This window comes from Xanthomonas sp. WHRI 7945 (genome assembly GCF_035026585.1).
In genome coordinates this window covers 1-57,671 of record NZ_JAYIQP010000010.1, presented here as the reverse complement: position 1 = coordinate 57,671, position 57,671 = coordinate 1, and the positions used below count along the sequence as shown (strand labels likewise).

46 protein-coding genes and 1 pseudogene (1 of these 47 running past the window's edge) are annotated in these 57,671 nt (G+C 69.5%); 10 read left to right on the top strand and 37 right to left on the bottom strand.

Annotation, left to right across the window (positions count from 1 at the left end):
- Together VDQ83_RS10050 and VDQ83_RS10045 are read right to left on the bottom strand one after the other, a co-directional pair.
- Nucleotides 1-601: the 5' portion of a CPBP family intramembrane glutamic endopeptidase gene (locus tag VDQ83_RS10050; protein ID WP_455434808.1), read on the bottom strand. Its footprint begins 149 nt before the window's first position; the window shows 601 of its 750 coding nt (coding positions 1-601); the start codon lies at nt 599-601; its stop codon lies beyond the left edge, outside the window.
- Nucleotides 602-823: 222 nt separating this feature from the next.
- Entirely contained in the window at nt 824-2,038 is a 1,215-nt protein-coding gene (locus tag VDQ83_RS10045; protein WP_455434807.1) for an MFS transporter, read from the bottom strand.
- A gap of 102 nt (nt 2,039-2,140) precedes the next feature.
- On the opposite strand from VDQ83_RS10045, the gene VDQ83_RS10040 reads away from it, so the two are divergent.
- On the top strand, nt 2,141-2,605 hold the full coding sequence (locus VDQ83_RS10040; protein ID WP_455434806.1) for a winged helix-turn-helix transcriptional regulator: 465 nt from the start codon (nt 2,141-2,143) through the stop codon (nt 2,603-2,605).
- A 251-nt stretch (nt 2,606-2,856) separates the two neighbouring features.
- On the top strand, nt 2,857-4,437 hold the full coding sequence (locus VDQ83_RS10035; protein ID WP_455434805.1) for an SDR family NAD(P)-dependent oxidoreductase: 1,581 nt from the start codon (nt 2,857-2,859) through the stop codon (nt 4,435-4,437).
- 197 nt (nt 4,438-4,634) lie between these two features.
- On the opposite strand, the gene VDQ83_RS10030 is transcribed toward VDQ83_RS10035, so the two are convergent.
- From VDQ83_RS10030 to VDQ83_RS09980, 11 genes are all read right to left on the bottom strand, one after another.
- Entirely contained in the window at nt 4,635-4,985 is a 351-nt protein-coding gene (locus VDQ83_RS10030; protein WP_455434804.1) for a hypothetical protein, read from the bottom strand.
- 209 nt (nt 4,986-5,194) lie between these two features.
- On the bottom strand, nt 5,195-5,491 hold the full coding sequence (locus VDQ83_RS10025; protein ID WP_455434803.1) for a hypothetical protein: 297 nt from the start codon (nt 5,489-5,491) through the stop codon (nt 5,195-5,197).
- Between the two features lie 7 nt (nt 5,492-5,498).
- Nucleotides 5,499-5,963 (bottom strand): hypothetical protein, encoded by a 465-nt coding sequence (locus tag VDQ83_RS10020; RefSeq protein ID WP_455434802.1) that lies wholly within the window; start codon nt 5,961-5,963, stop codon nt 5,499-5,501.
- Nucleotides 5,964-6,390: 427 nt separating this feature from the next.
- Complete coding sequence (locus VDQ83_RS10015) at nt 6,391-6,858, bottom strand: metallophosphoesterase family protein (RefSeq protein WP_263396115.1); 468 nt, start codon at nt 6,856-6,858, stop codon at nt 6,391-6,393.
- A 161-nt stretch (nt 6,859-7,019) separates the two neighbouring features.
- On the bottom strand, nt 7,020-7,460 hold the full coding sequence (locus VDQ83_RS10010) for a DUF3592 domain-containing protein (RefSeq protein WP_455434801.1): 441 nt from the start codon (nt 7,458-7,460) through the stop codon (nt 7,020-7,022).
- Nucleotides 7,461-7,714: 254 nt separating this feature from the next.
- Nucleotides 7,715-8,113 (bottom strand): VOC family protein, encoded by a 399-nt coding sequence (locus VDQ83_RS10005; protein ID WP_263396113.1) that lies wholly within the window; start codon nt 8,111-8,113, stop codon nt 7,715-7,717.
- 100 nt (nt 8,114-8,213) lie between these two features.
- Nucleotides 8,214-8,855: a DUF2625 domain-containing protein gene (locus tag VDQ83_RS10000; RefSeq protein WP_455434800.1), complete on the bottom strand. Its 642-nt coding sequence runs from the start codon at nt 8,853-8,855 to the stop codon at nt 8,214-8,216.
- Between the two features lie 207 nt (nt 8,856-9,062).
- Nucleotides 9,063-9,410: a nuclear transport factor 2 family protein gene (locus VDQ83_RS09995; RefSeq protein WP_455434799.1), complete on the bottom strand. Its 348-nt coding sequence runs from the start codon at nt 9,408-9,410 to the stop codon at nt 9,063-9,065.
- A gap of 232 nt (nt 9,411-9,642) precedes the next feature.
- The gene (locus tag VDQ83_RS09990; protein WP_263396110.1) at nt 9,643-9,864 is read right to left on the bottom strand and encodes a hypothetical protein; all 222 of its coding nucleotides are present in this window, start codon (nt 9,862-9,864) and stop codon (nt 9,643-9,645) included.
- A 424-nt stretch (nt 9,865-10,288) separates the two neighbouring features.
- The gene (locus VDQ83_RS09985; RefSeq protein WP_455434798.1) at nt 10,289-10,645 is read right to left on the bottom strand and encodes a hypothetical protein; all 357 of its coding nucleotides are present in this window, start codon (nt 10,643-10,645) and stop codon (nt 10,289-10,291) included.
- Between the two features lie 60 nt (nt 10,646-10,705).
- Entirely contained in the window at nt 10,706-10,927 is a 222-nt protein-coding gene (locus tag VDQ83_RS09980; protein ID WP_263396108.1) for a hypothetical protein, read from the bottom strand.
- Between the two features lie 908 nt (nt 10,928-11,835).
- Here VDQ83_RS09980 and VDQ83_RS09975 point away from each other — a divergent pair.
- Nucleotides 11,836-12,755, top strand: a pseudogene (locus tag VDQ83_RS09975) (integron integrase).
- 147 nt (nt 12,756-12,902) lie between these two features.
- On the opposite strand, the gene ilvD reads toward VDQ83_RS09975, so the two are convergent.
- Nucleotides 12,903-14,741 carry a dihydroxy-acid dehydratase gene (ilvD, locus tag VDQ83_RS09970; RefSeq protein ID WP_455434797.1) on the bottom strand — a complete coding sequence of 613 codons (1,839 nt, stop codon included), beginning with the start codon at nt 14,739-14,741 and terminating at the stop codon, nt 12,903-12,905.
- Nucleotides 14,742-15,040: 299 nt separating this feature from the next.
- On the opposite strand from ilvD, the gene VDQ83_RS09965 reads away from it, so the two are divergent.
- From VDQ83_RS09965 to VDQ83_RS09955, 3 genes are all read left to right on the top strand, one after another.
- Nucleotides 15,041-15,586, top strand: coding sequence for a DUF1190 domain-containing protein (locus VDQ83_RS09965; protein WP_455434796.1), 546 nt, complete (start codon nt 15,041-15,043; stop codon nt 15,584-15,586).
- A gap of 38 nt (nt 15,587-15,624) precedes the next feature.
- Nucleotides 15,625-16,806, top strand: coding sequence for a glutathionylspermidine synthase family protein (locus VDQ83_RS09960; RefSeq protein WP_455434795.1), 1,182 nt, complete (start codon nt 15,625-15,627; stop codon nt 16,804-16,806).
- Between the two features lie 198 nt (nt 16,807-17,004).
- A complete protein-coding gene (locus tag VDQ83_RS09955; RefSeq protein ID WP_455434794.1) occupies nt 17,005-17,157 on the top strand; it encodes a hypothetical protein in 153 nt (50 codons plus the stop codon).
- A gap of 209 nt (nt 17,158-17,366) precedes the next feature.
- Here VDQ83_RS09955 and VDQ83_RS09950 read toward each other — a convergent pair whose 3' ends face one another.
- From VDQ83_RS09950 to VDQ83_RS09865, 18 genes are all read right to left on the bottom strand, one after another.
- On the bottom strand, nt 17,367-18,698 hold the full coding sequence (locus tag VDQ83_RS09950) for a substrate-binding domain-containing protein (RefSeq protein WP_455434793.1): 1,332 nt from the start codon (nt 18,696-18,698) through the stop codon (nt 17,367-17,369).
- Between the two features lie 325 nt (nt 18,699-19,023).
- A complete protein-coding gene (locus tag VDQ83_RS09945) occupies nt 19,024-31,029 on the bottom strand; it encodes a filamentous haemagglutinin family protein (protein WP_455434792.1) in 12,006 nt (4,001 codons plus the stop codon).
- A gap of 24 nt (nt 31,030-31,053) precedes the next feature.
- Complete coding sequence (locus tag VDQ83_RS09940) at nt 31,054-31,419, bottom strand: hypothetical protein (RefSeq protein WP_455434791.1); 366 nt, start codon at nt 31,417-31,419, stop codon at nt 31,054-31,056.
- Entirely contained in the window at nt 31,416-32,081 is a 666-nt protein-coding gene (locus VDQ83_RS09935; protein WP_455434790.1) for a hypothetical protein, read from the bottom strand. Before VDQ83_RS09935 ends, VDQ83_RS09940 begins: the two co-directional genes overlap by 4 nt.
- 2 nt (nt 32,082-32,083) lie before the next feature.
- On the bottom strand, nt 32,084-33,799 hold the full coding sequence (locus tag VDQ83_RS09930; RefSeq protein ID WP_455434789.1) for a putative porin: 1,716 nt from the start codon (nt 33,797-33,799) through the stop codon (nt 32,084-32,086).
- A gap of 28 nt (nt 33,800-33,827) precedes the next feature.
- Nucleotides 33,828-34,499 (bottom strand): TonB family protein, encoded by a 672-nt coding sequence (locus VDQ83_RS09925; RefSeq protein ID WP_455434788.1) that lies wholly within the window; start codon nt 34,497-34,499, stop codon nt 33,828-33,830.
- A gap of 9 nt (nt 34,500-34,508) precedes the next feature.
- Complete coding sequence (locus VDQ83_RS09920; RefSeq protein ID WP_206232898.1) at nt 34,509-34,913, bottom strand: ExbD/TolR family protein; 405 nt, start codon at nt 34,911-34,913, stop codon at nt 34,509-34,511.
- A 4-nt stretch (nt 34,914-34,917) separates the two neighbouring features.
- Nucleotides 34,918-36,699 (bottom strand): DUF2341 domain-containing protein, encoded by a 1,782-nt coding sequence (locus tag VDQ83_RS09915; RefSeq protein ID WP_455434787.1) that lies wholly within the window; start codon nt 36,697-36,699, stop codon nt 34,918-34,920.
- Nucleotides 36,700-36,756: 57 nt separating this feature from the next.
- A complete protein-coding gene (locus VDQ83_RS09910; RefSeq protein WP_455434786.1) occupies nt 36,757-36,948 on the bottom strand; it encodes a hypothetical protein in 192 nt (63 codons plus the stop codon).
- A gap of 30 nt (nt 36,949-36,978) precedes the next feature.
- Nucleotides 36,979-38,589 carry a ShlB/FhaC/HecB family hemolysin secretion/activation protein gene (locus VDQ83_RS09905; RefSeq protein ID WP_455434785.1) on the bottom strand — a complete coding sequence of 537 codons (1,611 nt, stop codon included), beginning with the start codon at nt 38,587-38,589 and terminating at the stop codon, nt 36,979-36,981.
- A gap of 324 nt (nt 38,590-38,913) precedes the next feature.
- Nucleotides 38,914-40,212 carry a DUF58 domain-containing protein gene (locus tag VDQ83_RS09900; RefSeq protein ID WP_455434784.1) on the bottom strand — a complete coding sequence of 433 codons (1,299 nt, stop codon included), beginning with the start codon at nt 40,210-40,212 and terminating at the stop codon, nt 38,914-38,916.
- A 166-nt stretch (nt 40,213-40,378) separates the two neighbouring features.
- Nucleotides 40,379-41,371 (bottom strand): AAA family ATPase, encoded by a 993-nt coding sequence (locus tag VDQ83_RS09895; protein ID WP_263396091.1) that lies wholly within the window; start codon nt 41,369-41,371, stop codon nt 40,379-40,381.
- The gene (locus VDQ83_RS09890; protein WP_455434783.1) at nt 41,368-42,549 is read right to left on the bottom strand and encodes a DUF4350 domain-containing protein; all 1,182 of its coding nucleotides are present in this window, start codon (nt 42,547-42,549) and stop codon (nt 41,368-41,370) included. The genes VDQ83_RS09895 and VDQ83_RS09890 overlap by 4 nt, the downstream gene beginning before the upstream one ends.
- Nucleotides 42,546-44,240 (bottom strand): DUF4129 domain-containing protein, encoded by a 1,695-nt coding sequence (locus VDQ83_RS09885; protein WP_455434782.1) that lies wholly within the window; start codon nt 44,238-44,240, stop codon nt 42,546-42,548. Before VDQ83_RS09885 ends, VDQ83_RS09890 begins: the two co-directional genes overlap by 4 nt.
- A complete protein-coding gene (locus tag VDQ83_RS09880) occupies nt 44,230-45,243 on the bottom strand; it encodes a stage II sporulation protein M (RefSeq protein WP_455434781.1) in 1,014 nt (337 codons plus the stop codon). The genes VDQ83_RS09885 and VDQ83_RS09880 overlap by 11 nt, the downstream gene beginning before the upstream one ends.
- Nucleotides 45,240-45,926 (bottom strand): RDD family protein, encoded by a 687-nt coding sequence (locus VDQ83_RS09875; protein ID WP_263396087.1) that lies wholly within the window; start codon nt 45,924-45,926, stop codon nt 45,240-45,242. Before VDQ83_RS09875 ends, VDQ83_RS09880 begins: the two co-directional genes overlap by 4 nt.
- Nucleotides 45,927-46,166: 240 nt before the next feature.
- The gene (locus tag VDQ83_RS09870; RefSeq protein ID WP_455434780.1) at nt 46,167-47,081 is read right to left on the bottom strand and encodes a DUF2167 domain-containing protein; all 915 of its coding nucleotides are present in this window, start codon (nt 47,079-47,081) and stop codon (nt 46,167-46,169) included.
- Nucleotides 47,082-47,171: 90 nt separating this feature from the next.
- Nucleotides 47,172-47,714: a gamma carbonic anhydrase family protein gene (locus tag VDQ83_RS09865; protein ID WP_455434779.1), complete on the bottom strand. Its 543-nt coding sequence runs from the start codon at nt 47,712-47,714 to the stop codon at nt 47,172-47,174.
- 373 nt (nt 47,715-48,087) lie between these two features.
- Between VDQ83_RS09865 and VDQ83_RS09860 the strand changes: the two genes are divergently transcribed.
- Nucleotides 48,088-48,945 carry a PA4780 family RIO1-like protein kinase gene (locus VDQ83_RS09860; RefSeq protein ID WP_455434778.1) on the top strand — a complete coding sequence of 286 codons (858 nt, stop codon included), beginning with the start codon at nt 48,088-48,090 and terminating at the stop codon, nt 48,943-48,945.
- A gap of 535 nt (nt 48,946-49,480) precedes the next feature.
- On the opposite strand, the gene VDQ83_RS09855 is transcribed toward VDQ83_RS09860, so the two are convergent.
- From VDQ83_RS09855 to VDQ83_RS09845, 3 genes are all read right to left on the bottom strand, one after another.
- On the bottom strand, nt 49,481-50,299 hold the full coding sequence (locus tag VDQ83_RS09855; protein WP_455434777.1) for a nucleotidyltransferase domain-containing protein: 819 nt from the start codon (nt 50,297-50,299) through the stop codon (nt 49,481-49,483).
- Between the two features lie 48 nt (nt 50,300-50,347).
- Complete coding sequence (mnmG, locus tag VDQ83_RS09850; protein ID WP_455434776.1) at nt 50,348-52,237, bottom strand: tRNA uridine-5-carboxymethylaminomethyl(34) synthesis enzyme MnmG; 1,890 nt, start codon at nt 52,235-52,237, stop codon at nt 50,348-50,350.
- A gap of 501 nt (nt 52,238-52,738) precedes the next feature.
- On the bottom strand, nt 52,739-53,281 hold the full coding sequence (locus VDQ83_RS09845) for a hypothetical protein (RefSeq protein ID WP_455434775.1): 543 nt from the start codon (nt 53,279-53,281) through the stop codon (nt 52,739-52,741).
- A gap of 164 nt (nt 53,282-53,445) precedes the next feature.
- Here VDQ83_RS09845 and VDQ83_RS09840 point away from each other — a divergent pair, with 164 nt between their 5' ends.
- The 3 genes from VDQ83_RS09840 to VDQ83_RS09830 are packed head-to-tail and all read left to right on the top strand — an operon-like array spanning nt 53,446 to nt 55,488.
- Nucleotides 53,446-54,405 (top strand): pyridoxal-phosphate dependent enzyme, encoded by a 960-nt coding sequence (locus VDQ83_RS09840; RefSeq protein ID WP_455434774.1) that lies wholly within the window; start codon nt 53,446-53,448, stop codon nt 54,403-54,405.
- Nucleotides 54,390-55,007, top strand: a complete 618-nt coding sequence (locus tag VDQ83_RS09835; protein WP_455434773.1) for a YdcF family protein — start codon at nt 54,390-54,392, stop codon at nt 55,005-55,007. The genes VDQ83_RS09840 and VDQ83_RS09835 overlap by 16 nt, the downstream gene beginning before the upstream one ends.
- Before the next feature lie 52 nt (nt 55,008-55,059).
- Nucleotides 55,060-55,488, top strand: a complete 429-nt coding sequence (locus tag VDQ83_RS09830; protein WP_263396080.1) for a ketosteroid isomerase-related protein — start codon at nt 55,060-55,062, stop codon at nt 55,486-55,488.
- A 209-nt stretch (nt 55,489-55,697) separates the two neighbouring features.
- Here VDQ83_RS09830 and bioC read toward each other — a convergent pair whose 3' ends face one another.
- Together bioC and VDQ83_RS09820 are read right to left on the bottom strand one after the other, a co-directional pair.
- Nucleotides 55,698-56,588, bottom strand: coding sequence for a malonyl-ACP O-methyltransferase BioC (gene bioC / locus VDQ83_RS09825; protein ID WP_455434772.1), 891 nt, complete (start codon nt 56,586-56,588; stop codon nt 55,698-55,700).
- A 150-nt stretch (nt 56,589-56,738) separates the two neighbouring features.
- Complete coding sequence (locus VDQ83_RS09820; protein WP_455434771.1) at nt 56,739-57,521, bottom strand: SDR family oxidoreductase; 783 nt, start codon at nt 57,519-57,521, stop codon at nt 56,739-56,741.
- Nucleotides 57,522-57,671 lie beyond the last annotated feature (150 nt).

Below are 57,671 nucleotides of genomic sequence, written 5' to 3'. Positions count from 1 at the left end.
GCGCACCGGACATCGGCAGCAGGCGGATACCGGTGGCGGTCGCCAGCAATCCGTGATGGCAAAGGTGCACCAGGCCGAACAGCGAAGCTTCGATCCAGGTGCTGGCACGGAGCGAGAACCGCTCCTCCAGCGCGCGTTGCAGCAGGCCGCGAAAGAAGATCTCTTCGCCGATCGGGCTGAACACCAGCGCCGGCACGGTGGCCACGAGGAACAGCTGCGCCGTGGTGAGGCCCTGGTGGGGAATCGTGTCGCGATAGTTGCGCGCAATGCTGACGAACCAGTTGTCCTCGCTGCTGCCGAACGCGATCGTGCCGAGCGCGAAGCATGCCAAGGCCGCCAGCGCGCCCAGCGCGATCGACGTTGCGAACCAGACATGCCGTATCGGCCGCACCAATCCGATCTGCTGGCGTCCCAGACGGGAGAGCAGCAGCCACGGACTCGCCGCCATGCATACGAAACTGAGCGGCAGCAGCCAGCGCCAGTGCGCCGGCGCCAGCGTTGCTGCCGCACGCATCGCGGCGAAGACGAGTGCCAATGCCACGGCAATGGGCAATCCGCGCGCGCTGAAGAACTTCCACGAGAGACGCAAGGTCAGGGACATGGGCCGATGTCGGTCGCTCGATGTGGGGATACACGTACCGCAGGCTACTGTTCAGGCGCTCGGCCGCGCAAGCGTGCGACCGCTGCAGGAGGCTACAACGAACGTAGGTGCGCGCCAGTCGCGCCAGGCGTTACCGGCGGCGCCTGTGGCAAGCGCTGGTCGAGGCCAGCCGGTGCCGTTCCCGGCTACGTCGCCAACGGCGGATGCCTGCGATGAAGCTGGCTAACGCGCGGATGTCGCCGGCATCCAGCGCAGGGTGGTCGCCCAGAACAGCAGCGCCGCCGCGCTGGTCGCCGCTCCCAGTATGCACACGCCCGTCCATCCGGCATGCGCATAGGTGGCGGTGGCGGCGATTGCGCCCAGGCCGCTGCCCAGCGCGTAGAACAGCATGTAGCCGGCGACGCGCCGGCTGTGCGCCGACGCGTCGCCGCGGAAGATCAGGCTCTGGTTGATGACGTGGATCGCCTGGCCGGCCATGTCCAGCGCGACGATGCCGACAATCAGCGCCGCCAGCGAATGCATGCCCAACGCCAGCGGCAGCCACGACGCCAGCAGCAGCGCCAGCATCAGCCCGCTGCAGCGCTGCGCCCAGCCACGGTCGGCCCAGCGCCCGGCACGCGCTGCGGCGAGCGCGCCGACCGCCCCGACCAGGCCGAATGCGCCGATCGTGGCATGCGAGTATCCATACGGGGCTGCGCTCAGCGGCAGCACCAGTGCGGTCCAGAAGATCGAGAAGCTGGCGAACATCAGCAGCGCGATGCCGCCGCGGATCTGCAGCACCCGCTCGTGCGCCAGCATGCGCAGCATCGAGCGCAGCAGGGCCGCATAGCCGGGCGGCCGTTGCGGCGCGGGCAGGGCGGGCAACGCATGCCGCAACCACAACAGCAGCGCCAGGGTCAGCGCGGCGGATGCGGCATAGACGCCGCGCCAGCCGGCCAGATCGGCGATCACGCCAGCCAGCACCCGCGCCAACAGCAGCCCGATCACCACGCCGGCCTGGGCGGCGCCGACCACCCGGCCACGTTCGGCCGCCGCGGCGCTGGCCGCGGCATAGGCGATCAGGCCCTGGGTCATCGCTGTGCCCAGCAGGCCCAGGGCGAGCATTCCTGCCAGCAGTGCCGGTAGCGTCGGCGCCGCGGCCACCGCCAGCAGCGCGGCCAGCAATGCGCCGCCTTGCCACAGCATCAGCGGGCGCCGCGCATGGCGATCGCCCAGCGGCACCACCAGCAGCAGCGCCAGTGCGCAGCCGGCCTGGGTCGCGCCGATCACGCCGCCGGCAGCGCCCTGGCCGATGCCGAATTCCGCCGCCAGCGCATCGAGCAGCGGCTGCGCGAAATAGACGTTGGCCACGCTGGCGCCGCTGGCGCAGGCGAACAGCGCCACTTGCGCGCGGCTCAGCCTGGGCGGCTTGAGCTCGGGATCGGATACGGTCGGCATGGGTTGCGTTTCGCTAACTGGTTTCAATTAAAAACCAGTAACAGCGTGTCGCCTTTGGTTTTAAAATGCAACCGATAGCGCACTCGGCAAAGGGGAGACGGCATGGCCAGACGCAGCAAGGACTCCGCCCAGCCGTGCCCGGTGGCGCGTTCGGTGGATCTGATCGGCGAGCGCTGGGCGTTGCTGATCCTGCGCGATGCCTTCGACGGGATCGGCCGCTTCGGCGATTTCCAGCGCAGTCTGGGCATGGCGCGCAACATCCTGGCCGATCGCCTGCGGCTGCTGGTCGAGGCGCAGATCCTGGCGCTGCGGCCGGCCGCCGACGGCAGCGCCTACCAGGAATACGCGCTCACCGAGAAAGGCGAGCAGCTGTTCCCGCTGCTGCTGGCGTTGCGGCAATGGGGCGAGCGGCATCTGTTTGTGCCGGGCGAGGCGCATTCGCGCCTGCTCGATCGCCGTACCGGCAAGCCGGTGCCGGCGATGCTGCCGCGCGATGCCGCCGGCCGCGCGCTCAAGCCGCGGCAGACGGCGGTACGCAAGGTCGACGCACCCGCCGACGGCGCATGAGCGCGACACCGGCGCCTGGCGCGTGGAGCGTGAGGTCGAGGCGCAATCCGCGCCGACATGGCGCCGGCACCCCTGATCGGCGAAAATGCCGCCTGGCCGGCCCATCCCGGTCGGTCGCAACGCCCCTAGCGCTGCCGCTCCCGTTCGCCGCAAGCGCCGGGCGCGCCGCATCGCTGTCTCTACCGCTGTCTTTCGTCGGCGTTCTGCCGCGCCTTTCGCCACGGCTCGCCGCCGCTCATTCCGGATCCGTCTTGAACACCACCGCCTCGCCCCCCGCCACCGACGACCTGCCCCTGACCGAACGCCTGCGCGTCGCCCTGGACCTGCTCGAAGCCATCGACGCCGACCGCAGCGTGCTCGATGCGTTGCCCGAGGCCGACCGCGTGCGCCTGCACCAGGTGGTGGCGAAGGTCTATCACCCGGAACCCAAGGCGCGCCGGCAGTTGCTCAAGCAGCAGGCGCGCGAACGCCATCAGGAAAAGGTGCGCAAGGCCGAGGCGCTGCTCGAGCAGACCGGCATCCGCGCGCTGCGGCGCAAGCCGGTGTTCAGCACGCCGAACTACTTCCCGCCGCATGCCGCCGGCCTGCACGACGCCAGCAACGCCGCGGCCGAAGAACCTGCGGCACCGCATTCGCCCGAGTTGCGCCACTGCTACGTGTGCAAGCAGAAGTTCACCAAGTTGCACCATTTCTACGACCAGATGTGCCCGGCCTGCGCCGAGCTGAACTACTTCAAGCGCACCGAGACCGCCGATCTGCGCGGGCGTGTGGCGCTGCTGACCGGCGGCCGGGTCAAGATCGGCTACCAGGCCGGACTGAAGCTGTTGCGCGCCGGCGCCGAGTTGATCGTGACCACGCGCTTCCCGCGCGACTCGGCCGCGCGCTACGCACAGGAGCCGGACTTCGCCGAATGGGGCCACCGCCTGCAGGTGTTCGGCCTGGATCTGCGCCACACGCCCAGCGTCGAGGCGTTCTGCAGCCAGCTGCTGGCCACGCGCGAGCGGCTGGACTTCATCGTCAACAACGCCTGCCAGACCGTGCGCCGGCCGCCGCAGTTCTACGCGCACATGATGGCCGGCGAAACCGCCGCGCTGCACGAACTGCCCGAGCACGTGCGCCGCCTGGTCGGCCACTACGAGGGTTTGCGCAGCCCCGAGCTGTTGCCTGCGGCGTCGGCGACCACGTTGGCGGCGGGCCAGGGCCACGGCATCAGCGGCGCCGACGGTCTGGTGCGCGCCGCCGAGCTGTCGCAGATGCCGCTGCTGGCCGACGAACTGCTCGGCCAGCAGCATCTGTTTCCGGAGGGCCGGCTGGACCAGGACCTGCAGCAGGTGGATCTGCGCGGGCGCAACTCGTGGCGCCTGCTGATGGCCGAAGTGCCGTCGGTGGAGCTGCTGGAGACGCAACTGGTCAACGCCATCGCGCCATTCATCATCAACGCGCGGCTCAAGCCGCTGATGCTGCGCACGCCCGAACGCGACAAGCACATCGTCAACGTGTCGGCGATGGAAGGGCAGTTCTACCGCAACTTCAAGACCACCCGGCACCCGCACACCAACATGGCCAAGGCCGCGTTGAACATGATGACCCGGACCTCGGCCGCCGATTACCAGAACGACGGCATCCACATGAACAGCGTGGACACCGGCTGGGTCACCGATGAGGATCCGGCCGAGATCGCCGCGCGCAAGGTGCAGGAAGAGCGCTTCCATCCGCCGCTGGACATCGTCGACGGCGCCGCGCGCATCGTCGACCCGATCATCCATGGCTTCAACACCGGCGAGCACGTGTGGGGGCAGTTCCTGAAGGACTACGCGCCGACGGATTGGTGAGTGCGGGCGGCATGGCTCGTGCCAACAAGATCGCTGCGGGAAAACACATCCACCCGTGATCGCGCCATGGACGGCAGTGACGGAAAAGTGGTTGGAGTAGAAGCTGGGTGGCGTACCGGGATCATCCGGCTGCAGAGTCGCTTCCGCGGTCATGCTCGCATTGATGCCGCGTCATCGGGCGGGGACGTCCCTCTCCGCTAATGCGGGTTTCCAGCCGGTGTTCGACGCATGGTGCCACTGTAGCCCCACGCGAACTGATACCACTGATCTGTCGGTGCGACGTCGAGGTTGTTCACGGTGCGCTGCCAATAGACGAGCATTTCATCCTTCGAGGTGCGCGCCAGCGTGAATGACGAGGATTCCACCCAAACGCCATCCTCGTCCCGGCCCGAGCTGGTGCTATAGATGAGCGCGTGCGGGCCAGCGTTGCGCATGCGGAATTGCCCTGGTTTCATCTCCTGCCAGGATCCCTTGACCATGTTGTAGACACGCACATGCCAGCGGGAAACAGCGAAGCGGAAACGCATCGGAAAGCCCGCGCTGTCCACGTAGTGGGGCGCGTTGAAACCATCGAGCGAACCCTCCCACGTCCCTCGAAAGTCGAATCTTGCGTCGGTCGGGTGAGCAAGGACGGGGCGTGGCCGATGCGTGTACAACGGCGCTGTCACGGTGGCGCAGGAAGTGGCTAGAAGTGACAGCGCAAGAGCGCAGATCCAGCGCATACATGCGCTAGTGGAGAGTGGCATTGGAATCAATCCTATCGATGCGGCCACTTCGGCCTGAATGTCTTTCTGAGAAAAGAGCGGATGCCAAGCCGAGTGACCACCCAGCGCAGGCCAAGAAACCAAATGCAGGCAGGCCACACCAGCATGGCGATTTTCAAGTCCAGTACTTCGAGTGCGAATCCGGCGCCCGTACCTCGGGCATAACAATCGGCATGGAGCGAGCAACCCAGTTCATCATACAAATGACCGATCGCGTCGGAGAGCGCCAACGGAACGTAGGCCAGCGCGAGCCACCACAAGGATTGGACGATGCGCTTGAGAATGGCCATCTGCGCCTCAACTGGACTGGTCGGAGCCGGCCGTAGGGGCGCCCTGGTCGCGTTCGCGGCCCCAGAATTCCACCATGATGGTCATGGCGGTCCACACGATCAGCGTGGGTTGGACCTTGCCGGGGATGACATCGTGTCCTCGGAGCATGAGGTCGACCATCCCGGGGAGCGTCAGCACCAGCACGACCGTATAGATCGCATAGACCACCCTGTGCCGGCTGTTGGAGATGAAGAGAATGGAAATGACGATGCCGGCGAGCATGGTCAGCACCACGCCGAACTGCCAGTCGTTGAGCTTCTCGGTACCGGCGAGGACCAACCCCAGCACGGCCCCGAAGAACATGTTCATGCCGTTGAGGTTTGCCTGATATTCGTCCTTGGACATTTTTCCAAGGCCCATCTTGCCGAAGCTACCGCCGAACTTTTTCCACATAAGAAATCCCCCTTTTTCTGCGCGATGCACGCCGTCCATTCCCGCTGCATCGGGCGCCTTGGTAGTGCCTTGCGCCCCCGCGCGGCCTCTGCCCTGCTTCCCGTCCCCGCAGTGCCGGTCAACCCCAAGGCTCGCGGCCAACTCTAGCGGAGATTGGCGATGCCGGCAGCAGCGATCGCCGCCGGCGCAATTGGGGGCGGCATGGCGCCATGCATCGGCGGGCGCCAGCGCGGCCGTGGAGCGAGATGGCGCCAGACGTTCTTGGCCATCGCCAAAGCCACGATCGGCTGCCGCATCGTGCGGATCGCGTGATCGCCGGTGAGCGCCCGATCTGGGCGCCGGGTATCCGCGAAAGTGGCGACGCGTCACCAACCACTGCGGCCGTGGCTGCCGTGTCCTCTGCGCGCTGCAGCGCGGTCCATCGCTTACATGCCAGTTCCATGCTTGCATGACGCCTGCAGCCGTCTCACACCAAGTTCAACAGCTCGCCGCGGACGCCGTCGGCCTGCAGATGCAGATAGCCGACGCTGATCGGCAGACTGAAACGGCGCGGGCCAGCGCTGCCGGGATTGATGTACAGCACGCCGTCGCGGGTCCGCAGCAAGGGTTTGTGCGAATGCCCGCTGACCACCACGTCCACGCCCGCCGGTTCGCGCGCCAGCGTCTTCAGGTCGTGCAGCACGTGCAGGCGCACGCCTGCGATCTCGACGTCCAGGACGTCGGGCAGCGCCTGTGCCCATGGCGCGGTATCGATGTTGCCGCGGATTGCGTGTAGCGGCGCGATCGCGCGTAAGGCGTCGAGGATGTCCGGCTTGCCGACGTCGCCGGCGTGCACGATCGCGTCGCAGCCCTGCATCGCCGCCAGCGCCTGTGGCCGCAGCAGGCCGTGGGTGTCGGAGATCAGGCCGATCCGCAATGGCTGGGTTGGGTGCATGGGCGCTGTCCGTAACGGAGAGGTGTCATTAGCCTAACCGGGCAGTGCATAAAGGCATGTCGTCAGAAGATCGCTTTCGACAGCTGCTGCTCAAGCGTAGGCGCACGGTCGAATCGTTGCGAGCGACATTCCGATCCGCATCGGCTGGGTGGCGCGTGCGTTCAACGTCGTTGCTGCGATCCGCCCGCACCGCGGCTGCGGCGAACGACTCTTGACACGCCGGCGACGCCGAATATCAGGCCCATGCCTCCCATGACCACGGGCACGCCCCACAGCGCACCCGGATCATCGATCACGGCGCTGCCCGACGGCCACTCGGGCAGGTAACGCACCCGCACCGTCTGACCTGGCCGATGGATGGAGATGAAGCCGCCCTGGGGATAGGATATTTTTTCGCCAGCACCTGTCGTGAAGGCGATCTCAGGATGCGCGCCGCCGGCGTTCAAGCGGCTGACGACGCCATCGGCGGTCTGTGCGCGAGCGAGGAATTCGTGTCGGTCAAGCGCGAGACCGGCCGCAACACCCAGCAAGACGAGCCCGAGCAGCGCGAACAGCAGGCCCAGCAATATGTTCCCGATACGGGACGCGGCGTCGTCGGACATTGGGTTCGGTGTTCGTCCATGAAAGAAGGGCGGGCAGGATAACGAAGAAGCCTCGCTGACGCATTCCCGACGCAACCTCGAGTCGTTCCTTCGACCAGGCAGGCCGGAAGCGCTATCGCTCAGACCATCGTTGCGCAACGCTGCCGAATGGCGTTCGATTGTGGAGCGAACGAATCCAGGAAGCTGCCCGACAACCCGATCGATGCACCGATTCTCGCACTCGCTTCAAAGCGCCGCTGAGCGGTATGCCGGTGTCAGGGCGTCGAATTGAGGACGGCCTCGAGACGATGGCCGTCGGGATCGACGACGAACGCGGCGTAGTAGCTGTCCCCGTAGTCCGGACGCAGCCCGGGAGCGCCATTGTCCTGGCCGCCGTTTTGCAGCGCCGCCGCATGAAAGGCGTCGACGGCAGCATGGCTGGCGGCAGCGAAGGCGAGATGGAATCCAGGGCCGGGTGCGCACGCGTTCGCGCCCCTGAGCTTGATCGCCAACCGGTCGCCGCCGCCGGGCAGGCCGTAGCCCACCGCTTGATCGTCGTCTCCCGGGGTCAGGTCTTCCCACACGCGCACGTAGCCGAGCGGCAGAAGCGCCGCGTCGTAGAAGCGCGCCGAGCGCTCGATGTCGGAAACGCCAAGGGAAATGTGGTGGAGCATAGGGATGGATGTCTCTCGAGGGCTGGGCGATTGGGAGGGCCGGCCGGACGACCTGGCTCTGCGCCGGCCATGGCGCCGGCGAAGGCGCCTGGATTGCGGCTCATTCCGCGCAGCCGGCCAGCGTCGTATTGAAAGCGAATTGCTCCGCGACATCGATCAGTTTACGGGAGCTGGATTCGACGGACCCTTCCTCGGTCCAAAGAAACGGAAAGAAGTTGAAGCATTGGGTGCCATCGGACTGTTTCACGTCGGCTTCCCAGCCGTGCCAGCGCAAGCCTTCGTAGAACAGGTCCAGGCGGTCGCTGAGTGCCCAGCAGAGGAAATCGGTGTAGCCGATGTCCATGGCCTCCCATCGCAGCGTGTCGGGCGCAAGGTAGTACATCGCGCCCAGATCGCTTCCGAGGCTGCCGCCGTTCACCGAGAAGAAGCCGCCCACCACATCGTCCGCGACCAGCAGGTGACCCGAAGACCGGCCGGCGTTCCACTCGACGATGTCGCGCGGCAATTTCGGATGTCCCGAACCGAGGATGCGCAGCCAACCGTGATCGATCAACAGCCCGCCGGTCTCGTACGCGATGGCGCCCATGGGCGAGCGGGTGGTGACCTGGAGGCCGACCAGGACCTCGCCGCGCTGCTGCGAAGGCGGAAGGACCTCGAACGGACGGCTGGCTTCGGAAAGCCATTGCCTGACCAGTGGCATCGCCGGGTCGTCGCCGTCGAGCAGTTCTTGAAGCGTTCGCATGAATATCTGACCTATACGGAGCCGGCCCGCGACGTGGGATCGGCTTGGATGAGTGGTGGTCGCGAGGCAAGACGGCCGTGGAGCAAGACGCTGCGACCGGCGAAAGGAGCCATGCGATCGTAACGTCCCCAAGGGCGATCGAAGAGCCGCTGTCGCCCTGTCGGTCGCTCACTGCAACTCCCACCGCGTGGCGTGATCCAGGATCGATCAGGGCTCGACCACGTAGGCATTCAACTCGGCCATCAGGCCGTCCTCGAAGCGCCACACGTCGCAGTACGCATGCTCGACTTTTTGCCCGTTCGATCCCTTCAAGGTGATCACGCCGATCGCCGCAAGGAACTGACCTTCCGCGATCATCCGATGCACCCGGAACACGGGCGGTTGCTTGTAGGCCTCTGCCATCCATTGGCGCACGGCATCCTTGCCCCTGAGCGTCCGGTCGCCGATGAAGTTCCATACGGTGTCTTCCGTGCAGTGGCGCAGGAAGCCTTCGAAATCGCCGCGGGAGATGGCTTCGTTGGCCTTCTCCAGCGTCTGTTTGTGCAGGTTCGACATCGCAATTCCCTCGTCTGCAAGGTGCTCGCACAGTAGCTGTCCGGGCGTTGCGAGTTCGTCATGAAGTCTCGCCCTGTGAGGCGCGCCGATCTGGTGCGGCGCGAAGTAGTGCGAACGGTGCCGGCTTGGCGCAGTCGAATGCCAGGTCCAGGTCTTGGGCAGCCACACCTGCTCGGTAAGTTCTCGGCTGCGGGCTCGGGTCGAACGACGTGCCAGGGGCACCAAAAAGCCGCTAGTCCGGCAGGAGCGCGCCATTGCGGGCGATCTTTGCACCACAAGACGGACACGACCAGCCCCCGAGCATCGCTTCCCGGGTGCTTGAAGGCTTGCGGAAGCGAGGCAACGCCGTGTTGCATCTAGGGCAGAACTTGCGAGGTAGCAATAAGCCGAGCAGCAAGACGGCCAGCCCGCTAGCCAGGCCGGCAACAATCACTATCGCGATCAAGACTTCCATGAATCCTCCTGGCGCCAAGGCCGAATTGGCTGCACCGTGAAGCGGCGCCAGCTGGAACGAGTTGTCAGGCCTCAATCTGCAGGCCCACAGCAATGGAGGCCTCTCGAAAGAGAGGTCTCCCAAAGTACGAAGTCAGCGGTCTCAGGAGACCACAAAGGGCACAGTGGGCCCGGGTCAACGCACCAGCGGCGAAATAGAACCAGGAGTTGCCGAACGGTATCGGCACTTATCGGATGCGCCAATTCCAAGTCCAAGGTGGTGCCTTTGCCCCGAATGTCCTTGTACTCAGGGTAGCGAGCCTAGCCATCCAAAGAACTGCTCCTCGTCCTCAGGAGCGAAGAATGTTGGGCCCTCGAAGGAGATGATTGCGGTGTTCAATTCCTGATCCAAAGCGTTTTCGACTTGAATGAGTTCTTAGGCTGCGTCACCAAAATACGAACCAGCAGATAACTGCGACAACACACAAAGCAATTGCTCCCAACCAGCGTGGATGAAAGGACAAGGTCGTGGTAGTGGATGCAGGAAGGATCCCTGACTCGAGCTCCGAGGTGATACGGGAGAGCATTTCATCTTGGAACTTCCCGTACTCCGGGTCTTTGATGCGGACGTCCGCATCGTGCAGGTAGTGCATGGCCTGCGATGGGAGCGGGATGCGCAACGTTTCGGAGAATCTGCGCGCTGAGGCATCCCAGGCACGGATTTCGGAGCCGTTGGTCGGAGAGGTCCGCTGCAGCTCCCGAAGCTGCGCTGCGATTTCTCTGAGTTGCTGGAGGTCTGTCATTCGCGGTCTAGCGCCGATTGAGTGCCGAGCCGCGAAACGGCTTCGGCTTGAACGAATGGCTTAGGCCGTCGCTACGCGTCCTGGCCGCCAACCAAGGAGGCGGGCAGGCAAGAACAGGATGGCCTGTAGGAACGCGAACATGGCAGAGAACGTGATCCCCACAAGGCGGAACGGCAGGGTGAGCAACCACACGATGGGCCACAGGACCAAGGCCAGCAAGGCCAGCGGCCAGCACAGCACAAACAGAAGGCACCAGACAACGATGGCAATTAGCGCTTTCACGACGCGGCTCCTTGGCCGGTGAGCGGAATCGCAAGGATTGCAGTCCCATGGCAGTGGGGCGACTGGCGTGCGACGAACTGGCCAAAGGGGCGGGTAAAACGCCAAATACAGTGTACCGCCCACCGGGCCCTGGTGGCACGCCGCTGCGGGTCCGCTTGACCGACTGGTTAGGCGTCGACTTTAGTTGTTCAGCTGAATATCTATGGCAGTTTCTGAGTCAAGCCATTGAGTGCAGTCGTTACTGCCCCGGACTGTGACCGTCTTGCCTGATGTGATTGCCGCGAGAAGTACTGCTGTCTGGACCTTTGCCGCCGGCCAGGCGTTATTGATTACCCACCGATCAATGTATGTGTTGCAGGAAGGCTTCCCTGTCTTGGTACCTCCTTGCAAAACGAAGAACATGAGTCCGGCTGATGTGGCGCTGGATCCAAATTGGCCGTGATCGATTCTGACCGTGCCAGTCTGCTCCCCGGCATTTGCTTGGGCGGTTGCAAGGGTCAGCAGCGTAAGGGCAAGAAGTAGCGCGCGCATGGTTTCTCCCAGGTTGATAGGAAAGGGTATTGACGGGGTGGGCAAAGAGTAGCGAGTGCGAGGCCTAACTACTATTCGAAGACAAAACGTCGCGTAATCCCGGTGTGTAGTCCGGGATTTCCGATAGCGATATGGCCGAGAGGCCCCCTTGTAGCAACGATCTTCCCCGATGGTGGGGTGTATTCCTGTGCGTAACCATGCCGCATTCCAGTTGCGGAAGCCATGGTATGGGACGCTATCACTCCGACGGGGCGCTTTCAACGCGAGGCGCGGCATCGTGCCGGCGTGCGGTCGATGGGCCTGAGGGGGCGGCATTCTCGGACCCTCGGGCGCCACGCCTCCTCGACCGGCTGCGTGCGCGTATCCGGCGCCTGGGGATGGCCAAGCGCACCGAGGAGGCGTACGTCGGTTGGGTGCGCCGTTTCATTCTGGCCAACGGCAAGCGCCATCCCGATGTCTTGGGCGAGCAGGACGTGGAGCGGTTCCTGACCGCGCTGGCGGTACGCGATCGCGTGGCGCCGTCCACTCAGAACCAGGCGCTGGCGGCGTTGTTGTTCCTGTATCGCGAGGTGCTGGGGCAGGAGCTGCAGTGGATGGAGCGGATCCAGCGGGCCAAGCGTCCGCAGCGGCTGCCTACCGTGCTGACGCGGGATGAAGTGGCGGGCGTGCTGGCGCAGATGCATGAACGCCATGACCTGATGGCGTCGTTGCTGTACGGCACCGGGATGCGATTGATGGAATGCGTACGCCTGCGCATCAAGGACATGGACTTCGCCAGGGGTGAGATCGTCGTGCGCGATGGCAAGGGCGGCAAGGATCGGCGCACGACGCTGCCGCTGTCCTTGCGCGAGGCATTGCTGGCGCAGCTGGAGCGCGCGCCGGGTGCACACGCGCGATGTTGCGGCGGGCGGCGGTGAGGTGTGGCTGCCGGATGCGCTGGCACGCAAGTTCCCGAATGCGTCGCGGGAGGTCGGCTGGCAGTCTCTGTTTCCGCGCCGCGATGCAGCGTGGACCCACGCAGCGGCGCGATCCGGCGCCATCATATGGACGAGAAAGGGCTGCAGCGTGCGGTCAAGGCCGCGTGTCGCGCGGCGGGGCTGACCAAGCCCGCCAGCTGCCACACCCTGCGGCATTCGTTCGCCACGCACCTGCTGGTGGCCGGCCACAATATCCGCACCGTGCAGGAGCTGCTGAGCCACAAGGATGTGGCCACCACGCAGATCTACACGCATGTGCTTGGGCGCGGGCCTCGGCGGTGCGCAGCCCGCTGGATGGGCTGGGCGTCGGCGGTGAGTGACGCTGCCGTCAAGAAAAGCAACCCGGCTGTGGGCGTTTGTGGTCAGGCGTCGGGGCTGATGGCCCGAGGCCACCCAGAGTCCCTCCCGCAGCGCAATGCCAGGACATTATGAAGACCGCGAAAATCCACGGCCTTCATGGAAACGCCTCAACCGTCCAGCATCGCCTTGTCGCGCACCGCGCCCTTGTCCGCGCTGGTCGCCAGCAGCGCGTACGCCTTCAGTGCGGTGGTGACCTTGCGTGGGCGGACTTCGACCGGCTTCCAGCCTTGGGCGTCCTGTGCGGCGCGGCGGGCGGCCAGTTCGGCGTCGTCGACCAGCAGGTTGATGCTGCGGTTGGGGATGTCGATCAGGATCTTGTCGCCGTCGCGGACCAGGCCGATGGCGCCGCCGGCGGCGGCTTCCGGGGAGGCGTGGCCGATCGACAGGCCGGAGGTGCCGCCGGAAAAGCGGCCGTCGGTGAGCAGGGCGCATTGCTTGCCCAGGCCCTTGGATTTCAGGTACGAAGTCGGATACAGCATCTCCTGCATGCCGGGGCCGCCCTTGGGGCCTTCGTAGCGGATCACCACCACGTCGCCGGCCTTCACTTCGTTGGCGAGGATGCCCTTGACCGCCGAATCCTGGCTCTCGAACACCTTGGCGTTGCCTTCGAACACGTGGATCGATTCGTCCACGCCGGCGGTCTTGACCACGCAGCCGTCGAGGGCGATGTTGCCGTACAGCACCGCCAGTCCGCCCTCCTGCGAGTAGGCATGGGCGACGTCGCGGATACAGCCTGCTTGGCGGTCGGCGTCCAGCGTCGGCCAGCGTGTGGCCTGGCTGAAGGCGATCTGGGTGGGGATGCCGGCCGGGCCGGCCTTGTAGAAGGTGTGCACGTCGTCGTCGTCGGTCTGGGTGATGTCCCATTGCGCGATGGCATCGCCGAGGGTGCGGCTGTGCACGGTGGCCTGGTCGGTGTGCAGCAGGCCGCCGCGGGCCAGTTCGCCGAGGATGGAGAGGATGCCGCCGGCGCGGTGCACGTCTTCGATGTGGTACTTCTGGATGTTCGGCGCGACCTTGCACAGCTGCGGCACGTGCCGCGACAGGCGGTCGATGTCGCGCAGGGTGAACGGCACTTCGCCTTCCTGCGCGGCGGCGAGCAGGTGCAGGATGGTGTTGGTGGAGCCGCCCATCGCGATGTCCAGGGTCATCGCGTTCTCGAACGCGGCGAAGGTGGCGATGCCGCGCGGCAGCGCGGTCGGGTCTTCGGCGCCGTACCAGCGGTGGCACAGTTCGACCGCGGTGCGCCCGGCCTTCAGGAACAACTGCTCGCGGTCGGCATGGGTGGCGACCACGGTGCCGTTGCCGGGCAGGGCCAGGCCCAGCGCTTCGGTCAGGCAGTTCATCGAGTTGGCGGTGAACATGCCCGAGCACGAGCCGCAGGTGGGGCAGGCGCTGCGTTCGAACGCGGCGACCTTTTCGTCGGAGGCATTAGGGTCGGCGGCGATCACCATCGCGTCGATCAGGTCCAGGTTGTGGTCGGCGAGCTTGGTCTTGCCGGCCTCCATCGGCCCGCCGGACACGAACACGGTGGGGATGTTGAGGCGCAGCGCGGCCATCAGCATCCCCGGGGTGATCTTGTCGCAGTTGGAGATGCACACCAGCGCGTCGGCGCAGTGCGCGTTGACCATGTACTCCACCGAGTCGGCGATGATCTCGCGGCTGGGCAGCGAGTACAGCATGCCGTCGTGGCCCATGGCGATGCCGTCGTCCACGGCGATGGTGTCGAATTCCTTGGCCACGCCGCCGACGCGTTCGATCTCGCGCGCGACCAGCTGGCCGAGATCCTTCAGGTGCACGTGGCCGGGCACGAACTGGGTGAAGGAGTTGGCGATGGCGATGATCGGCTTGTGGAAGTCGGCGTCCTGCATGCCGGTGGCGCGCCACAGCGCGCGCGCGCCGGCCATGTTGCGGCCGTGGGTGGAGGTCTTGGAGCGATAGTCGGGCATGGGGGTGTCGTGCGGTCGGAAGGCGGGCGGAATGCTGGCGGAAGTGGTCGGCCCGGCGGGGCGAAAGGGTTGCATTCGCAACCTTTTGCGCCGGGCGCAAGGCCATTGGCCACGTTATCACGCGGCCTGCACGGCTGCCTTGCCGGCGCTGAACCGGCATGGTGCTACATCGTGTGGAAGACGCCACGGCACCTGGCCGACGGTGAGGCGATACGGATGAATGGGCATGCGCGGTGCCGGCGATTTCCGTCTCCGGCCGGAACCAGGCATCATCGCATTCTGAGGTCCGGGAGGAGACGATGAAACGATCCAAGAAGGCCGCGCTGTTGCTGATGGGCACCGCGCCGCTGCTGTTCACCGCCTGCGAGCGCGAGGCCAAGACCCAGGAGGGGCTGTATACCTCGGTGGAAGCCTGCGCGGCGCAGACCCACGACATCACCACCTGCCGCGAGGCGTTCAAGCAGGCGCAGCAGCAGTCGGCCGAGCAGGGACCCAAGTACGCCAGCCGCGAGCAGTGCGCGCAGGAGTATTCCGCCGAGCGTTGCGTGGAACAGCGCGACCACCAGGGTCATTCGTTCATCGGCCCGCTGATGACTGGCTTCTTCCTGTCGCAGATGCTCAACGGCAACCGCATGGCCGGCTTCAACGCCGCGCCCGCGTACCAGGACCGGCAGAGCCAGTGGCAGCGCCCGGCCGCCGGCGCCGGTGCTGGCGCCGGTGCGGCGACCAGCCTGCGCGGCAACCAGACCATGACCCATATCGGCGCCACGCCGAACCGTGCGGTCACCGTCAGCCGCGGCGGCTTCGGCAGCTCCAGCGGCGCGCGCGGCAGTTTCGGCGGCTGATCGCCGCGTCCTCACGTCGCACCAGCCAAGGCAAGCACATGCAACGCATCGCGATCGTCGAACGCGGCGACTGGCGCGCGCAGGCCGCCGAGTGCGGCTTCCGCTTCCACACCATCGGCGGCGAACGCTATTGGGACGAACGCGCCTATTACGCGTTCACCCTGCGCCAGATCGAGCGCGATCTGGAGGATCCCAGCGCCGAGCTGCACCAGATGGCGATGGGGCTGGTGGACGAGATCGTCGCCAGCGAGGCGCTGATGCAGCGGCTGGCGATTCCGCCGGCGTTCCGCGACTGGATCGCCGAGAGCTGGCGGCGCCGCGATCCGCACCTGTACGGGCGCCTGGACCTGGCTTACGACGGCACCGGCCCGGCCAAGCTGTACGAACTGAACTACGACACGCCGACCTCGCTGTTCGAATCGGCGTTCTTCCAGTGGCAGTGGCTGGAAGACCAGCGGGTGCAGGGCCGCCTGGCGCGCGACGCCGACCAGTTCAACTCGATCCACGAGGCCCTGGTGGCGCGTTTCGCCGAGCTGGCGGCGCAGTTGCCGCCGCCGCTGTATTTCGCCGCGGTACGCGACTCGGAAGAAGACCAGGGCACGGTCGCCTACCTGCGCGACTGCGCGGCGCAGGCCGCGCTGTTCGGCGAGGCGATCGCGATCGAGGACATCGGCCTGTCCGAGGACGGTCGCTATACCGACCTGGACGACGCGGTGATCGGCGCGCTGTTCAAGCTGTATCCGCTGGAGGACCTGTTCGCCGAGCGCTTCGGCCAGGCCTTGCCGGGCTCGGGCCTGCGCCTGCTGGAGCCGCCGTGGAAGGCGCTGCTCAGCAACAAGGGCATCCTGCCGCTGCTGTGGGAGCGCCATCATGGCCATCCCAACCTGCTGCCGGCCGCGTTCGACGACGGTGCCGCCTTGCCGCCGGGCTGGGTGCGCAAGCCGCTGCATTCGCGCGAGGGCGCCAACATCGCCCTGCACTTGGCCGACGGCCGGATGCTGCAGAGCGACGGCCCTTACCAAGGGCCGTGCATCCGCCAGCAGGCGCATCCGTTGCCGGCGTTCGACGGCCGCTATCCGATGGTCGGCAGCTGGATCGTCGGCGACACCGCGTGCGGCATCGGCATCCGCGAGGACGATGGCCCGATCACCCGCGACAGCGCGCGCTTCGTGCCGCATGCGATCGTCGAGGAAGGACGGCCGGGCGTGTTGTACGCCTGAGCCTGGGACGTCGCCGCACAGGTGCGTCCGGCAACCCGCACGGCCATCGCCATCGGCGAACGACGCGACCACGCTGATGGCGATCATGGGCCGAGCGCCCGCTGCGCAGCAGCCGGACACGCTGGTTTACTCTAGCGATCCAATCCACGCAGGTGCCACGCCATGGATCGCAATTCAATCGCGCAACGGTTGCAGGAGTTGAAGGACGAGCGCCGCGCGGGTGGCGTGCAGCTGCAGCAGCTGGATGCCCGCAAGATCAATCTGCAGCAGACGCTGACGCGGATCGATGGCGCGATCCAGATGTTGGAGGAGCTTTTGCGCGAGCAGGAGGAGCCGCCGGCTTCGGCGTAGCGGCCTTCGCCGCAGTCGTGTTGCGAGGGGTGCCGATCTCTCCCGGCGAGGCGTGCGGCGCTGTGCGCATGCGTGCGTGCGACGATCGCGTGTTCCGGGATGCGGATCGCGTCGCGCCGTGCCGATCGCTGCATCGAATGGGGCGTCCAGACAAAAAAGACCGGCGGGCATCGCTGCCCGCCGGTCCGTTGCCATCCTGGCGTGAAGCCTTACTGCACGCAGTTGGTGATCGTCGACTGCACCGAGGTACGGAACGTGGCGACGCCGTCCAGGTAAGCGAAGCCGTTCGGCAGCACCGGGCGCGTGGTGGTGTTGTAGAACTGGCCGTACAGGTCCTTCAGCGCCTGGATGTGCGCAGCGCTGCCGTTGCCGTTGACGTAGCCGGCCAGGTAGGTGATCGCGGCGATCGGGTACGCATTGGCGATCGCTGCCGAGGGGCTGACCAGGCGCACGCAGTTCTTGACCGCGGTCGAGCCGCTGCCCGGAACCAGGTTGACGGTGGCGCCGTCGAGCACGCGACCGGCCAGCAACCCGGTGGTCGGGTTGATGCTGATCGGGGTCGGCACGCCGGACGCGTTCTTGCCGAACAGCGCCGGGTCGAAACCGTTGACCGTGGCGTAGTCGGCTGCCTGGGCGACCACTTCGCCGATATCGGCATAGCCCAGCGCATCGGCGTTGGCGGTGCTCAGTACCGCCGCGACCACGCCGGCGTTGCCGCTGGCGCTGACGCCGCGCGTGCCATAGACGGCGCTCGCGCCGCCCGGCAGGGCAGCCGTGAAGCTCTGGTTCGGGGTGAAGACGAAGCCGGACGGCACGTTGGCGGTGCCGTTGCAGCGCGCCGCCAGGAAGCTGGTGAAGGCGAAGCTGGTGCCGCTGCCGTCGGTGCGGTAGACGATCTTGATCGGACCGGTGGAACCGGTCACGCCCGGGATCGACGACCAGTTGCTGACCTGGCCGGAATAGATCTGGCAGACCTGAGCGGTGGTCAGCGCGACGTTGTCGACCGAATCGTTGTGCGGCAGGGCGATGGCGCCGGCGATGGTCGGGATCTGCACCAGGCCCACGCGCGCCGCGGCGTTGGCACCGCCCAGGAACGTGGTGTAGTCGTTGGTGCTCAGCGGCGAGTCGGTGCCGATGAAGTCCGGGGTGTTGCTGGCGCTGGTCGGCGCGCTGAAGCCCACCGGGGTGGCGCTGAAGTCGCGGCAGCTCTGGTTGGCGATCGCGCCGTTGAGCGCGGTCTTGCCCAGGCCGCTGCCGGTCTGGCAGTACGACACGTTGTTGGTGGTGTTGGTCTTGTAGGTGCCGAACACCGAGCCGGCGGCGATGCCGGAGACGGTGAAGCCGGTGCCGGGGGTGTTGCCGGCATTGGTGGACAGGCGCGCATCCGGGTTGGGGGTCAGGTAGCCGGTGCCGACGTACGGCTGCGCCGGGAAGGTGGCGCCGCCGCCGTACAGGTTCTCGGCCGCCATGGCCGAACCGCTGGACAGGGCCGCGACCGCAACGGCGATCGCGCTGAAACGGGAAATATTGAGGTTGAGCACTTGCTTCTCTCCTTGGTGAGAAAACGACGGATAGGATCCGGGGAATTTCTTGACCTGTAGCGTGCTTGCGCCACAGTGGTGGCGCAGGAGAAAGGTTGCGCTCGAACAATGATATTGAAGAGACATTCGCAGGTACTTTTCTTTACCTGTGATGCGTAGCTTGAAACAAAGTATTTTTGGCAGCCGTTGACATAATGTGTGCACGGCAAAATAACGATTCTTCACCCGGCGGCGCCTGCCGTATTTTCCGTTGTCTACATAATGCGACGGAGATTATCGGTTCGGACATGGGCCGGCTGCGGATCCGGCCCATGTCGTCGCAATGTCATGGGCCGGGCTGGCAGCGCGGGTCGTCCATAGCGCAATCGCCGAGACCGATGACCTGCACGGTGATGACCGACGGCGCCTCGCGCGGCGGGGTGTTGCCGCGCGAGGCCATGTCGCCGACCGCGTCGGATACCGCGGCCGCGGCGTTGGATGCCGCGCTCAGCGCGCCGCCATCGACGCTGCGTGCGCTGCCGACGCCGACCGTATCGCCCTGCACCTGGATGTTGTCGGCATTGGCCACGAACTGCGACGCCACGATCAGGTTGCCGCTGACGCGAATGCCGGCGTCGCCCGCATCCACCGTGCCGCGCGGCGCGACCAGCACCACGTCGCCCTGCGGATCGGCCGCTTCCACGCGCAAGGTGGCGATGCCGGCACCGCTGACCTGGCCGCGCGCGTTGAGGGTGCAGTAGTAGTCCAGGTCGCACTGATAGCTGACTCGCGACTTCTCCGAACTGGTCTTGGCGCCCTTGCCGGCGTTGATGTCGCCGTTGGAGCTCCACATCGCCAGGTCGCCGCCGCGCTGGGTGAAGATGCGGCTCTGCGCGAGCAGCACGCTGGCATCGGTGAACACGCCGATGTCGCCTTGGCCCAGCGCCAGGATGCCCTGCTGGGCCGGGCCGATCAGCACGTTGCCCTGCGTATCGAACACCGCTGGCGGCGCCAGCGCGCTGCCCACCTGCATGCCGCCGCCCGGCCCGAGCACGCGGATATCGCCGCCGTTCCCGGTCTGCAGGGTCGAGCCGCGCATGTCCAGGGCGCCGGTGCTCACCCGCGTCGCCGCGCCGTTGGCACCGCCTTGCAGATTGTTGGCGGTATAGCCCAGTCGCGCCGGATACAGGGTTTCGATCGCCTGGTAGCCGCGTGCGTATTGCTGGTAGTCGGCACTGGCGGGGTCGGCGTAGCCTTCGCCGACCTGCTTGAGCACGTCCAGGAACACGCGTTCAACCAGCAGGCGCCGATCCTCGCCAGGCAGTTGCTGGAACGCGGCCCATGCCTGTGCGACCGGCAGTTCGCTCAGGGGTGCCAGGCCAGCCCGCTCGCGTGCGTCGTTGCGCCGCTGCAGCACGAACTCCGCCAACCAGCGGCGGTAAGCGTCCTGGCTTTGCGCGCCGGCCGGATCCAGGTACAGCGCCGCGAACGCATCGGCGGCGTCGCCAGGGGCCACGCCGAAGCGTGCGACCAGCGTGGCGCCGGCCGTGGGCAAGCCGGGATTGTTGCTGTTGCCGATGGTGCGGATGCCGCCGTCCAGGGCATCGATGTTCCTTCCTCGTGTGGCGGCCAACGCCTCGTTGGCCGAGGTCAGCGGCCCCAGGTTGCGACCGGCCTGCACTTCGAAAGTGCCTGGCCCGCCCAGTTCCAGCCATCCCCAGCGCGCGACGTAGCCGGGATCCAGCGGCGCGCCCTGGATCGGCGTGTAGTACAGGTCGCGTCCGGCCACCACCCGGGTGACGTCGCCGGCCCGGTAGTTCTGCGCACGCAGGTCGAGGTTGACGATATCGCGCCCGGCGCGGATGCGTGCCGGCTTGGGCAGATCGAGCGTCAGCGGATTGAGCCGATAGCCATCGGCGGCGAAGCCGCTGACGATGTCGCCGTCCAGGCTGTACAGCAGCGCCGGTGCACTGTCGTTGCGATGCAGGTTCAACAACTGGTTGCGGTCGGGCACGCTCAGGTCGTTGCCCGCATAGGCGCCGGGTGCATCGAGCATCCACAGCGAGGTGCCGGGCAGCACGCTGTCGTTGAACAGCGCGATGTCGTCGCGTGCGAGCAACGCCAACTGTCCGCTGGCCGACGGGAACAGGCGTGCGGCGCCTTCGACCTGGACGGCGCCATGCTGCGCGATCGCTTCCAGCCGCGCCGGCAGCACGTTGTCGAACACCTGCTGGCTCAGCGAGACGCTGTCGGGCAACGGACGGTTGTTGTCGCGCTCGCCGAAACCGAACAGCAGGCCCGGCAGTTTCAGCGTCTTCAGCCGGATGTCGCCGTCCAGCGCGGCGATCTGCACGCTGGAGTCGGTGCTGTAGTCCTGGCTGATGCGGTCGGTTGCCAGCAGCGCGGGAATGCCGCCTTCGTTGGGAATCACGTAGGTCGGGTTGACGATCGCGCCGATCGCCGCGTCGCCGCGCGTCTGGATCGACCACTGCGCATCCTGCAACGCGAAGACCGGATCCACCGCGCTTTCGACCTGACGCAGTTGGCCGCCACCGTCGTATCCCTGCGCCTGCAGATCGAAGGCACTGCCGAGGCGCCCGCCGGCGCGCAGATGGCCTTCGCCGGCGGCGACGAAATAGTCGCCGCCAAGCACATCGCGTCCGGCATTCACGCTCAGGTTGCCGCCGCCGAAGACGCGGCGGCCCTGCTCGCCTTCGATGTAGTTGGTCGGCAGCGATACCGACAGTTCGCGGATATCGCGTCCGGCATCCACGGCGACGTCGCCGCCGCTGCTCATCACGCCCTGGGCGAAGCCGCCGTAGTTGATCTGCGCGGCGATCGAGGTAAGGCCGTCGGTCCCCAGCGGATTGCCCAGTTGCATCCACGGCCACCAGTACTGGCCGACGTAGTTGCCGACCACGCCGCTGCGGCTGCCGTCGGTGTCCACGATCTGCCGGTTGCCGACGATGTCGCGGTTGGCCTGCAGGCTCAGGTCGCCGCCGGCCTCGGCGTTGGCCTGGGCGCCGATCACCACGTCGGCGGCGCGGCTGCCCACGCTGCTGCGCGCCACGTAGGTGTCGGTGCCGATCGCGCTGCCGTCCACCGGGCGTCCAGCGGTGTAGATGCTGGCCGGTGCATCGGTGTCGGCGAAGTGCAGGTCGCGGGCGGCGGCGATCTGGATGCTGCCGGTGCCGGTGCGCAGCACGGTCGGCAGCAACACGTCCTTCTGCCCTTCCTGCTGGTAGCGCTGGTGACCGTCGAGCACCACGTCGGCGTCGGCGTCCTGGCGCAGCGCGTCGGGACGCACGCTGGCGAAATCGGCGCCGGCCACGACGCGGTAGCGGCTGCTGTCGCCGCCGATCAGGCTGGCGGTGGCCAGCGGCAGCGGGTTGCTGCGGCTAGCCTGCAGCGAGGACGGGGTGTTGTGGGTGTCGGCAGGCAGCAGCGCGCCGACCACGGGCAGCGACGGGGCGACGTAGGCCGGCAGCGCGCCGAAGCCGGTCTGGCCCCAGAACGCGTACAGGTCCAGCACGTAGCGCTCGTAGCTGGCCAGGTAGCCGGGATAGTCGGCCGGCGCGGTCGGCGACGGCGGCGGCGCTGGCTGGCCGGGGAATTGTTCCACCACGCTGCCGAGTTCGGGCGCGTACTGCAACAGGAAGCCGTCGAGCATGTTGATCGGGGTTTCCGGCGTGGCGCCCATGTCCGGCTGCGTCTTCTGGAACATCGCCAGCAACTGCAGGTACTGCCCGTAGTACTGCTGGGCCTGTGCGTCGTCGCCGTTCTGCGCAGACGGCATGGGGACGAGCGTATCGATGCTCACGCCGAATCCCAAATACAGTTCGCTCAGCCCCTGGTACTGGCCGGCAGCATCGTCGTAGCTGGCCTGCGGGCCGCCGCTGCCGAACGGATTGCGCAGCTGATAGAAGCCGTCGCTGAGGCTGGCCTTGATCGTCACTTCCTGTGCCGCACGCAGGGTCAGCACCGGCGCCGCGCCGTTGTAGCGGAAATCCAGCGCATCGCGCGTGGCGCCCGAACCCAGGTTCCAGCTGGTCAGCACGCTGATCGCACCGCCGTTGATCGCCGGGTCCGGGTTGCGCAGCTCGATGCCCGGCCGTGCGCGGAAGTTGGCGATGCCGGCGAAGCGTCCGGCGAAGGCGAAGCCGGGTTGCTGCACGAAGCCCATCAGCGTGCCCGGGGCGGCGCTGGCATCGTCGCGGTAACCGTAGAACTGGCGATGCGCGGCATTGGCCGCGTCCGGTGTGAACAGGTGGCGGCTCAGATAGTCGGCCAACTGTGCCGGCGTGGACGGCGCGGCCACGGCGTTGCCGGCAGTGTCGGTCCAGCTGCCGGGCAGCAGCTGGCCCTGCGCGTCGTACCAGCCGGCCGGATCGACGATGCCGTCGAAATGCTGGGTCGGGTCGCTGCTGGCATCGGTGGTGCTCCACACCGCATAGGCTTCCAGGCCCACTTCGCGGGCGCCGGCGATGCGCGCGCCGTCGGCGATGGTCACGTTGACCTCGCCGTCGGCCAGCAGCGGCGCACGCAATTGCACGCTGCCGCCGGACAGGCCGCCGGCGCTGCCGCCGGAGACGTCGAGCAGCGCGCCGGCGCCGATCGCGATGGTGCCGGCCGCCGCGGCCTGCACGTTCTGGTAGCCGTAGTCGGCGTTGAGCGTGCCGTCCTCGCGGCCGCTGCTGCCGAGCACGATGGTGCCGCCGCGCCGATCGGCGGCGCTGCCGCGCGCCAGCAACCGGCCGTTGACCGCCACACCATGGCGGCCCCACAGCGCGATGTCGCCGCCCTGGCTACCGGAGGCGTCGATCAGCCCGTCGATGCGCACGTTGCCGTTGCCGGCGTCGCGCAGCAGCGCATCGGCGCCGCCATCGGCGGTCAGGCTGACGCGCTGCGCCTGCAGCGAACGGCCGGCGGACAGGGTCAGATTGCCGCTGCGCGCATGGATGTCGATGGCGCCGTCGATGCCGCTGGCGGCCAGTTGCGGCGCCAATGCGTCGAGGTCGACCGCGGCGCCCGAATCCAGCGCGAAACGGCCGCCGCGGCCGCTGCCGGCGGCGCCGTCGAGCGTGCCCAGCAGGCGCGCGGCGCCCAATGGCGTGGCGATGTCGAGCGAACCGGCATCGGCGCTGCCGGCGGCGGAGAAATCCAGCAGGGTGGACGTGGCGGCATTCACTCCGCCGCGGTCGGCCCGCAGTGCGATATCGCCGCCGGCGGTGTAGGTCGGCGTATCGAAGAAGACCTGGGTGGTGCCGGACACGTCGATGCTGGCGCCGGAATCCAGACGCAGGTCGCCGCTGGTGGCATGCACGTCGACGTTGCCGGAGCGCGCGCGGATCGCGCCGTTGCCGTCGATGCTGCCGCCGACCAGGCCGATGCTGCCGCCAAGCGGTGTGGCCGTGCTCGCGGTGCCGCCGTTGCGCTGCAGGTGCAGCGCGCCCTGGGTGACCAGGCGATTGTCGGCACCAGCGTCGGCCACCAGCACGGGCGCACGCAGCGTCACCTCGCGCGTACCGAAGTCGAACTGGCCATGCCCGCGCACGAACAGCGCCTGCTCGGCATCGACCGCGACCGCACCGAAGCCGGCCAGCTGCTTGTCGCCGCTGCCGAACGCCACCTCGCGTCCCTGCAGCTGCAGCAGTCCGCTGCCGCTGCCGCTGTCGGCAGCGGCGCTGGTGCCGATCTCGTTGGACAGGGTCAGCTGGTCGGCGCGCAGCCGCACCGTGCTGCCGTCGCCGACGAAGCGCGCGGCGCTCAAGGTCAGCGCGTTGTCCACGCTCAATTCCAGGCCGCTGGCGAAGCTCATGTCGCCGTAGCTGCGCAGGCTGACCCGCTTGGCGTCGGCGAGCTGCGCCAGGCTGGCCGCGCCGATCACCAGGCCGTCGGCATCGGTCGCCGCCGCGCCCGCGTCCAGGCGCACCTGGCCGGCGCTGGCGGTGATCGCATCGGCTTGCAGGCGGGCGCCGGCGGCGACCTGGGTGTCGCCGGTGGAATCCAGGTTCAGCGAGGCGCCGCCGAGCAGCTGCGCCCCGTTGCCGACACGCAGCCGGCCCTGCGCCAGCGCTGCGCCAGGAACGTTGCGGCGTTGCAGGGCTGCATCGCCGTAGCTGGACAGGCGCAGCAGCGCGCCGTCGCCGCTGGTCCCGGCTGGATCGCTGTCGCCGATCAGCAGCGTGCTGGAGCTGCGCGTGCCGCTGCCGCCCTGGGCCTGCAGCACGCCGCCGTCGGCGACCTGTACGCCGCCATCCGCATTGGCCCCGGCCACCAGGATCAGTTCCGGCGCGCGCAGCGGATCGCGCGCATCGTTGTTCACCAGCACGTGTTCGGCGCCGACGTGCAGCAGTGTGCCGGCGGCGGTCTGCTCGCGGGTGCCGCCCAGCAGCAGGCTGCCGGCGTTGAGCGTATTGAGCGCGGCGACATCAACGCTGACGTAGCCGTCCAGCGCCGCCTGGCCCTGGCCGCGGACCTGCAGCGCGCGTGCGGTGATGTCGACCTGTGCGGCGGCGCCGCCGTTGGCCGCGGCGGTGGCGAGGGTGGCGCCCAGCTGCAGGCGCTGGTCCGCCGACAGCACCAGTTGCCCGCCGTCGCGCGGCAGCTGCGGCGTGGCGTTGCCCTGGCGCGTGGCCAGGCCGGCGAAGAAGCTGTTGGCGCCGGTCAGGGTGTATTCGGAGTACTGGCCCCAGGTCGCCCGCGATTGCACCTCGAACAGGCTGCTGCGCGCGTCGCGTGCGCCGCTGAGGGTATCGACGTAGTGGCCGGCGACCATCGCGGTGCCGTCGGGCGCGATCTGGTTCTGCGCCGCGGTCGCGTCCTGGCTGCCGCTGCGCGCCACGACGCGATAGGCGCCGGGCAGGGTGGCGTACTTGGCCGGCAGCAGCGTGTAGACGCCGTCGGCAAGGCCCGGCACGCCGCTCAACTGCACCGCGCGTCCCAGCGCCGGCGCCGCGTCACCCTGCTCGAACAGCGCGTCGGTCGCTGCGACCGGCGTCTGCAGGCCGGGAACGATCGCATAGACCTCGCGTGCGTCCGCATACAGCGGCACCTGCTGTGCGCTGCCGCTGGCGTAGCTGGTGTTGTAGCGCGACAGCACGTCGCGGCTGCCGCCGGTGCCGGGGACCCATTCGACCGCCTGCAGGTCGCCGCCGCCGGACAGGTCGATCTGCGCGCCCGCGCCCAGTTCCACGTCCGCGGCCTGCAGCCGGATCTGCTTCTGCGGCGGCGCGGCGAGGTCGGCGTTGCTGGCCTGGGGGTTGACGTCGTAGCGCCACTGGCTGCCGTCGACGGTGCTGCCGTAGGGCAGCACCGCCCCTTGCAGCGACACCGAGGTGACGCTGCCCGCGCCCAGGCTCACGCGGCGCGTGGGCGTCAGGGTGCGCGTGCCGAACAGCGCGCGTGCGGTGGCGTCCTCGCCGGCGGCGCCGACGCCGAGCAGCAGGCGTCCGCCTGGGGCGCGCACGGTGCCGTGCTGTTCGATCTCGGTGGCGTCCAGCGCCAGCGTGCCGCCCGCCGACAGCGGCAGCGCCGCATCGCCGCCGTGGTCGGCGATGTCGATGCGGGTGTCGGCACGCACCCCGGTCTGCGGATCGAGCGCGCCCAGTGCGCGGATCAGGAAGGTCTCGCCGCTGGCCGGGTACAACTGCGCGGCGCGGAATTCCAGGTCGCCGGCAGTGAGCAGTTCGCCGGCGCGCGGCAGTGGCGTGGTGGTGCCTTGGAAGGCGTAGGCCGCGGGCGTATGCAGGCGCAGGTCGCCCTGGCTATGGAATTGCGCCAGGCCCACGCCATTCAGCGCGAACTGGCCGCCCAGGTCGATGTGCTGGGCCTCGACCGTCAACCTGGCGGCGCCGGGCGCCGGCGGTTCGACCAGGGTCGCATCGGCGGTGGCCGGACGCCAGCCGTTGAGGCCGACATAGGCGGCCGACAGCGTCACCTGACCGCTGTCGGCGAGCGCGCCGAAGCTGCCGGCCTGCGGCGCCAGCAGCGCATAGGACGGGGCGTTGAACACCAGCGCACGCGCCAGCGACAGGTCCACATCGCCGCTGAAGCCGATCGGGACCAGCGGCGGGGTGGCGTCGCTGCCGCTGGGGTTCTGCACGCCGGCGTAGAGGGTCTGGACGCCGCTGTCGGCCAGCCGGTCGGCGGCGAAGTACAGCAGCCCCGACGGCGCGGCCAACGCCGGTTCCAGCGCCTGGCCCGGCTGTGCGCTGGCCGGCAGATGGCTGTCGCTCTGGGTGAAGATCAGGCCCTTGGCGGCGAATCCGTTCGGAGTGCGACTGCCGACCTGGCTGAGGGGCAGCAGCGCGAGGGTGCCGCCCTGCGCCTGCGCGGCACCGCCGTGGGCCTGGATGCGGCCGTCGAAGAACAGCCCGGCGCTGGCCGCCAGGGTCAGGCGCCCGCCGTCGCTCCACACGGTCTGTGCTTGCAGGCTCGGCGTGGCGCCGCCGAACAGGCCGGCGCCGGTGGGCAGGTCGAACACCGCCGAGGCGCCGGAAAGATCCAGTTGCGCGCCGGCCTCCACGACCACGTAGCCGCCGTCGTTGCTGAGGGTGACGGTGCCGCCGTCGAGCACGCGCCCGCCGCGCGTCGCCACTGGTCCGCGTTCGCTGGGGTGCAGCGTGGGCGCTGGATCGGACAGGACGATACCGGACACGTCCACGCGGCTGTCCGCGCCCAGCCATACCGACTTGCCGGCATCGGCGTAGGCGCGGCCGTTGTCGCCGCCGGGTGGCGGGGCCAGCCCCGACTGCTGGGTGGTATCGCCGGACAGCACGACCTCGCCACCGTGCGCGCTGATCTGGCCGAAGACGTTGACCTGCCCGCGCGAGCCCAGCCGTACCGCCGCACCCGGATCCAGCGTCAGCTGCGCGCCTTGCGCCAGTTCCAGCGTGCCCGAGGCGGCGCTGTGGACGGGATTGCCGGCAACGCGGCCGAGATAGTCGCCGGCGCGCAGGGCGAAGTCGGTGGCCGGCCGGTAGAACGGATTCAGCTGGCCCAGGCGCACGTAGCCGTTGCCGCCGTCGCGCAGTCCGGCCAGCACGTCGGTGCCGCTGGATGCGGCGCGCAGCGCCTGCACGTCGGGCAGCAGGTTGCGCTGGCTGACGCGCACCTGGGTGCCGGCGGCGATGCCGGCGTCGCGTTCGGCGGCCAGGTCGTAGCTGCCGAACCCGTGCGCGGCGAAGAACGCCGGGTCCAGTTGCAGGATGCGCGCATCGGCCGGCGCGTCGCCGCCGATCTGCACGCCCAGCGCGCGCAGCGTCAGCGTGCCGCCGCCGGCGAAGCTGTCGGCCTGCAGGCTGGCCGGGTCGAACTGAAGGCGTCCGGCGCCGTCGGCCGGCGTCAGGTCCACTACGTAGGTCGGGTCGGCGGTGCTGTCATTGGATGGGCGCAGGTAGGTCTGCAGGCCGATGTCGCCACCGCGGCCCAGCGGGCGCCCGTCGCGCATCACGAGTTCGCCGTCGACATCGACGTAGCCGCCGCTGTTGGCGCGCAGCGACGCACCCGCTGCGATCAGGATCGAACCGGTGCTGTCGCGCCGGCTGCCGTCGGCGCCGGTTTCCACGCGTTGCTGGGTCTGCAGCGACAGCGTGCCGCCGTCGATGAAGGCCTGGCCTTGCGGGGTCTGGGTCAGGCGGCGGTCGTCGTTGACCCACCGTCCGCTTACGTCCAGCAGCGCGCCGCCGCCGACCAGCAGGTCGCCGCGACCGAACGCCAGCAGCGCGTCCTGGCCGGGAGCGGCTATCCGCAGGTCGCCTCCCCTGCTGTCCAACGCGATATCGCCAGCGCGCGCGATCAGCGTGCCTTGCACGTCGACGCGTCCGCCATCGAGCGTGATGCTGCCGCCATCGGCGACCTGCAGGCGCGCGTCCGCGGCGACCTCGATGACGCCGTTGGCGGTCTTTACGCCGACCGAGGCCAGGCCGGCCTCCTGCACCCAGCGCGCGGACAACTGCGACCAGTAACCGGGATGGCGCGGATCCTGTGGCGCCAGGCCGGCGTCGGCCAATTCCTCCGCCGACGTGTCCAGGTCCGGCCCGGCGGTCACCGGGGTATCGGCAACGATCTGCCAGCTGCGCCCATCGCCGCCGTCGAGGTGCAACGCGCCGCCGCGTGCCGGCGTGGCGGACAGCAGCTGGTAGCGGCCGGACACCGCCTGCGCCGACAGCGCGCCGCCGAGCACCAGCGCGCCCAGCGTCTCGCGGCCCTGCACGTTGTCGTAGTGGCGGTCCAGCGTGATGTTCAGGCTGCCCGCGTCACCGCCTTCCAGGTAGTCGCTCTCGTAGTAGCGGCGGCTGCCGAGCAGGGGATTGCTGTAGCGCTCGGTCACGCCCCAGCGCGCGTGGTGGTGGGTTTGATCGCCGGCGATGCCCACGTAGGTCAGCGACGGATCGGCGCTGGCCAGGTCGTACAGACGGCCGTTGCTGCCGAGCAGCCGCGGCGTCTCCACCATGCCGCCGCGCACGTGCAGGTAGCCGCCGTCCAGGTCCAGCCGTGCACCCGGATTGAGCACCACGTCGCTACCGCTGAGGTTGATCGTGCCGCCGTCCAGCAGCATGTCGTCGATCGTGCGCGGCACCTGGTCGACATAGCCCTGCGCGTTGAGCAGCGGGCTGCCGACCCAGGTCACGCCGTCGGCGCGGGTGCCGCTGGCGCGACGGTCGAACTGCAGCGCCTGGCGGGCCAATGCACCGTCGCGCTGCAGCGGCGAGTCGGCCAGTTCGTTCTGGCCCACGCGCGGGATCTTGACCAGGTTGCTGGACATGTCGCGCTGCACGTCGGCCAGGCCGGACACGCTCAACTGCGCGCCGTCTTCCACCAGGATGCGGTCGTTGAGCAGCATGCGGCCACGGTCGGGCGCATCGTTACGGCTCAGCCCGGTCACGTTCATCGTCGCGCCCGGCGCCAGCACCTGCGTATCGGTGCCGATCCGCACCTGCGCGCCGGCCAGGGTCAGCGATGGCGCGACGAAGGCCTGGTCGGCGCTGGCGCCGGAGGTGGTGGTCTCGCCGTCGCGTTCGGGCAGCACCGCGGTGAGCGCGCCGGCCGCCAGCTCCAGGCGCCCGCCCAGATAGGGCGTCGCGCCGTCGTTGCCGGTGTAGTTGCCGTTCTGGTCGATCGCCAGCAGCGATACGTTGCCCGGACGGCTGATGCTGGTGGTGGCGCTGACCACGCCGCGCTGGCGCACGTCGTAGCCGACCAAGGTCGCATCGCCGCGGCTTGCGGCGACCACGCCGCTATTGTCCAGTGAGCCGATCTGGCCCATTGCCGCGCCGGGCAGCGAGAAACCGCTGAAGCCCACCGGCAGCACGTTGCCGGCGGCGCTGGGCAACGCCGTGCTCTGCCGCAGCCCCAGCACCGCCGCCAGCATCACCTGCCCGTCCTGCGCGGTCACCGTGCCGGCGTTGCCGACGTTCGGCGCGGCGATCAGGGTGTAGCCCTGGCTGCCGCTGGCGATGCGCGCGCCGCTGTCGATCCGGATGTCGCCAGGCGGTTGCCCGGCGGCCATGCCGTCCAGTCCGGTCAGCACCACGCCGCTCTGGCCGGCGACGCCGAACAGGCCGCGGGCGAGGAAGGTCTGGTCGCTGAGCGCGCGGTTGGCGTCGAACAGGTCCAGCGAGGACACCAGCAGCGAATGCGCGTTGACCTGGCTGGCGCCGCCGAACAGCACGCCGTTGCGGTTGAGCAGGTACACCTGGCCCGGCGCCTGGATGCTGCCCAGGATCTTGCTCGGCGCCGCGCTCGGGTCGTTGACCCGGTTCAGCGCGATCCACTGCGCCGCGTCGCTGCCGCCGGCGGACTGGTCGAACTGCAGGCGGGTGCGGCTGCCGACGTTGAACGTTTCCCAGTTGAGGATCGCCTTCTTCTGGGTCTGCTGGATGGTGACCTGGGTGTCGCCGCCGACCACCTGCTGGGTCGGCGCGCGCGCGCCCAGCCAGACGTTGCGCTGGCCAAGGCGCGGGTCGTCGCTGCGCACCGTGCCCGGATCGATGATCGCGCCGTCAGGCAGTTGCAGGCCGCCCTTGCCGAGGCCGTCCGGCACCATGCCGGCCTGCGATGCCTGCGCCGCGGCGCGCGCGGCGGCCTGCATCGCGTCCAGGCTCTGCCGGGCCTGCGCGGCGCGCTGGAAGGCCTGCAGCGATTTCTGCGCCAGGGCGCTGGCCGCCGCCGACTGCAATCCCTGTTGCTGCGCGGCCGCCGCTGCCTGCGCGCCCGGATCGGCGCCACGGCGCACGAACGGGCTGGTCTGCGCCTGGCTGCGGCCGACCAGGGCGGCCGAGATCGCCAGGCTCAGCACCAGCAGGCGAAGGGGGCGGCGGGAGCGGTTGCGGCGGCGGTTGCGGGGCATGGCGGCGATCTCGGTAGCGGCGCGTCAGCGCGCCGGAGCGAACGGAGTGGGGAGGTACTGCGGCTGCGGGCGCTGCGGGGTCAGCGAACGCCCGTAGGCGTTGCCGTAGCGCTGGCGCAGCGCGGCCGGCGTGGGCTGTCCGCGTTGCAGCGGATCCAGCGCGGTGGCGGCCGCGGCCAGCGGCGGGGCGCTCAGGCGGGCGTTGGCGGCGGCCTCGCGCAACGCCTGGTTGAGGCAGTCCAGATGGCCGGCGACGTCCTCGCCGATCCGCACCTGCACGCACGGCGCGGTCGCCGGCGGCGGCGCTGGCGGCGTGGCGAGCGCGGTGTCCGTGCCGAGCGGCGGCGCGGCCAGCGCCAGCCACGCCAGCGCGACGCCGGCGCGGTTCATTGCGCAGCGTCCTGCGGCGTGGTGGCCACAGCCGCGGTGGTGGAGCAGGCCTGGGTCTGCGCGTGCTGCTCGGCCAGGCGGTCTTCCAGCGCACGCACGCGGTTCTCGCGCGTCACCCTGGCCATGCCGAACAGCTCGCGGCCGTGGCTGCGCACGAAGCGCACGAAGGCCGGATCGCGGTACAGCGCGGCCAGTTCGCGCGCGGTGGCGTACAACGCGTCGCTGCCGGTGGCGCATTGCGCCATCCGCGCGCGCTGGCGCTGCAGTTCCGCGTCCAGCGTCGCCCGTGCCTGCGCCTGCTGGGTTGCGGCCTGCGCGGCGTTGACCTGCGCCTGCTGCTGTTCGCGTCGCTGCGCGAGCGCGGCGTCGCGTTCGCGCTGCGCCTGCAGCAGCTGCCGCTGCAACGCGGCCTCGCGGCCGGGATCGGCGCTTGCGGCACGCGGCGCTGGCGCGGCACGCAGCGCGTCGCGCTCGCGTTCGGCGGCGGCGGTCGCCAGCTGCTGCTGGACCAGCGCGGCCTCGGCCTGGCGCAGCCGCGCGCCGGTGTCGCGCAGCGCTTCGCGCAGCCGCGTCTCGGTGCTGTCCTGCGCGTGCAGCGGGGCGATGGCGAGCAGCGTCGCGGCGAGCATGCCGCAGGCCAGGCGGGAGGGAAGGCGGCGCATGCTCAGAACTCCGTGCCGAGGTCGAGCTGCAGCAGGTCCACCGCGAACGGCGCGCCGGAGATCTCGTTGGCGCTGAGCCAGCGCAGGCCGACCCAGGTGTTGCGCGCCAGCGCGTAGTTGCCGCCGACGATGAAGCCGCGCGCATTGGTGCCGCCGAGATGGAAATCCGAATCGGTGAAGCCGTCCGGCACCGCGTCCGATTCCAGGTACTTGTAGCCGACGTTGACGTTCCAGTCGCCCGGTTGCACCGGCTTGGGCTGGCCGACGGTGAAATTGAGGTAGTAGCCCATGTCGCCGCCGTCGAACACGCCCTGGTCGCCGAGGTTGTTGACCGGAACCAGCGAGCGCACGCGCGTGGCGTTGTAGCGGGTGTTCTTGACCACGTCGGCCTCGAGCAGCATCGTCACCGGTGCGAACTGGTCCAGCTGCAGCTGCGCGTGCAGGTCGGCGACGCCGAACTTGCTGGCGTAGCCGTAGTACTGCAGCTGCGGGCCATTGGGATTGGCCGGATCGGCGACGATGTCGCGCAGCGCGAACAGGGTATTGCCGAACTGCTGGAACTGCGGCCGCGAACCATCGGTGTCGCAGCTGTCGGCCGAGGTCGGCGCCAGGCACGGCGACGAGCGCTTGCCCTCGAACTGGTCGTACTGGAAGTAGCCCAGGCCCACGCGCAGCGCCATGTCGTCGGCGAAGCGCCAGCGCGCGCCCAGCTGCGCGCCGTACATCCACTTGTCGCGGCTGCGGGTCTTGCTGGTGCTGGTGGAGCCGAAATCGAACTCGGTGTTGTAGACCGGGAACAGGCCGGCGCTGATCCACGGCGCGAAGTCGGCATCGTCGTCGTCGGCGGCCAGGTCGTAGCGCGCGGCGACGCCGTCGAAGTTCAGGTCGTTGTCGAACACCAGTTCGCTGCTCCAGAACGGATTGGCGAAGCGGCCGAAGGTCAGGGTCAACGCGTCGATCGGGGTCAGCTGCAGCGCGGCGCGGTCCAGCCATAGCGAGTACTTGGACAGGTTGCCGCCGCCGCCCAGGGTCTGGTTGGTGGACACCGGGCTGCGGTCGCTGCCGGTGGCCAGGCGCAGGTCGGCCTGCACCCAGTCGGCGATCTGCGCGCTCACCCCGAGCCGCGCACGCACGCGCATGCGGCTGCGGTTGCGCGTGGTGTTGACGAACGGCGCGTTGTTGGCGCCGACCACGTCGAAGCCGGAGCCGGCGTTGATGTCGCCGAAGTCGGGGAAGAACGCGTAGTTGTCGTCGGCGTTGAACACGCCTTCGCCGCGTACGCGCAGATCGCCGTACACGCGCACGCGCTGGGTCCATTCCGGCAGCGCGCCGGGCGTGGCCCAGCCTTCGGACTTGGCCTGCGCGGTGACTTCGGCGCGCAGTTCGTCCTTGATCTGCTGGCGCACCGGCTCGGGCACGTACTGCACCACCACCGCGCCGGGCTGGGTCTGGTACGGCGCCGCGCCGGCCGCCGCCGGGGCCGGCGCAGCAGCGGCCGTGGCGGAGGCTTCGCGGATCAGGTCGTCGGCCTGGGCGCGGGTCATCACGCCCTTGGCGACCAGCAGGTCGATCAGCCGCAGCGTGACCTGCGGGTTGATCTGCGCCGGATCGATCGCGGTCGCGGCGGACTGGGCCATGGCCGCGCCCGGTGCCAGCAGCAGCGCCAGCAGGGCCAGGCGCAACCGGGACGGACGGTGGAGAGGAAACGGAATGCTCATGCTGGGGTCCTTGGTACGAAACGCGGCGTCAGCCCGGCGCCAGGGCGCCGATGCGCAACTGGATGGGTTGGGGAAGGGAAGCGGGCGGCGGTTGCGGCAGCGGCTGGTCCTGCAGCGCGCGCACGATCGCCGCGTCCAGTTCCGGCTTGCCGGCCGAGCTCAGGATCTGCAGGCGGCCGATGCTGCCGTCTGGGTTCAGCCATAGCGCCACGGTCGCGCTGTAGCGGCCCTTGCGGGTGCGCTCGTCGCGCTGCAACAGCTGTTGCACCGCGCGCTGCACGCTGGCCGCATAGCTGCCGAACGGGCTGCCGCCACCGCCCTTGCCGCCGATGCGGGTGCCGCCGCCATCGCCGGCCTGCAGGCCGAAGGCGTTGTCGCCGGGGCCGGCCGGCGCGGTCAGCGGATCGCCCGGCGGCGTCGCTTCGGCGTCCGGCTTCGGTTGCGGGGTCGGCTCGGCGGCCTGCATCGGCTGCGGCTGCTCCTGCGGCTTGGGCGGCTCCGGATCGGGTTTGGGCGGCGGCGGAGGCGGTGGCGGCGGCAGCATCACCTGGGTGATGCGCGGCGGCTGTGCGCGCGCCGGCGTCGCCTGCTGCGGGCGCAGCAGCAGCGTGGCCAGCCAGCCGAGCAACAGCAGCGCGAGCACCGCGGCGCCGGCTTTCAGCCAGCGTCGCGGCGGTTCGGCGTATTGCAGGGGATCCATCGCGTCCACTCAGCCGGCCGCCTGGCGTTGTGTGGCCAGGCCGATCGAGGCGATGCCGAGCCGGCTGCACAGGTCCAGCACCGCCATCACCTTCTCGTACTGCACGGTGCGATCGCCGCGCAGCATCACCGGCAACTCGGCGTCGCTGGCCAGCGCGTTGCGCAGTTGCTGCTCCAGTTCGCTCATGCTCACCGGCACCGCGTCCAGGCTGACCTGACCGTTGTTGTCGATCGCGATGACTTTGGTCTTGGGCTCGGACAACGGCTTGGCCGCGCTGGCCTTGGGCAATTCCACCTTGATGCCCTGCACCGCGGCGGTGGTCATGATGATGAAGATCACCAGCAGCACGTACGCCAGGTCCAGCATCGGCGTGATGTTGATGTCGTCGTAGGGCTTCTTGCCTTGGACCTTCATCGGCTCAGCCTCCCGCGCGCGCCGGCGCGTCGCCGGCATAGTCTTCGGCGATGCGCTTTTCCAGTTCGTCGACGAACACCTGCATGTCCGCCGAGACCGCTTCGGCCTGGCTGAGCAGGTAGTTGTAGCCGAACAGCGCCGGAATCGCGACGGCCAGGCCGGCCACCGTGGCCAGCAGCGCGGCGGCGATGCCGGGGGCGATCGCGTTGATGTTGACGTCGCCGGCGGCGGCCACCGCGGCGAAGGTGATCATGACCCCGACCACGGTGCCGAGCAGGCCCAGGAACGGGCCGCCGGAAATGGCGATGGTCAGCAGCACCATGCCCTTGTGGATGCGCTGGCCTTCGCGTACCGCGGCCGCGTCCAGCGCCGAGCGGATCGCCGCGATCGATTGCGTGCGCACCACGTTGGTCCCGCTGGCCTGCAGGCGTTCGCGCAGTTCCTGCTGGCCGACCTGCAGCAGCCGCGCCAGGTTGGAACGCACCCCGGCCGAGGTGCCGAGCTGCTGCCAGTGCGGCGCGTGCAGCGGATGCGCGGCCACCTGCTGGCGGTAGGCGTGGAGGAAGCGCGCATTGGCGCCGGCGGTGGCGTTGAGGTACAGGCCCTTGCGCACCATCACCCACCAGCTGATCAGCGCCATCACCGCCAGGATCCCGATCACCGCCCATGCATCCGGGGTCAGCGCGGCGATCAGGATGCCGAAGTAGTTGTGGCCGCCATCGCCCGACTGCTGTTCGACCGGATCGAAGCGCGCCAACCGCGCGTCCACGCCCTGGCTGCGCGCCGCCGCTTCGATCGCGCCGACCGGGCGCGCGTTCTTGGCCACTTTGACTTCGTCCAGCAGGCCGATGAAGTTCGGCCGCGCCGCGCCCGGCTCGCCGCCGAGCAGCAGACCGCCGTTGCTGGCCGGCAGCACCGCGGCGGCTTCGCCGACCGGCTGGCCGTTGACGAACAAGGTGGCGGTCTTGCCGTCGCTGCGCAGCGCCACATGCGCCCAGGCATCGGCCGGCAGCGCGGTGGTAGCGGCGATCTGCGCGCTCGGCGCCGCCGCGCCGAACTCGGCCAGCACGCGGCCTTCCTGCAGGCGCAGGGTCAGCGCGCCGGGCAGTGCCAGCAGCACGCCGGAGGCGTTGGCGCTGGCCGGCTTGGCCCACAGCGACACGGTGGTCGGCTGCGCCGCCGGCCAGTTCAGCGATGCCGAGGCCGGCACCGTCACCGGCGCGCGCCCGTCCAGACGCAGGCCGGCGCCGATCAGCGCGGCGTCGGCCAGATCCAGCGGCGGCGCGGCGTTGTTGGCGTAGGCGGTGCTGTCGGCGGCGGCCGCCTGCGCGTTGGCGAAGTGGTAGACCGCGACCGTATCGGCGTCGTAGCTGCCCTTGGCATCGCCGCCGCCGCTGGCCTCTGGATTGCCGAAGTAGACGTACAGCGGCGTGCTCGCGTTGGCCGGCAACTCGGGCAGGTCGACCCAGGCCAGCGCCACCTGATCGACCAGCCCGTCGTACTTCTCGAAGTGGTACTTCAGCGGCGTGCGGTCGTCGCCGGCGACGAAGCGCACGTCGCTGCCGTCGGCCTTGGCGTCGGCGAAGTTGAAGTTGCCCGAATGCAGGCGCACCAGTACCTGCGCGCGCCCGGATGGCTGGCTCAGCGCCGCGCCGGTGGAGGTGGTGTCCAGGGTCAGCTTGGCCCGGTAGTTCCACTTGCCGTCCCACCAGGTCGCGGCCGAAGCCGGGAGCGCCGACAGCAGCAACGCGGCCGCCAGCATGAAGCGCAATCCATATACCGCCATCTTTCGTTCTCCGAGCGTCGACCCGAATGCATCGCTGCATCCGTCATGAGTGGTGGATTAGTTGGAACCGGTGGATCCGGCCACGCCGGCGTACTGCGTCCCGATCGGCGAGCGTCTAGGACCGAGGTGCTTGACGTCGATGGCGGCGCCCGCGTTCGGCCTGCCCATGACGACACCGAAGCGGGTGCCGAGCGTGGCGCCGTAGCGCGCGCTGCCGACGATCGAGCGGGAAATTGCGGAGGTCTTCATAACTAAATTTCCTTGGCAGAGAAGCCGGATTCAGAACTCGCCCCACACCCGGAACAGCACGTTCAAATCGTCCTGTTTCGGCGCGTTGTCGCCGCCAGGCCGCGACAGCGGCGCGGCGAGATCGACCGAGCCGTTGAAGTGGTCGAAGAATTGCGCGGTCGCGCCGATGCCGACGCTGACCAGCGTCTCGCTCGGGGTCTGCTCGGGCAGCGGCTTGTGGATGCGCACGTAGCCGCCGTCGACGAAGGCGCGCGCGCGCGCCTCCTGCGCGGTGGAGCCGAACCAGCTGGCGAACGAGGGGCTGCGCAGTTCCAGCTGTGCGGTCACGCCGTAGTCGCCCAGCGCTTCGCTTTCCTTATAGCCGCGCACCGTGTCCATGCCGCCGATGCTCATTTCCTCGTTGCTGATCAACGGTTCGGCGGCCAGCTGCGTCTGCGCGCGGCCGAACAGCTGGACGTCCTTGCCCAACGTGCGCGTATGCGAGCCTTCCAGGCGCACGTGGAAGAAGTTCGGGCGCGCGTTGTAGCGCTTGTAGTCGAAGCTGCCCGGCGCGGAAGGATTGCAATGGTCGTTGCCGCAGCGGTCGGCACCAGCGCCGAGACCGCCGGGATTGGCGGTCAAGGTGGCGCCGAAACTGCTGTGCGTGCGCTCGCCCGCCCAGTCGGCGTTGTAGGCGAGATTGAGCGGGTAGTACTTGATCGGCGAGGAGTCCACGCTCGCGCCGAAATTGGACTCTTCCTTGAAGTCCTTGTAGTCGATGCCCAGGCTCAGCGAGTGGAAGAACCCGGCTTGCGCCGGCAGTGCCCGGATCGCGCGCAGGCCGGCCAGGGTGCCGTTGCCGATCACGTTGAAATCGCTGATCACCGCGATGTCGCTGTCGCTGCGCACCGCATAGGCGAGCAGCGACCACGGCGAATCGGTGAGGCGCGCCAGGTAGGACAGCGACAGCACCTTGGCGTCGGACGTCCGCTCCGGCGCCGTCTGCGCCGAAAGGCTGACGCTGTGGCCGCGCTGCCACAGGTTGTCGTAGCGCAGCGTGGCGTTCAGGCGCAGGTCGCTGGTGTTGGCGCTGCTGCGATTGTTCAGTTCCACCGAGCCATGCAGAGGCAGGTTGTCGTCCACGTTCAAATCGACGTCCACCGTGTTCGGCCCGACGCCGGGCTTGATGTCCGGCGTCACCCGCCGATCGGGCAACTGGTTCAGCGCGACGATGTCGCGTTGCACGTCCTTGAAGTTGGGCACCGTGCCTTCCTTCAACGACGGCGCGCCGCGCTCGACCGCATCCGGAGAAAAATAGCTGGCGCCGTTCACGCGCAGCCGGCCGATGCGCTGCTCGCTCACCTGCAGGGTGACCAGGCCGTTGCCCGCATCCTGTTCGGGCACGCTCACCGCGACCGTGGCCAGGCCCTTGTTGGCGTACAGCGTCTGCAACGCGGCGCGCGCCGCTTCCACGTCGGCCTCGCTGCGCTGCGGGCCGAGGAACGGATACACCACGCGCTCGATGTCCGTCGTGCTCAGTTCGGTATTGCCGACGACCTGGTAGGCCATCACGTCGAAACGCGCGGTCGGCGCGTCCGCGGCGAAGGCGCACGGCGCGCCGCACACGGCCAAGCCGAGCGCTGCGAAAATTCGCAACTCCATCTGAAAATATCCCCTGACTTCGGCGCGCGGCGTGCTGCCGCTTATGAAGACCGCTGCAATGCGGCGAGGACCTTAGGAGCGATAAATGACTATCCGCGAACGCTTTTATGACGGCGGCTGTAAAGTTTCTGCCACAACTGCCAAGAAAATGGCGACGCGTGAAATATAAATGCGCAGTGCATCAACGCGCGGACCACGCAGCGCGAAGCGCGGCATGGCCGAGCGCCTGTTTCATCCGGTCATAAACGACTCAGTCGGCAGCGCAGCGCCGTTGCGGCGCCGCGCAGACTTGTCTACGGCATCGTCCGCGCGGCGAGCGCGCGACTACAGCAATCCGTCGCGCTTGACCGCGAGATAGCGCTCCACCAGCGCGCCCGGCAGTTCCTCGCCGGTGACGTCGAGCACCATCACGCCGTGGCTGCGCAGCGCCTCGTGGGCGTCGCCGCGTTGCTGCAGGTAGCGCGCCACCGCGCCGGCCTGCACCGCCTGCTGCAGGTCGCCGACCTCCTGCGCCAGCGCCTGGTCCAGCTCGCGCTCGCGCAGGCTGGCCACGCACACCAGGTGGCGGCGCTGCAGCAGCCGCACCGCCGCGAGCAGGTCTTCGATGTCCTCGTCGCGCACGTTGCTGACCAGCATCACCAGCGAACGCCGGCGCTGGCGCAGCGACAGTTCGGTGGCCGCGGCCAGGTAGTCGGTGGCCACCGCCTGCGGCTGCAGGTCGTAGCTGGCGCGCAGCAGCGCATCGACGGTGCCCATGCCGCGCTGCGGCGCGACCCAGCGCGCGTCGCCGCCGCTGGCCATCAGCCCCACCGCATCGCCCTGGCGCAGCGCCAGGTACGACACCACCAGCGCGGCGTTGAGCACGTGGTCGAAATGCGACAGGCCGCTCTCGCTGGCCATCATCCGTCGCCCGGTATCGATCAGCATCAGCAGCTGCTGGTTCTTCTCGTCCTGGTATTCGCGCGAGATCAGCTTGCGCGCGCGCGAGGTGGCCTTCCAGTCGATCTGGCGCAGGCTGTCGCCGACGCGGTACTCGCGCATCTGGTGGAAGTCGGTGCCTTCGCCGCGGCGCCGCTTCAGGTGCGCGCCGACTAGCCGCGACGCCTGTTCGGCGCTGAACAGGGCGAAGCGGGTCAGCGGCGCGAAGTTCGGGTACACGCGCACCGTCTGCACCGCGCCGGCGACGCGCCGCTGCCGCCACAGGCGCCAGGCCGAGTGCAGGCGCAGGTGCGTGCCGGGAAACTCGAAACGGCCGCGCGCGGTGGGGCGCAGCCGGTAGGTGAGGTGGGTTTCGCTGGCGGCGGGCACGCGCACCCGCCGCGGCATGCCCTGCATCCACCAGCCGCCGGGCACTAGGTCGAACACGTCCAGCGTCTGCCGTTGCGCGCTGTCGATGCGCAGCCCGGCCTCGCGCTCCACGCCCAGCGGCAAGGCCTCGGGCAGCGTGCGGCGCAGCTGCGGCGTCGGCCGGCGCCACAGCCGCCACGCATCGATTGCCGCGATCGCGCCGATCGCCGCGCCCAGCGCCTGCCACGGCCACAGCGGCAGGAACTGCAACGCCGCGGCCAGGCCGCACAGCGCCCACAGGCCGAGCAGGACCAGCAGGGGCGGGGCGGGTCTCATGGGGACGTCGGGACCAGGGACCGGGGACCGGGGACCCGGTGGTCATGGGGCGGACGCGGGGTCGGGCTGCGGTGGCTGCAAGCCAGGATCCAGGTATCCGCAGCGCCGATGCCACGCTTGTCCGGGTCCCCGGTCCCCGGTCCCCGGTCCCGCTTCCCAAGCAGCCTCATTTCCGCGGCGCCTCCACCTTCGCCAGCAACGCACCCAGCGCGTCGTCGGCGCTCTGGCCTTCGATCTGCAGTTCCGGGGCCAGGGCGATGCGGTGGCGCAGTGCCGGCTTGGCGATGTCGCGGATGTCGTCGGGGGTGACGAAGTCGCGGCCGGACAGCACCGCCTGCGCGCGCGCGGCGCGGATCAGGGCGATGCTGCCGCGCGGGCCGGCGCCGAGCGCGATGCCCGGCCAGCTGCGGGTGGCGGCGACAATGCGCACCGCGTAGTCGATCACCTGCGGGTCCACCGCGATCGCCGCGGTGCCCAGCTGCATCGCCACCACGTCGTCGGCGCTGAGCACGCGCGGCACCTGCGACAGGTCGAAGTCGCCGGCGCTGCGCCCGGTGGTGACCGCTTCCACCATCCGCTTCTCGTCCTCCAGTTGCGGATAGTCGATCAGGATCTTCAGCAGGAAGCGGTCCAACTGCGCTTCGGGCAGCGGATAGGTGCCTTCCTGCTCGACCGGGTTCTGCGTGGCCAGGGCCAGGAACGGCGGCGCCAGCGGGAAGGCCTTGCCCTCGATGGTGACCTGGCCTTCCTGCATCACTTCCAGCAGCGCCGACTGGGTCTTGGCCGGGGCGCGGTTGATCTCGTCGGCCAGCAGCAGGTGGGTGAACACCGGGCCGCGGCGGATCTTGAAGCTCTCGGTCTTGGGGTCGTACACGGCGTGGCCGCTGACGTCGCTGGGCATCAGGTCGGGGGTGAACTGCACGCGCGCGTAGTTCAGTTCCAGCGCCTGCGCCAGCGCGCGCACCAGCAGGGTCTTGCCCAGCCCGGGCACGCCTTCGATGAGCACGTGGCCGCCGGCCAGCAGCGCGATCAGGATCTGCTCGAGCACCTCCGGCTGGCCGATGAAGGCCTGGCCGACCGCGTCGCGGATCGCCTCGACGCGTTCGATCAGGGCGGGGCCGGTGAGGGGGGCGACGGATTCGGCGGGGGCGGTGGTCATAACTGGTTTCTCATCTGGACGAGGAGGCGAATGCGATCGCGGAAGGCGGCGTGTTGTTTGGGCGCGGGCGGCTGCAACGCCTGTTCGACCTGGGCCGGCGACAGCTGCAGGCGCTCGGCGATGGCGGCGGCCTGAGCCGGGCCCTCCAGCGCGGCGGCCAGCGGCGCGCGCCGGCGCAGCCGCGCCAGGAACGCCTGGCGCATCGCCGCGTACAGCAGCGACGCCTTGCCGTAGCGGAACAGGTGCTCGCCGCTGGCGCGGACATGTTCCAGCAGCGAGCGTCGGTCGCCGGCGGGCGCTGCGCGCAGCGGGCCGAAGCGTTGCGTGCGCGACCACAGCCAGGCCAGCAGCATCAGCAACGCCGGCAGCCAGGCCGGCCAGCCGCGGGTGAACAGGGTGGCCCACAGCGATGGCAGTTCCGCCGCGTAGACCAGGTGCACGGTGCCCAGGCCGTAGTTCGGCGCCAGAATCTGCCGGGCCAGCAGGCGATGCGGCACGTCGCGCAGGCCACCGCGCGGCGGGGTCGGCGCCGCGTCCGCTGCGTCGTCGTCCAGGCGGTTGTCGCCATTGCTGCCGTTCTGCAGGAAATCCATTTCCGCCAGCACGTCGACGCTGCCGTCGCCGTGCGGCAGGCGCGCGTAGGCATAGTCCTCGCTGCCGCCCCACCAGTTGATCGCCGCATCCTCATCGATCTGGAAGCGCCGGCCGTTGCAGAACTCGTCGTGCTGCGGCTGGCCGGGGATGGCCAGATGCAGGCAGCCGCCCGGCTCGCCCTCTTCGAGCTCGACCCCCAGCGCGTCGAGGATCGGCGGCTTGCTCGCTTCGTCATCGGCCGACGGCGTGCGCAGGATCAGGTGCCCGCCGCGCTCGACCCAGGCCAGCAGCGCATCGCTGTCGGCCTTGCTCAAGGTGCGCGGGTCGCCGAGCAGCAGCACGCTGTCGTGCGGCTGCAGTTGCATCGCCGCCAGGTCCAGGCGCTGCCGCGACTCGGCGCGCACGCCGTCGGCGCGCAAGGTCTGGCGCAACGCGTACAGCGGGTTGTACGCGGCCTCGCCGCGCGGCGGCAGCACGAGTTGGCGCTCGGCGCGTTCGTAGCGGCCCAGGAACCAGGCGGCGAGCACACCGACCACGACCAGGCCGAGCAGGAAGATCAGCGCATTGCGGGTGCCGCTGTTCATGCGCGCCACCGGTATTGCTGCTGCAGTTCGTCCAGCAGCGCGTCGAAGGCGGCATCGTCGGGCAGGCGGCCGGCATAGGCGGCGTACTGCCAGGTGCGGACCATGCGCGCGAACAGGCCGCGGTCCGCTTCCTCGGGCAGGCGCCTGGATGCGCGCAGGCACTGCGCCTCGGTGGCGCCCGGCGGCAACACCAGGTTGGCGCGCTCGCAGACGGTCTGCACGCTGGCCCGGTACAGCAGCGCCAGCGCGTTGCGTTGCTGGCCTTCGCGCCACAGGCGGCGCGCGCGGGTCGGCACGTCGTCGGGCAGCGGCTCCGGCGCCAGCACCGGCGCATGCGCCACCGGCGCCTCGGCCGGCGCGCGCCGGCGCACGCCGCCGCGCATCCACGGCAGCCAGTGCTTGAAGGTCAGCAGCAGCACCAGCACCAGGACGCCGGCCAGCAGCCACATGCCCCATTCGCCGATGAACGCGAACACCCGCCCCACGCTGGCGGCCAAGGCCGCGATCGCGCCGGGGTTGGCCTTGGCGTCGGGCTTCTTTTCCTTCTGCTCCTCGTCGCGGTCGCGCTTCTTCCAGTAACCGATGCTGCGCTTGCCGGACAGCAGCGCATCCTCGTAGGCGCGGTCGGCGGCCCGATCGAAGCGCGCGTCGGCAGCGGGGACGGTGTCGAAGATGTCGTCGAGCGCCACCGGCTCGGCGGCGTCTTCGTCTTCGTCATCGCTATCGTCCTGGGTCTTGGCCGGATCGCCCATCGCGGTGCCGTCGTCCGCGGCGTCGGCGGCGTCGTGCGGCGCTTCCGTCGCCGGGTCGGAGGACGGCGCATGCGGGTCGGCCGCTACCGGAGCGTCGCTGCCCGGCGCTGCGGTTTGCGCGCGCAGCGCGGCACCCGGCGCCCCGAGCAGGACCACGGCCAGCAGGAGCAGCGGCGCGGCGCCGCTGAGCCGCTCGCGCAGCCGGCGCAGCGCCATCTCCACGTCCCAGGCTTCAAGCTCGGTGCGGCGGTTGAGGTACAGGCCGAAGCCGGCGCCGACGAAGAACGGCTCGATCAGCGTCATCGCCAGCCAGCCGAACAGGTTCAGGCCGATATCGGCCCAGGCCGGGGTCTCCTCGCCGATCAGCGCCCAGGCCGCGCGCAGCGTCTCCGGCAGCAGGTCCACCGGTACGAACATCATGATTGCGGCGATGCAGGCCAGGCACAGCATCAGTTCGAAGTGCCAGCACACGCTGGCCAGCAGCAGCGCATGCCCATAGACCGCACCGCCCAGGGTGCGGCGGCGCTGCCGCTGCTGTTCGGCGCTGGCTCCTTCTAGCAGTTCCAGCGGCAGGAACACGGTGCGCGCCGGACTCAGCCGGCGCCAGGTCAGGTAGCCGAACATCGGGCCCCAGCCCCAGCGCCATTGCGCGCGCAGCGTGTCGCGCACGCGCGGCACGTCGCCGAACACACCGCGCGAGATCACGAACAGCGGGATCCGGTCCAGCACCGGTTTCAGCCACCACAGCAGCAGCCCGGCCAGCCAGATCTGGTCGATCGCCCAGGCGCCGAGATTGAGCAGCGCGAACAGCGGCAGGGTGAACAGCAGCCACGGCTTCCAGATCGCGCCGGCATGGCGGCGCACCAGCGCGCTGCCCAGCTCCATCGCCTCCCAGGCCGAGCGCGCGCGCAGCACCACGTCCAGGCGCTCAATCCGCATCGCCGGTCTCCGCGATGCCGCGTCCGCCGCGCCACAGCCACACCAGCACCAGCGTCCACAGCGCACCGGACACGCTGTATTTCACCGCCGCCGACAACGACCCGATCGAGGACCAGAACGCTTCGATGAAGGCGGCGACCAGCAGCATGAACGCCACGCCTAGGCATAGCCTGGCGCCGATCACGCCGCCTTCGACCAGCGCGTCGATGCGCCGGCGCCGGCCCGGCGCCAGCAGCTTCAGGCCCAGCTGCAGGCCGGCGCCGCCGGCGATGACGATCGCGGTCAGTTCGAACGGCGCATGCCCGGCGACGAAGCGCCAGAACGTGACCCCATAGCCGATCTGGTGCAGGTGCCCGGCCACCGCGCCGATGGTGATGCCGTTGAACAGCAGCACCAGTACCGTGCCCAGCCCGGCCAGCAGGCCGCTGGCGAAGGTGCGCAGGCCGATGCTGATGTTGTTCATGATGTAGTGGCCGAACATCTGCCAGTCGTCGCCGCTGTCGCGGCCGAGCTTGTGCGCGGCCGCGGCCGGGTCGTACATCCGCTCCATCTGCGCGACCTGCATCGGATCCATCAGCCCGTGGATCAGTTCCGGCCGGTACTGCAGCAGCACGAAGATGGTGACCAGCGGCACCACGAACAGCGCGGTGGCCGCGGCCATGTAGCCGGCCTGGCTGCGCACCAGCTGCGGGAAATCGGAGAACAGGAACTCGGCCGCGCGCCGCCAGCGCGGCCGTGGCGGCCGGTACAGTTCGGTGTGGCCCTGCTGCATCAGCTGCTGCAGGCGCGCGGTGACCAGCGGGCTGTAGCCGCGCTTGCGGGCCAGCGCCAGCTGCTGGCACAGCCGCCGGTAGCGCGCCGGCACGTCCTCGTCGGCGAGCCGCGCCGCGTCCGCGGCGTGGTCGGGCGCATCCGCGGGGCGCTTGCGTCCATGCGTCTGCAGCCAGGTCTCGAAGGCCTCCCACTCGTGCTGGTGGCGGGCGATGAACTGCTCCTGCCTCATCGCCGCCCCAGCAACCAGTTGGCCATCGCGTACAGCCGCAGCACGCCGGCCTGGCCGGGCGTCTCGGTCAGCGGCAGCGCCAGCGTCGCCAGTTCCAGCTGCCGTGCCGGCGCCAGCCGCGGCGCGCGTTCGGCGAAGGCGATCAACGCCGCCTGCTCGGCCGGCAGCAGGCTGCGCGGCGGCGCGACCGCGCTGGCGATCGGCGGCAAGGCCGCTTCGTGGCGCGGCGGCTGGTGGATCACCAGGGTGCCGGCGACCATGTCGCCCAGGCGCCGCGCGTGCACGTCGAACAGGCAGGCGATCAGGCCGATGGCGTAGCCGAACGGCAGCATGTCCACGGTGCGCAGCAGGTTGCGGGTGATCGCCGCCATCCATCCGGCCGGCGCGCCGTCGCGCGAGACAACGCGCAGGCCGAGCGCCTTCTTGCCCAGGGTCTGCCCCAGCCAGCCTTCGAGCACGATCGGGTAGGCCCAGAACACCAGGAACATCGCCACCAGGTACAGGCCCTGGCCGAAGCCGCCGAGCGCGCCGAGCAGCATGCCCATCAGGGTCAGCACGCCGAACCGCACCGCCAGGTCGATCAGCCAGGCCAGCGCGCGCGGCACCGCGCCGGCGGCCGGCAGGTGCAGCGGCACGCCTTCGGGCGTGATCACTTCACGGTAGGTGTCGAGCATGCCGCTCATCGCCGGGTCGCGGCGCGGCGCGTGTGCGCGCCTGCGATGTAGGGTGGCCGTTCTTCCGTCCGGCCGGCTGCCTGTGGCGGCATGCGTGATCTCGACTGCGTCCTGCTCCGAACCGAGACTTTAGCCGGCGCGGCGCCAATTGCCCAGCCGGCGCGCCGTTGTCGCGCTGCTGCCCGCGCGACGGCGTGGCGCTGGCGCAGGACGCGGCACTGGTCGGGCGATCGGCGCTGCGCGGCCGGCTCAGCGCACCGTGCCGCCGTCGCGCTTGCGCCCGGAGAACAGCTTGCCGATCCCGCCGGCCAGCGCGATCAGCGCCAGCGCCACCAGCTTCCAGGCCTTGGCCAGCACCAGGCCGAGCTTGGCGAACAGGCCGGCCTTGGCCGCCAGGCCGCCGCCGATCAGCGTGGCCAGGCCGTAGCTGGCGATCTTGTCGGTGGACGGGTTGTGGTCGGCGTAGCGCGCGCCGCTGTCGAACTCGGCCATCGGCAGCAGCTGCTGCATGCCCTCGCGCACCTGCGCCAGTTCGTCCATGCCGGCGATCGCGTTGAGGCTCAGGTAGCCGTGGCGGCCGAGCACGCGGATGTCGTAGTTGAGGGTGTGACCCTCGTTGCCCTGGAACGCCAGTTCGCGCGCCCAGTACAGTTTCTTGTTGGCCGCGTCGTAGCGCGGCGGCACCGCCCAGCCCACCAGGTCCACGGTCTCGTAGCCGGCTTCCTTGCGCTGCGTGTTCTCCTCGCGGGTTTCCTTCTGCATGTCCGCGAGCATTTCCTTGTAGTCGATCTTGCTGGCGTCCTCGTCGGACACGTAGCCGTCGTCGGCATAGGTGACCGCCACCGCCCAGCTGCCCTGCTCGTCGAGCGCGGGCTGGCGCGGCACGATCAGGCCCAGCACGGTGTCGTCGGGCGGATTGCCCCAGTACGTCTCCAGCACCCGGCGCGCGTCGTCCTTGCCGAGATAGCGGAAGTCGTGGTTCAGGTCGAAATGGACCTTGGCCTGCGGCACTTCGATGTGGCCGTCCTGGAACTGCAGCGAGGCGACGAACTGCTCGGCGGTCATGCCGTCCTCGCCGTCCTCGGCCATGGCCGGCCCGGCGCCAGCGCCGAGCGCAAGCAGGAAAGCGGCCAGCAGGCCGCGCAGCGAAAGCGTCTTGGTCATCGTCGAATCCGTTCGGTGGCGTCCCCACGCCAGAGGCGCGCAGTGTCGCGCAAAGCGCCGCGTTCGACAATCGCCGCGCCGGCGCGGATCCTAGCCGGCGGCGTTGCCCAGGTAGCGGTCCTTCAAGCGCACGTAGTGCTGGGCGGAGTAGTGCAGGCTTTCGACCTCCTTGTCGCTGAGCGTGCGCGCCAGCCGTGCCGGGTTGCCCAGCCACAGTTCGCGCTCGCCGACGGTCTTGCCCGGCCCGACCACCGCGCCGGCGCCGACGAAGCCGTATTTCTTCACCGTGGCGCCGTCGAGGATGCACGCGCCCATGCCGATCAGGCACAGGTCCTCGATGGTGCAGGCATGGATGATGGTGCCGTGGCCCACGGTCACGTCGGCGCCGATCAGGGTCGGATGGCCGGCCTTGTTGAACGGGCTGTGGTGGCTGACGTGGATGATGGTGCCGTCCTGGATGTTGCTGCGTGCGCCGATGCGCACGTGGTTGACGTCGCCGCGGATCACCGTGCCCGGCCACACCGACACGTCCTCGTCCAGGACCACGTCGCCGATGATGGTGCAGGCCGGATCCACGTAGACTCGGGCGCCGAGCTGCGGCGTCTTGTCCAGGAACGGACGCAAGGGGTTCACGAGGGCCTCCAGACGGAAAAAGCGACGGCGATGTCGCGCGCGCCGATGATAGCGTGCGCGGCCTCGCCGCCGCCCCGGGTGCTGCGCGACCGCCCGCAGGCGGCCGTGGCTACTTCTTCTTTTCCTTCTTGGCCGCCCGCTTTTCCTTCAGCGTCTTGGTCGGCTGCTTCTTGTCGCTCTTCTTCTGGTCCAGGCCCTTGCTCATGACACCCTCTGCCGTGTTGATACGTGGAATACGGCCGCGACGGCCGCCATCGGCGGGTGCGGCGCCGCTACTTTACTCCGCCAGCGTAGACAGCGGCGCGGCGGCGGCCGGGCGCCGAGGCGCGGTTGCGCCATAATCCGGTTTTCCCCCCAAGGTGCCCCGCGTCCGATGAAAACCCCCCAGGGCCTGCAGCCGCTGATCGAGGATGGCGTCATCGACAGCGTGCTGCGTCCGCTCAAGAGTGGCAAGGAGGCCGCCGTGTACGTGGTCCAGGCCGGCGCCGAGGTGCTGTGCGCCAAGGTCTACAAGGACATGGCGCAGCGCAGCTTCCAGGCGCGCGTGCAGTACCAGGAGGGCCGCAAGGTGCGCGGCAGCCGCCAGGCGCGGGCGATGGGCAAGGCGACCAAGTTCGGCCGCCGCGAGCAGGAGGCCGCGTGGAAGGACACCGAGGCCAACACCCTGTACCAGCTGGTGGACGCCGGCGTGCACGTGCCGCAACCGCGCGGCTACTTCCACGGCGTGCTGCTGATGGACCTGGTCACCGATGCCGACGGGCAGAGCGCGCCGCGGCTGGGCGAGGTGGAGCTGGAGCCGGAGCAGGCGCGCGCCTTCCACGCGCAGCTGATCGGCGACGTGGTGAAGATGCTGTGCCTGGGCCTGGTGCACGGCGACCTCTCCGAATACAACGTGCTGGTCGCCGCCGACGGCCCGATCGTGATCGATTTCCCGCAGGTGGTCAGCGCCGCCGGCAACAACGCCGCGCGCGACATGCTGCTGCGCGACGTGCACAACCTGCGCGACTGCCTGGGCCGCTTCGCCCCCGAGCTCAACGAAACCTACTACGGCGAGGAGATGTGGGCGCTGTACGAGAAGGGCGAGCTGCGCCCGGACAGCGCGCTCACCGGCCGCTTCGTGTTCGACACCCGCCGCGCCGACGTGCGTGCGGTGCGCGATTCGATCGAGGACGCGCGCCAGGAAGCGATCATCCGCCAGCAGGGCCGCGAGGCCGCGGCGGACGAGGACTGAGCGCACGCGGCGGCGCGCCATGACAGGGCGCGCTGCAGAAAATGTGTTCTCGCCGACGCGCGCTGCTCGCCACCGTGCGCTGCCTGGCGCAGCGGTGGCCGATGACGATGTTCATCACATGTACGCCATCTCCGGCAGCTGGATGGCACGGTTGGCGTGCAAAGGGTGCGGTTGGTGGCGCGCTTTTCGCCTCATGTTGCTGATCGTGATCGACAGGAGAGACTTCGGCCTTGGCGCTTTCAAGTGCGGCAACTCCTCCGCTTCGTTGGTCGTAGCTGAAGTCGTTTCCACAAGGGCTTGCGGCAACGCGTTCGGTGTAATGCGGGAGGGGTTTCAGCCCCGACGCGCTTCGTTGCCGCAAATCCACGACTTCGTTCGTCGCGGCTGAAGCCGCTCTACAGGAGCTTGCGGCCAATTAACCGCGTGCACTGTGGGAGGGGTTTCAGTCCCGACACGTTCCAGTTGCCGCAAGTCCACCACTTCGCCTGTCGCGGCTGAAGCCGCTCCTACAAGGGCATGCGCGATGTACCCGACGCTAAGCGGAGGCATCGGCGCGGATCAGTTGGCGGAACAGCGCATCCAGCGCCCGCGGATCGCCGCTGCCAGCCGCCAGGCGCGGCGCGGCGGCGCCCATGCGCGCCAGCTCGGCGTCCAGAAAGTCGCTGATCGCCGGGACCCGCGGACCGTCCTCGATCTCCGCGGCGGCGCGTTTCTTCTCCAGCAAGGCATCGATCGCTTCGCGCAGCGACCCCGACGGCAGCAGCGCCTCCAGCAGCAGCTCGAAGGCCATCGGCGGCATCCCGTGCCCGCGTTCGATCCATTGGCAGGCCAGCACCGGGCGCAGCACGTACAGATATTTCTTGGTGCGGATGCGTTCGCCGCGCAGATAGCCGCGGTAGTTGCTCTCCGCCATGTTGAAGTAGTGCCACCAGGTACCCAGCGGCGAATAGAACGCGTGCGCCATCTGCAACAGCCCGGCGACGGCGACGGCATCTTGACGGTAGACCAGCGGCGACTGCAGCCATTCCAGCAGCGTCGGATTGGACTTGGACACCAGCCGCAGCGCCTTGCGCAGGTCCCAGCCGCTGACGTCCAGGTCGGCGTCGATCGGCAGTTCGATCACGTCGCGCTGCGGCTCGCCCGGTCCGGTGCGTTCGTTGACGGTCAGATACCACTCCGGCCGATGCACATAGACGAAGCGCGCGTCGTAGTCGCTGTCGGGCGAGGAAAACCCCCAGCCGCGGCTGCCGGACTCGCAGGCCAGCAGGATGCGTACATCGTGACTTCGCTCAATGCCGTCGAGGGCGTCCAGCACGGCGGCGCGCTTGTCCGGCCCGAGCGGGTGGATCTCCATGGCCTGTCGTCCTTGTAGGGGCGGGACAGGATGCCGCGCAGCCGCCGCTTACGCCACTCGGCTGCGCCGCGCGCGCTCCAGGTGCACCAGCAGCAGCGAGATCGCCGCCGGGGTCATGCCGGGGATGCGCTGCGCCTGGCCCACGCTCTGCGGGCGCACGCGCTCGAGCTTCTGCTGCACCTCGGCCGACAGCCCGCGCACCTGCGCGTAGTCGAAGGTCTCGGGGATCGGCGTGTCCTCGTGGCGTTGCTGGCGCGCGATCTCGTCGCGCTGGCGGTCCAGGTAGCCGGCGTACTTGATGCCGATCTCGACTTGTTCGGCGACCTGCGCGTCGTCCACGCCCGGGCCCAGCGACGGCACCCGCATCAGCGCGGCATAGTCCAGTTCCGGGCGCTTGATCAGGTCCAGCACGGTGGTTTCGCGGCTGACCGCCACCCCCAGCGTCGCCGCGACCTCGCGACCCAGCGCGTTGCCCGGCGTGGCCCACAGCGCGCGCAGCCGTTCGTTCTCCCGCGCCACCGCCTCCTGCTTGGCCTGGAAGCGCGTCCAGCGCGCCTCGCCGACCAGGCCCAGCTCGCGGCCGATGCCGGTCAGGCGCGCGTCGGCGTTGTCCTCGCGCAGCTGCAGCCGGTATTCGGCGCGGCTGGTGAACATGCGGTACGGCTCGGTGGTGCCGTGGGTGATCAGGTCGTCGATCAGCACGCCGATGTAGGCCTGGTCGCGGCGCGGCGACCACGGCTCCAGCCCGCGCACCTGGCGTGCGGCGTTGAGCCCGGCGATCAGGCCCTGCGCGGCGGCTTCCTCGTAGCCGGTGGTGCCGTTGATCTGGCCGGCGAAGAACAGCCCGGGCATCGCCTTGGTCTCTAGCGAGGCCTTCAGCCCGCGCGGGTCGAAGAAGTCGTACTCGATCGCGTAGCCGGGGCGGGTGATGTGGGCGCGCTCGAAGCCGCGGATCGAACGCACCAGCTCCAGCTGCACGTCGAACGGCAGCGAGGTGGAGATGCCATTGGGATAGATCTCGGCCACGTCCAGGCCTTCGGGCTCGACGAAGATCTGGTGGCTGGCCTTCTCGGCGAAGCGCACCACCTTGTCCTCGATCGACGGGCAGTAGCGCGGGCCGATGCCCTCGATCTGGCCGGTGTACAGCGGCGAGCGGTCCAGCGCGCCGCGGATGATGTCGTGGGTGCGCTCGGTGGTATGGGTGATCCAGCACGAGACCTGGCGCGGATGCTGGACGACGTCGCCGACGAAGGACATCACCGGCAGCGGATCGTCGCCGGGCTGTTCCTCCATCGCCGCGTAGTCCAGGCTGCGCCCGTCGATGCGCGGCGGGGTGCCGGTCTTGAGCCGGTCCACGCCGAAGCGGCCGTCGCGCAGCGCCTGCGCCAGCGCGGTGGCCGGCGGGTCGCCGGCGCGGCCGCCGGCGTACTGGGTCTGGCCGATGTGGATCTTGCCGGCCAGGAAGGTGCCGGCGGTCAGCACCACCGCCGCCGCATCGAAGCGCAGGCCGGTCTGGGTGACCACGCCGCGCACGCGCTCGCCGGCCACGATCAGTTCGTCCACGGCGGCCTGGAACAGGGTCAGGTTCGGCTGCGCCTCGACCAGGCGCCGGATCGCGCCGCGGTACAGGTTGCGGTCGGCCTGGCAGCGGGTGGCGCGCACCGCCGGACCCTTGGAGGCATTGAGCGTGCGCCATTGGATGCCGGCCAGATCGGCGGCATGCGCCATCGCCCCGCCGAGCGCGTCGATCTCCTTGACCAGATGGCCCTTGCCGATGCCGCCGATGGCCGGGTTGCAGCTCATCGCGCCCACTGTCTCCACGTTGTGAGTCAGCAGCAGGGTGCGCGCGCCGGCGCGCGCGGCCGCCAGCGCCGCCTCGGTGCCGGCGTGGCCGCCGCCGATCACGATGACGTCGTAGCGGTAGAAGGAAGCGCTCATCGGGAACTCGTCAGCCGGGGCCGCAGGGCCGGAATGGGGGCGCTCGCAGGGTCGCGAACGCCGGAAAGCGTGAATTTTAGCGTTTGGGTCACAGTTTGCGGATTCGGCCCTAAAGTTGGCACGCCATCTGCAGATAACCCTACTGCACCCAACGTGGCATTGCGTCAGGGGCGTACGACTGGAATTGGAACAGGGGCCAGTCACGCGCACGTTGGGGGAGCTGGGGGCCGGTAGTCGGGGGACTGCCGGCCCTTTTTTATGTCCGCGATTCGGCCCCGAAGCCAGCAACCGCAAGGCCCGAACGCGAAAAGCCCCGGCGAACCGGGGCTTTTCGTTTTAGGCGCCGACGCCCGACAGGGCCGGAACAGGGGGGATCCAGATTTCCCTGTCGGACATCGACATAGACAGTGGGGCGATCCCTAGCGGGTCATAAAGCGACGCAGGCGGTCACCCCGTACGACGTAGAGTGCGTCTTGTGCTTGCGTGAAATCAAGCACTTTCTTAGGGCTCTAATGTGCGCCGCGTCCCATTGCTGCGACCCAGATTGCCGGGTCGCGGCGCAGCCGGGCGTGGTGCCGCGGCCGGGCGCGGCGCGGCCGCCGGGCGGGGCTGCATCGACTGCGGGCGCGGACCGGCACTGGCCGCGTCCGGACGGCGCAGCCGGTCCATGTCGCGCCACGGCGCCTTGCCCCGGTCGCGCCCGCCGATGACGGGCGGCGGCGGCGGACGGTCCGGCGGGCGGCCATTGTCGTCGGGCCGCGGGCGCGGCGGCGGACGGTGGCGCGGCGGGCCGTAGTAGTCGCGGTCGCGGTAGTAGTAGGGGCCGCCATAGCCGTAGTAGCCATAGCCGTAGTAGCCGGCACCGTAGCCGTAGGGAACGGCGCCGTAGGGGTAGTAACCGTTGGAATAGCCGGCCGGATACCGGTATTCGACCGAGGGCGAGCCGCGGTAATAGCCGCCCTGGTCGCTGCCGGCGTAGTCGTAGGTGGCGCAGCCGCCCAGCGTGGCCAGCAGTCCAGCGGCCCAGATCAGGCGCATGTTCATGGCGATTCCTCTCCCAGAGGCTGACTGACAGGTTCTGCGCGTTGCATTGAATGCCCCCTTAACCCGCTTCGTCGTTGATTGAACGCTTAAGTCGCGCGCAACGGCGGCGCTGCGCCGGTAGCGGCGGCGGCGCGAGCCCATGCCGATACGTTAACCTTTCACACATGTTCTCATCTTCACTGCCCGTTTTCGCCGATGTGACGGCTGCGGCCGCGCGGCTGGCGCCGCATGCCCGGGTGACCCCGGTCCTGCGCTCGCAGGCGCTTGACGCCCTGACCGGCGCGAGCCTGCACTTCAAGGCCGAGCACCTGCAGCGCGGCGGCGCGTTCAAGTTCCGCGGCGCCTGCAACGCGGTATGGGCATTGAGCGAGGCGCAGGCCGCGCGCGGCGTGGTCACCCATTCCTCCGGCAATCACGGTGCGGCGCTGGCGCAGGCCGCGCGCACCCGCGGCATCGGCTGCCATGTGGTGGTGCCGGAGGGCGCGGTCGCGACCAAGCTGGCCAATATCGCCCGGCACGGCGCCACCCTGTGGCAGTGCGAGGCCACGATCGCCGCGCGCGAGGCACTGTGCGCGCAGGTGCAGCAGCAGACCGGCGCGACCCTGGTGCATCCCTATACCGACCCCGCGGTGATCGCCGGCCAGGGCACCGCGGCGCTGGAACTGCTCGGCGCCAGCGGCTCGCTGGACCTGCTGGTGGTGCCGGTCGGTGGCGGCGGCCTGGCCGCCGGCAGCCGTCTGGCGCTGTCGGTGCTGGCGCCGCATGCGCAGCTGCTGTTGGCCGAGCCGGCCGGCGCCGCCGACACAGCGCGTTCGCTGGCGGCCGGCGAACGCCGCCTGGACTTCGTCCCCGACACCCTCTGCGACGGCCTGCGCGGCACCCTGGGCGCGCCCAACTTCGCGCTGCTGCACGGCCACGCCGAGGCGATCGTGGTCGAGGACGCCGCGACGGTGGCGGCGATGCGCTTGCTGTGGCAGGTGCTCAAGCAGGTGGTGGAGCCCTCCTCGGCGATCGCGCTGGCGGCGGTGCTGGCGCAGCCAGAGCGCTTCGCCGGGCGCCGGGTCGGGGTGATCCTGTCCGGCGGCAACGTCGACCTGGATGCCTTGCCGTGGGGGACGGCTTGAAGCCGCGGCGACGGCGCGGCTGGCTGGGCTGGATCGGACGGCTCGGCGCCGTGCTGAGCCTGTGGCTGCTGGGCGTGGCGATCTACATCGTGTGGGTCGGCGACCGCGACCAGGCGGCGCCGGCCGACGCGATCATCGTGCTCGGCGCGGCCGCCTACGACGCCAAGCCCTCGCCGGTGTTCGAAGAGCGCATCCGCCACGGCCTGGACCTGTACCAGCGCGGCTACGCGCCGACCCTGATCTTCACCGGCGGCTTCGGCGGCAACGGCGCGCGCTTCGCCGAATCGCAGGTGGCGCGCCGCTACGCGCTGCGCCACGATGTGCCGGACGACGCGATCCTGATCGAGACCGTCTCGCGCACCACCCGCCAGAACCTGATCCAGGCGCGCGAACTGATGCGCGCCCACGGCCTGCACCGGGCGATCGTGGTCAGCGACCCGCTGCACATGGCGCGCGCGCTGCGCCTGTGCCGGGAGCTGCAGATCGACGCGCTGGCATCCTCGACCCCGAGCACCCGCTTCCGCAGCTTCCAGACCCGCTGGCGCTTCCTGGTGCAGGAGGTCTACTTCTTCCACCGCGACCTGGTGGCACCGGGCGCCTGAGCGCGCCCGGCCGCCGTATCATGGGTCTTCCGCATGGCAGAAGGTGGTGGCGATGAAGATCGACGGGACCCGTGAACAAGACCGCGCCATCGAACTGGTGCTGTCCTACTACGACGCGTTCAACCGCGGCGACTGGGCGGCCATGCTCGACAAGCTGACCGACGACGTCGCGCACGACCTCAACCAGGGCGCGCGCGAAATCGGCAAGGACACCTTCGCCGCGTTCCTGCAGCGGATGAACGCCAGCTACCGCGAACAGCTGCGCGACATCGTGGTGCTGGGCGGGCAGGACGGCCGCCGCGCCGCCGCCGAGTACGTGGTGCACGGCGAATACCACCACACCGACGAAGGCCTGCCGCCGGCGCGCGGGCAGACCTACGTGCTGCCGGGCGGCGCGTTCTTCGACATCCGCGACGGCAAGATCGCCCGGGTCAGCAACTACTACAACCTGCAGGACTGGATCGAGCAGGTTTCGGCCTGAGCGGTCGCACGCGCGGGCGCATGCTGCGGCCGAACTACGGCCGCCTGGCTGTCATGTAGGAGCGGCTTTTTAGCCGCGACAGGCGTTACCGTAACGCCCGTCGCGGCTAAAGCCGCTCCTACAGGTAGCGCATCCGGTTCTCGGCTCTTCCGAGTCCCGAGTCCCCGGTCCCCAGTCCCCAGTCCCCAGTCCCGCAGCGAAGCGTCGCCTCAATCGCCGCGGCGGCGGATCGGGATCGCCGACACCGGCACTGCGGCGATCTCGCTGCCGCCCTCGCGGATCGGCGCGCCCGGCGGCGGCGCCCAGGCGTGGGCATAGATCACTTCCCAACTGCTCGGCAGCTTGCCGTCGGCGTTGCGCAGCGTCTCGTAGGCGGCGCTGGCGGCGGCGAAGCGGCCGCGCCCGGTCAGCGTGTGGCGGCGCGCGTGCAGGGCGTTGGTCGCGCCGATCGCGCGCAGTTCGCGCATCAGCGCGCCGAGGTCGGGATAGGTGAGGGTGAACAGGTCGCGGTCCAGCACCGGGTCGCGGAAGCCGGACAGCATCAGCGCATCGCCGAACTGCGCGATCGGCGCGAAGCGGCTCACGTGCGGCGCTTCGCGGTCGGCTTGGGCGAACGCCTCGCGCAGTTCGATCAGCGTGTCCGGGCCGAAGCTGGAGCACAGCAGCAGGCCGCCGGGCTTGAGCACGCGGCGGAAGCCGGCGAACACCGCCGGCAGGTCCTCGACCCACTGCAGGCACAGGTTGCTGAAGATCACGTCGACGCTGTGCTCGGCCAGCGGCAGCGCGCGCGCATCGGCGCAGACCCTGCCGAACGGCTTCCACCAGCCGGCCTGGCGCTTGGCCTGGTGCAGCATCGGCAGCGCCTGGTCGAGCGCGATCACCTGCGCGCGCGGCCAGCGCTTCTTCATCGTCGCGGCGGCATGCGCCGGACCGCTGCCCACGTCCAGCACCACCTGCGGGACGCGATCGCCGAGATAGTCCAGCGACTCCAGCAGGCGCTTCTCGACCTCGTGCTGCAGGGCCGCGGCGGCGTCGTAGCTGGCGGCGGCGCGCGAGAACGCGCGGCGGATGTGGCGGGCGTCGAACGAAGAGGAATCCATCGGCGCATTATCGCTGGCCGCGGCGCGCAGCGGCCAGCCGCATTGCCGCAACCTGCGCAGTCATCGGCGCCATGCCGGCATTGCGACCAATCCGCCGATCGCGAACGATCGAGTCCCGAGTCCCGAGTCCCGAGTCCCGAGTCCCGGCCCTCAGAACGTCCCCGGATAGGCGCCGCCGTCGAGCAACAGGTTCTGCCCGCTGAGGTAGCCGGCCTGCGCGCTGCACAGGAACGCGCAGGCCGCGCCGAACTCGTCCGCGGTGCCGAAGCGCCCGGCCGGGATCTGCTGGCGTTTCTGCGCGGCCAGCGTTTCCACGTCGGTGCCGCTTTGCTGCGCGGCATGGGCGAAGTTGCCGCGCAGCCGGTCGGTGTCGAACTGCCCCGGCAACAGGTTGTTGATGGTGACGTTGTGCGCGACCGTGCGCCGCGCCAAGCCGGCGACGAAGCCGGTGAGCCCGGCGCGCGCGCCGTTGGACAGGCCCAGGCTGTCGATCGGCGCCTTCACCGACGAAGACGTGATGTTGACGATGCGGCCGAAGCCGCGCGCCTGCATCGCATCGACGGTGGCGCGGATCAGCGCGATCGGCGCCAGCATGTTGGCGTCCAGCGCGCGCAGCCAGTCCTCGCGTTCCCAGTCGCGGAAGTCGCCGGGCGGCGGGCCGCCGGCGTTGTTGACCAGGATGTCGACCTGCGGGCACGCCGCCAGCGCGGCGGCGCGGCCGCGCTCGGTGGCGATGTCCGCGGCCACCGCGATCACCTCGCCAGCGCCGGGCAACGCGCGCAGGCCGGCCGCCGCCGCATCCAGCGCGGCCTGCCCACGCGCCACGATGACCACGTTGACGCCTTCGCCAGCCAACGCCCGCGCGCACCCCAGGCCCAGGCCCTTGCTCGCGGCGCAGACCAGCGCCCATTTGCCGGCGATGCCGAGGTCCATGCAGACGCTCCAATTAAGGAAACCCCGATGATCGGGCATCGGCGTGGCGGCGGCCAGCGCGGTGGTGCGCCTGGCCGCGTCCTGCTCTTCTGTAGGAGGGGCTTCAGCCCCGACCGGGCCTTCCCGGCAAGGCCCGGTCGGGGCTGAAGC

Coding starts and splice junctions, on each gene's coding strand:
- VDQ83_RS09860 (WP_455434778.1), top strand. CDS start 48,088: ATGAAAACCCCCCAGGGCCTGCAGCCGCTGATCGAGGATGGCGTCATC.
- VDQ83_RS09880 (WP_455434781.1), bottom strand. CDS start 45,243: ATGAGGCAGGAGCAGTTCATCGCCCGCCACCAGCACGAGTGGGAGGCC.
- VDQ83_RS09895 (WP_263396091.1), bottom strand. CDS start 41,371: ATGACCACCGCCCCCGCCGAATCCGTCGCCCCCCTCACCGGCCCCGCC.
- VDQ83_RS10010 (WP_455434801.1), bottom strand. CDS start 7,460: ATGTCCGACGACGCCGCGTCCCGTATCGGGAACATATTGCTGGGCCTG.
- VDQ83_RS09915 (WP_455434787.1), bottom strand. CDS start 36,699: ATGGCGGTATATGGATTGCGCTTCATGCTGGCGGCCGCGTTGCTGCTG.
- VDQ83_RS09855 (WP_455434777.1), bottom strand. CDS start 50,299: ATGGAGATCCACCCGCTCGGGCCGGACAAGCGCGCCGCCGTGCTGGAC.
- VDQ83_RS09875 (WP_263396087.1), bottom strand. CDS start 45,926: ATGAGCGGCATGCTCGACACCTACCGTGAAGTGATCACGCCCGAAGGC.
- VDQ83_RS10025 (WP_455434803.1), bottom strand. CDS start 5,491: ATGGCCATTCTCAAGCGCATCGTCCAATCCTTGTGGTGGCTCGCGCTG.
- VDQ83_RS09935 (WP_455434790.1), bottom strand. CDS start 32,081: ATGCGCCGCCTTCCCTCCCGCCTGGCCTGCGGCATGCTCGCCGCGACG.
- VDQ83_RS09965 (WP_455434796.1), top strand. CDS start 15,041: ATGAAACGATCCAAGAAGGCCGCGCTGTTGCTGATGGGCACCGCGCCG.
- VDQ83_RS10020 (WP_455434802.1), bottom strand. CDS start 5,963: ATGGACGGCGTGCATCGCGCAGAAAAAGGGGGATTTCTTATGTGGAAA.
- VDQ83_RS09990 (WP_263396110.1), bottom strand. CDS start 9,864: ATGGAAGTCTTGATCGCGATAGTGATTGTTGCCGGCCTGGCTAGCGGG.
- VDQ83_RS09820 (WP_455434771.1), bottom strand. CDS start 57,521: ATGGACCTCGGCATCGCCGGCAAATGGGCGCTGGTCTGCGCCGCGAGC.
- VDQ83_RS09885 (WP_455434782.1), bottom strand. CDS start 44,240: ATGCGGATTGAGCGCCTGGACGTGGTGCTGCGCGCGCGCTCGGCCTGG.
- VDQ83_RS09870 (WP_455434780.1), bottom strand. CDS start 47,081: ATGACCAAGACGCTTTCGCTGCGCGGCCTGCTGGCCGCTTTCCTGCTT.
- VDQ83_RS10015 (WP_263396115.1), bottom strand. CDS start 6,858: ATGCACCCAACCCAGCCATTGCGGATCGGCCTGATCTCCGACACCCAC.
- mnmG (WP_455434776.1), bottom strand. CDS start 52,237: ATGAGCGCTTCCTTCTACCGCTACGACGTCATCGTGATCGGCGGCGGC.
- VDQ83_RS09890 (WP_455434783.1), bottom strand. CDS start 42,549: ATGAACAGCGGCACCCGCAATGCGCTGATCTTCCTGCTCGGCCTGGTC.
- VDQ83_RS09905 (WP_455434785.1), bottom strand. CDS start 38,589: ATGGAGTTGCGAATTTTCGCAGCGCTCGGCTTGGCCGTGTGCGGCGCG.
- VDQ83_RS09900 (WP_455434784.1), bottom strand. CDS start 40,212: ATGAGACCCGCCCCGCCCCTGCTGGTCCTGCTCGGCCTGTGGGCGCTG.
- VDQ83_RS09920 (WP_206232898.1), bottom strand. CDS start 34,913: ATGAAGGTCCAAGGCAAGAAGCCCTACGACGACATCAACATCACGCCG.
- VDQ83_RS10040 (WP_455434806.1), top strand. CDS start 2,141: ATGGCCAGACGCAGCAAGGACTCCGCCCAGCCGTGCCCGGTGGCGCGT.
- VDQ83_RS09925 (WP_455434788.1), bottom strand. CDS start 34,499: ATGGATCCCCTGCAATACGCCGAACCGCCGCGACGCTGGCTGAAAGCC.
- VDQ83_RS09910 (WP_455434786.1), bottom strand. CDS start 36,948: ATGAAGACCTCCGCAATTTCCCGCTCGATCGTCGGCAGCGCGCGCTAC.
- VDQ83_RS09985 (WP_455434798.1), bottom strand. CDS start 10,645: ATGACAGACCTCCAGCAACTCAGAGAAATCGCAGCGCAGCTTCGGGAG.
- bioC (WP_455434772.1), bottom strand. CDS start 56,588: ATGGATTCCTCTTCGTTCGACGCCCGCCACATCCGCCGCGCGTTCTCG.
- VDQ83_RS09995 (WP_455434799.1), bottom strand. CDS start 9,410: ATGTCGAACCTGCACAAACAGACGCTGGAGAAGGCCAACGAAGCCATC.
- VDQ83_RS09840 (WP_455434774.1), top strand. CDS start 53,446: ATGTTCTCATCTTCACTGCCCGTTTTCGCCGATGTGACGGCTGCGGCC.
- ilvD (WP_455434797.1), bottom strand. CDS start 14,741: ATGCCCGACTATCGCTCCAAGACCTCCACCCACGGCCGCAACATGGCC.
- VDQ83_RS09930 (WP_455434789.1), bottom strand. CDS start 33,799: ATGAGCATTCCGTTTCCTCTCCACCGTCCGTCCCGGTTGCGCCTGGCC.
- VDQ83_RS10045 (WP_455434807.1), bottom strand. CDS start 2,038: ATGCCGACCGTATCCGATCCCGAGCTCAAGCCGCCCAGGCTGAGCCGC.
- VDQ83_RS09940 (WP_455434791.1), bottom strand. CDS start 31,419: ATGAACCGCGCCGGCGTCGCGCTGGCGTGGCTGGCGCTGGCCGCGCCG.
- VDQ83_RS10005 (WP_263396113.1), bottom strand. CDS start 8,113: ATGCTCCACCACATTTCCCTTGGCGTTTCCGACATCGAGCGCTCGGCG.
- VDQ83_RS09845 (WP_455434775.1), bottom strand. CDS start 53,281: ATGAACATGCGCCTGATCTGGGCCGCTGGACTGCTGGCCACGCTGGGC.
- VDQ83_RS09945 (WP_455434792.1), bottom strand. CDS start 31,029: ATGCCCCGCAACCGCCGCCGCAACCGCTCCCGCCGCCCCCTTCGCCTG.
- VDQ83_RS09830 (WP_263396080.1), top strand. CDS start 55,060: ATGAAGATCGACGGGACCCGTGAACAAGACCGCGCCATCGAACTGGTG.
- VDQ83_RS10000 (WP_455434800.1), bottom strand. CDS start 8,855: ATGCGAACGCTTCAAGAACTGCTCGACGGCGACGACCCGGCGATGCCA.
- VDQ83_RS09960 (WP_455434795.1), top strand. CDS start 15,625: ATGCAACGCATCGCGATCGTCGAACGCGGCGACTGGCGCGCGCAGGCC.